Source organism: Deinococcus taeanensis, assembly GCF_020229735.1.
Lineage (GTDB): Bacteria > Deinococcota > Deinococci > Deinococcales > Deinococcaceae > Deinococcus > Deinococcus taeanensis.
In genome coordinates this window covers 228,492-270,000 of the sequence record NZ_CP083455.1, presented here as the reverse complement: position 1 = coordinate 270,000, position 41,509 = coordinate 228,492, and the positions used below count along the sequence as shown (strand labels likewise).

36 protein-coding genes (2 of these 36 only partly in view) are annotated in these 41,509 nt (G+C 69.9%); 24 read left to right on the top strand and 12 right to left on the bottom strand.

The features are described from left to right. A protein-coding gene (locus LAJ19_RS01260; protein WP_225476531.1) for a GNAT family N-acetyltransferase crosses the window boundary here: on the top strand, positions 1-584 show its 3' portion. Its footprint begins 160 nt before the window's first position; 584 of the gene's 744 nt are visible here — the last part of the coding sequence; the start codon falls outside the window, past its left edge; its stop codon occupies positions 582-584. A gap of 65 nt (positions 585-649) precedes the next feature. Beyond that, positions 650-1,192: a single-stranded DNA-binding protein gene (locus LAJ19_RS01255; protein ID WP_225476530.1), complete on the top strand. Its 543-nt coding sequence runs from the start codon at positions 650-652 to the stop codon at positions 1,190-1,192. A gap of 57 nt (positions 1,193-1,249) precedes the next feature. On the opposite strand, the gene LAJ19_RS01250 is transcribed toward LAJ19_RS01255, so the two are convergent. Next, positions 1,250-1,687: a pyrophosphohydrolase domain-containing protein gene (locus LAJ19_RS01250; RefSeq protein WP_225476529.1), complete on the bottom strand. Its 438-nt coding sequence runs from the start codon at positions 1,685-1,687 to the stop codon at positions 1,250-1,252. Between the two features lie 363 nt (positions 1,688-2,050). Beyond that, complete coding sequence (locus tag LAJ19_RS01245) at positions 2,051-2,701, bottom strand: metallophosphoesterase family protein (RefSeq protein ID WP_225476528.1); 651 nt, start codon at positions 2,699-2,701, stop codon at positions 2,051-2,053. Positions 2,702-2,823: 122 nt separating this feature from the next. Here LAJ19_RS01245 and LAJ19_RS01240 point away from each other — a divergent pair, with 122 nt between their 5' ends. From LAJ19_RS01240 to LAJ19_RS01225, 4 genes are all read left to right on the top strand, one after another. Beyond that, positions 2,824-3,357 (top strand): GNAT family N-acetyltransferase, encoded by a 534-nt coding sequence (locus LAJ19_RS01240; protein ID WP_225476527.1) that lies wholly within the window; start codon positions 2,824-2,826, stop codon positions 3,355-3,357. Between the two features lie 101 nt (positions 3,358-3,458). After that, a complete protein-coding gene (rocF, locus tag LAJ19_RS01235; protein WP_225476526.1) occupies positions 3,459-4,358 on the top strand; it encodes an arginase in 900 nt (299 codons plus the stop codon). Between the two features lie 100 nt (positions 4,359-4,458). Further along, entirely contained in the window at positions 4,459-5,334 is an 876-nt protein-coding gene (locus LAJ19_RS01230; RefSeq protein WP_225476525.1) for a PSP1 domain-containing protein, read from the top strand. Between the two features lie 30 nt (positions 5,335-5,364). Then, complete coding sequence (locus tag LAJ19_RS01225; protein WP_225476524.1) at positions 5,365-7,080, top strand: M3 family oligoendopeptidase; 1,716 nt, start codon at positions 5,365-5,367, stop codon at positions 7,078-7,080. A 57-nt stretch (positions 7,081-7,137) separates the two neighbouring features. Here the strand turns inward: LAJ19_RS01225 and LAJ19_RS01220 are convergent, their stop codons facing one another. After that, on the bottom strand, positions 7,138-8,223 hold the full coding sequence (locus tag LAJ19_RS01220; protein WP_225476523.1) for a DUF4384 domain-containing protein: 1,086 nt from the start codon (positions 8,221-8,223) through the stop codon (positions 7,138-7,140). 138 nt (positions 8,224-8,361) lie between these two features. After that, positions 8,362-8,916: an endonuclease dU gene (locus LAJ19_RS01215; RefSeq protein ID WP_225476522.1), complete on the bottom strand. Its 555-nt coding sequence runs from the start codon at positions 8,914-8,916 to the stop codon at positions 8,362-8,364. Positions 8,917-9,012: 96 nt separating this feature from the next. On the opposite strand from LAJ19_RS01215, the gene LAJ19_RS01210 reads away from it, so the two are divergent. The 4 genes from LAJ19_RS01210 (at position 9,013) to LAJ19_RS01195 (ending at position 13,335) form a co-directional block, all read left to right on the top strand. Continuing rightward, entirely contained in the window at positions 9,013-10,071 is a 1,059-nt protein-coding gene (locus LAJ19_RS01210) for a GNAT family N-acetyltransferase (RefSeq protein WP_225476521.1), read from the top strand. Positions 10,072-10,161: 90 nt separating this feature from the next. Further along, positions 10,162-11,679, top strand: a complete 1,518-nt coding sequence (locus LAJ19_RS01205; protein WP_225476520.1) for a Ppx/GppA phosphatase family protein — start codon at positions 10,162-10,164, stop codon at positions 11,677-11,679. Between the two features lie 38 nt (positions 11,680-11,717). After that, entirely contained in the window at positions 11,718-12,629 is a 912-nt protein-coding gene (pdxY, locus tag LAJ19_RS01200) for a pyridoxal kinase PdxY (protein ID WP_225476519.1), read from the top strand. Between the two features lie 103 nt (positions 12,630-12,732). Next, positions 12,733-13,335 (top strand): hypothetical protein, encoded by a 603-nt coding sequence (locus LAJ19_RS01195; protein ID WP_225476518.1) that lies wholly within the window; start codon positions 12,733-12,735, stop codon positions 13,333-13,335. 64 nt (positions 13,336-13,399) lie between these two features. Here LAJ19_RS01195 and LAJ19_RS01190 read toward each other — a convergent pair whose 3' ends face one another. Continuing rightward, positions 13,400-13,855, bottom strand: coding sequence for a response regulator (locus tag LAJ19_RS01190; protein ID WP_225476517.1), 456 nt, complete (start codon positions 13,853-13,855; stop codon positions 13,400-13,402). Continuing rightward, positions 13,852-15,435 carry a sensor histidine kinase gene (locus tag LAJ19_RS01185; RefSeq protein ID WP_225476516.1) on the bottom strand — a complete coding sequence of 528 codons (1,584 nt, stop codon included), beginning with the start codon at positions 15,433-15,435 and terminating at the stop codon, positions 13,852-13,854. Before LAJ19_RS01185 ends, LAJ19_RS01190 begins: the two co-directional genes overlap by 4 nt. A gap of 120 nt (positions 15,436-15,555) precedes the next feature. Between LAJ19_RS01185 and LAJ19_RS01180 the strand changes: the two genes are divergently transcribed. Both LAJ19_RS01180 and LAJ19_RS01175 read left to right on the top strand, forming a co-directional pair. Then, positions 15,556-16,293 carry an enoyl-CoA hydratase-related protein gene (locus LAJ19_RS01180; RefSeq protein ID WP_225476515.1) on the top strand — a complete coding sequence of 246 codons (738 nt, stop codon included), beginning with the start codon at positions 15,556-15,558 and terminating at the stop codon, positions 16,291-16,293. Between the two features lie 71 nt (positions 16,294-16,364). Then, positions 16,365-17,231: an SDR family oxidoreductase gene (locus LAJ19_RS01175; RefSeq protein WP_225476514.1), complete on the top strand. Its 867-nt coding sequence runs from the start codon at positions 16,365-16,367 to the stop codon at positions 17,229-17,231. 676 nt (positions 17,232-17,907) lie between these two features. Here LAJ19_RS01175 and LAJ19_RS01170 read toward each other — a convergent pair. After that, positions 17,908-20,406 carry a G8 domain-containing protein gene (locus tag LAJ19_RS01170; RefSeq protein ID WP_225476513.1) on the bottom strand — a complete coding sequence of 833 codons (2,499 nt, stop codon included), beginning with the start codon at positions 20,404-20,406 and terminating at the stop codon, positions 17,908-17,910. 176 nt (positions 20,407-20,582) lie between these two features. Here LAJ19_RS01170 and LAJ19_RS01165 point away from each other — a divergent pair, with 176 nt between their 5' ends. From LAJ19_RS01165 to LAJ19_RS01145, 5 genes are all read left to right on the top strand, one after another. After that, entirely contained in the window at positions 20,583-21,971 is a 1,389-nt protein-coding gene (locus tag LAJ19_RS01165; RefSeq protein ID WP_225476512.1) for a nicotinate phosphoribosyltransferase, read from the top strand. Then, positions 21,968-22,627 carry a hypothetical protein gene (locus LAJ19_RS01160; RefSeq protein WP_225476511.1) on the top strand — a complete coding sequence of 220 codons (660 nt, stop codon included), beginning with the start codon at positions 21,968-21,970 and terminating at the stop codon, positions 22,625-22,627. The genes LAJ19_RS01165 and LAJ19_RS01160 overlap by 4 nt, the downstream gene beginning before the upstream one ends. Before the next feature lie 256 nt (positions 22,628-22,883). After that, positions 22,884-23,552: an AAA family ATPase gene (locus LAJ19_RS01155; RefSeq protein WP_225476510.1), complete on the top strand. Its 669-nt coding sequence runs from the start codon at positions 22,884-22,886 to the stop codon at positions 23,550-23,552. Beyond that, entirely contained in the window at positions 23,549-24,346 is a 798-nt protein-coding gene (locus LAJ19_RS01150; protein WP_225476509.1) for a methyltransferase domain-containing protein, read from the top strand. The genes LAJ19_RS01155 and LAJ19_RS01150 overlap by 4 nt, the downstream gene beginning before the upstream one ends. 33 nt (positions 24,347-24,379) lie before the next feature. Then, positions 24,380-25,177: a TM2 domain-containing protein gene (locus LAJ19_RS01145; protein ID WP_225476508.1), complete on the top strand. Its 798-nt coding sequence runs from the start codon at positions 24,380-24,382 to the stop codon at positions 25,175-25,177. Positions 25,178-25,193: 16 nt separating this feature from the next. Here the strand turns inward: LAJ19_RS01145 and LAJ19_RS01140 are convergent, their stop codons facing one another. Continuing rightward, complete coding sequence (locus LAJ19_RS01140) at positions 25,194-26,453, bottom strand: aminotransferase class I/II-fold pyridoxal phosphate-dependent enzyme (protein WP_225476507.1); 1,260 nt, start codon at positions 26,451-26,453, stop codon at positions 25,194-25,196. A 265-nt stretch (positions 26,454-26,718) separates the two neighbouring features. On the opposite strand from LAJ19_RS01140, the gene LAJ19_RS01135 reads away from it, so the two are divergent. Then, on the top strand, positions 26,719-27,933 hold the full coding sequence (locus tag LAJ19_RS01135) for a hypothetical protein (RefSeq protein WP_225476506.1): 1,215 nt from the start codon (positions 26,719-26,721) through the stop codon (positions 27,931-27,933). A gap of 65 nt (positions 27,934-27,998) precedes the next feature. Then, complete coding sequence (locus LAJ19_RS01130; protein ID WP_225476505.1) at positions 27,999-28,700, top strand: creatininase family protein; 702 nt, start codon at positions 27,999-28,001, stop codon at positions 28,698-28,700. 4 nt (positions 28,701-28,704) lie between these two features. On the opposite strand, the gene LAJ19_RS01125 is transcribed toward LAJ19_RS01130, so the two are convergent. Then, complete coding sequence (locus tag LAJ19_RS01125) at positions 28,705-29,913, bottom strand: lipid-A-disaccharide synthase-related protein (protein ID WP_225476504.1); 1,209 nt, start codon at positions 29,911-29,913, stop codon at positions 28,705-28,707. 29 nt (positions 29,914-29,942) lie between these two features. Between LAJ19_RS01125 and LAJ19_RS01120 the strand changes: the two genes are divergently transcribed. Next, positions 29,943-30,923 carry an NUDIX domain-containing protein gene (locus LAJ19_RS01120; protein WP_225476503.1) on the top strand — a complete coding sequence of 327 codons (981 nt, stop codon included), beginning with the start codon at positions 29,943-29,945 and terminating at the stop codon, positions 30,921-30,923. A 270-nt stretch (positions 30,924-31,193) separates the two neighbouring features. Here the strand turns inward: LAJ19_RS01120 and LAJ19_RS01115 are convergent, their stop codons facing one another. From LAJ19_RS01115 to pheS, 3 genes are all read right to left on the bottom strand, one after another. Continuing rightward, a complete protein-coding gene (locus LAJ19_RS01115; protein ID WP_225476502.1) occupies positions 31,194-33,650 on the bottom strand; it encodes a phenylalanine--tRNA ligase subunit beta in 2,457 nt (818 codons plus the stop codon). Between the two features lie 76 nt (positions 33,651-33,726). Then, a complete protein-coding gene (locus LAJ19_RS01110; protein WP_225476501.1) occupies positions 33,727-34,134 on the bottom strand; it encodes an NUDIX hydrolase in 408 nt (135 codons plus the stop codon). A 127-nt stretch (positions 34,135-34,261) separates the two neighbouring features. Then, positions 34,262-35,281 carry a phenylalanine--tRNA ligase subunit alpha gene (pheS, locus tag LAJ19_RS01105; protein WP_225476500.1) on the bottom strand — a complete coding sequence of 340 codons (1,020 nt, stop codon included), beginning with the start codon at positions 35,279-35,281 and terminating at the stop codon, positions 34,262-34,264. A 218-nt stretch (positions 35,282-35,499) separates the two neighbouring features. On the opposite strand from pheS, the gene LAJ19_RS01100 reads away from it, so the two are divergent. From LAJ19_RS01100 to glyA, 4 genes are all read left to right on the top strand, one after another. Then, positions 35,500-36,834: a DUF4350 domain-containing protein gene (locus LAJ19_RS01100; RefSeq protein WP_225476499.1), complete on the top strand. Its 1,335-nt coding sequence runs from the start codon at positions 35,500-35,502 to the stop codon at positions 36,832-36,834. Positions 36,835-36,913: 79 nt separating this feature from the next. Further along, positions 36,914-38,371 carry a potassium/proton antiporter gene (locus LAJ19_RS01095; protein ID WP_225476498.1) on the top strand — a complete coding sequence of 486 codons (1,458 nt, stop codon included), beginning with the start codon at positions 36,914-36,916 and terminating at the stop codon, positions 38,369-38,371. Between the two features lie 70 nt (positions 38,372-38,441). Further along, complete coding sequence (locus LAJ19_RS01090) at positions 38,442-40,700, top strand: putative bifunctional diguanylate cyclase/phosphodiesterase (protein ID WP_225476497.1); 2,259 nt, start codon at positions 38,442-38,444, stop codon at positions 40,698-40,700. Between the two features lie 53 nt (positions 40,701-40,753). Then, positions 40,754-41,509: the 5' portion of a serine hydroxymethyltransferase gene (gene glyA, locus LAJ19_RS01085; RefSeq protein WP_225476496.1), read on the top strand. 471 nt of this gene lie beyond the right edge of the window; only the first 756 of its 1,227 coding nucleotides appear in the window; its start codon is at positions 40,754-40,756; the stop codon falls past the right edge of the window.

The window sequence follows — 41,509 nt, the reverse complement described above, 5'->3', positions numbered from 1 at the left end:
TGGGGCTGGCGTTCGGGTTCCCGGCCCTGCAGGACGGGGAATGGTGGCATCATTCGCACCTGCTGGCCGTGGACCCGGCGTGCCGTGGCAGCGGCCTGGCGGTGGCGCTGAAGCACGCCCAGCGGGAACGGGCGCTGGCGCAGGGGCTGACGCGCATGACGTGGACCTTCGATCCTCTGGTGGCGCGCAACGCACGGCTGAATCTTGGGAAGCTGGGGGCGGTGACGCGGACGTACCTGCCGGACTGGTACGCGCTGGAGGAGGACCGCGTTTCGGCGTTTCCGGCGGACCGGCTGATGGTGGAGTGGGACCTGAGGGCGCCGCGGGCGGAGCGGCCGGCGCCGGCGCCGCGAGGCGTGCGGGTGCTGGAGGCGCTGGGTGACGGACCAGGCGCGGTGCTTCTGTCGGACGCGCCAGAACTGCTCATTGAAGTGCCGGTCCGGGCGGAGACATTGCCCGGACCGGTGCGGCGTGCGTGGCGGCTGGCGTTGCGGGAAGCCCTCAGTGGAGCGCTGGCGCTGGGGTACACCGTTGTGGATCTGGCGCGGGAGGGGGAAAGGGCCTTCTATGTGCTGGTCCGTTGACAGGGTGCGCTTCCCACTGGTCAGAAGCCTCAATTCATGTTATGTTATTTACGTAAGGAGGCTGCATGCTGCACATTGAATTCACCACCGACCTAGGCGCCAGAGTCACCGTGGACGTCGACAGCGCCGACAAACTTCTCGACATTCAACGCCAGTACGGCCGACTCGGCTGGACCAGCGGCGAAATCCCCACCGGCGGCTACCAATTCCCGCTCGACAACGAACTGGACTTCGACTGGCACCTCATCGGCGCCCGCAAATGGACCAGTCCCGACGGCGAGGAACTCGTGATCCACAAAGGCTACGCGTACCGCCGCCGCGAACTGGAAGCCGTGGACAGCCGCAAAATGAAACTCCCCGCCGCCGTCAAGTACTCGCGCGGGGCAAAAAGCACCGACCCCGACCACATCCGCGAGAAATCAGACGGGGAATTCGAGTACGTGACCCTCGCCATCTTCCGGGGCGGCAAACGTCAGGAACGCTACGCCACCCCGGGCGGCCGCACCCAGCCCAGCGCCCCAGCCGCTGCCCGGCCCGCCGCACCCCGGCCCGCCCCGGCCGCCCGGCCCGCTCCGGCCCGCCCTGCTGAAGACGAAACGCCCTTCTGAACCCAGTCAGGACCCCCTGACAGGCGCGGCCTCACAGGAGATGTGAGGCCGCGCCTGTTACTGGTCTGCCTTCAGCTGCGCCTCCAGCACGGCGCGCACGTTCGCCGGCTGCCATCCCACGGGCTTCAGGATCTTCCCGTCAGCGCGGCGCGGCCCGGACGCCTTACTGAGGTTCGCGCGGTGCACCTCCGCGAACACGGCGTCCGCATCGATACCCAGGCGGTCCAGTGCGCCGTACGTCACGTACAGCAGGTCCGCGAGTTCATGCGCCAGCGGGGCCAGTTCCGTTGCCTGGAGCGTTTCCCCTGCCGCCAGACGCGCAGCGAGAGATTGGAACTCGGCCTCCACCTCAGCGGCTTCCTCCTGAATCAGCGTGCGGCGCAGTGCCAGCAGCGCTTCGTCCGGCACCGTGGGCCGCCGCCGGGGGCTCTCGCCGATGGCGTCATGAAATTCTCGCAGGCGGTCAGCATTGCAGTGGGGCGCGGTCGTGAACATGCCTGATGCTACCTGCCCGCCGCTCGCAGCGCCGCGCCCGCAGGGTGGACCACACGAACGGGCCGGTCCAGGGGTGGGACCCGGACCGGTTTCGGCAGTTGATGGTGGTGGCGGACTGAAGGACCTGCACCTTCACGGAGCCTGTGGCCCGCTCGCGCGCCCGTTGGTGAAGAGGTGGGCGTCTCCCTCTTGGCCTCTGCCCCGTGGGGCAGCCTCACCAGGCCGAGAGAGAGTATCCACGGCTGCACGGTGTGGCGCATGTGCCAGTCCTACAGGTCGCCTTAAGCGAAATAGCGCAGCAGCCTTTATGGAAGGAAAGCGGCCTCTCCGCCTGACTGTGAGGGTGACCAGCGCAGAGCCCGCCTACAAATCCAGCAGATGGTAGCCGTACGCGTTCACGACGCGCGCGCCGCTGGCCGGGTCGGTGTATTCCAGTTTCCGGCCCTCGTACTCGTGAATGTGACCGTGCACCGCCAGCCGGGGACGACAGCGGGTGATGAAAGCCGTGAGTTCCGGACAGCCCCGGTGCGCGTAGTCACTGCCGCTGTGCGGTCCGGCGGGCGGCGCGTGCGTGAGCAGCACGTCTATGCCCGCGCGCCCCTGCCAGCCGATGCGGCGCAGGCCCCAGCGGGCCTGAGAGGTGCTGTACTGGCCGTGCCCGCCCTGCCGGTAGCGGGGCACGCCGCCCCAGCCGGCAATGCGCAGCCCGGCTTCCTCGACCAAGCGGCCGTGCGCGGGAATCACGCCGCGCGGCGCGACGCGGCCTTCTCCCTCGTTCACGAACTCGTTCTCGTGGTTGCCATGCACGTAGATGACCGGCACAGTGAGTTTGGTGGCCAGGAACTCCAGGTAATACCCGGGGAGATCCCCGGCGGCCAGGACGGCGTCCACGGCAGGAACGCCCTGGGGAAACTGCGCGCGGTACACGAAGGGATGCACGTAGTCTGCCAGCACCATGAGCCGCTTCCCCAGCGGGGCGGGGCGGTTGAGATGGGAGGTGGCAGGATCAGTCATGAGGCAGGCAGCAGTGTCCCCGCGTAGGGGAACAGCAGAACAACGGCAGTGATGGCCGAGTCTACCGTCCGGCTCCACGCAGCGGGAGCGGCGTGTCTAACGGCGTAGCGTAGCCTGTGCGGGTGCCTGCGCTCTTCACGTCCCGTTTACTGCTGCTGCCGCTGACCCGCGCCGTTATGACACGCCGCCTGCAGGGCGACGCGTTCACCCTGACCCTGAACAGCCCACATGGCCCCCTGGAGGTCCGGTTCGGACCGGAGTGGCCCGGGGACCCGCTGCCCATGTTCCCCGGCCTGCTGGCGCAACTGACGCCGGGTCAGGAGGAAGTGCCGGGGGCATTTATTGCCGTTACGCGTGACACGGGCGAAGCCGTGGGACAGCTGGGAGTCAAGGGCCCGCCGGACGCGGCTGGAGAGCAGGAGATCGGGTACGGATTCAACCCGGCCGTGTGGGGCCACGGGTACGCGACCGAAGCCGTACAGGCTTTCACAGCGCATGTGCAGACCCAGAGTGCGGTCAGGGTCGTCACCGCTGGGACGGCGGTGACCAACCCGGCCAGTGCGCGCGTCCTGGAGAAAGCAGGATTTCAGGAGATCGGCCGGACCTTCACTGAGGAGGACGGCGAGCTGCGCCTGTGGGCTCACCGCCCAGAATGAATATGCAGATGAATACTCACTTTGCCGCCGCTGATCGCACGAACCAGAAATAATGTTGCAGCCGTAAGGCATAGCGCGGCGCAGCCTTTAGGCTGTCGTGCATGAACATCTCCATCCTCGGGATTCCTATGGACCTTGGCGCCGGCCGGCGCGGCGTGGACATGGGCCCGTCCGCACTCCGTAACGCTCACCTGACCCGCGCGCTGCGTGAACTGGGGCACACCGTGACCGATCTGGGGGACGTGCGCGTGGCCCTGCCGGAAAGTATCGACAAGCTCACCGAGAACGGCCTGGTGTTCCTGGACCCCATCCTGGACGCCTGCCGCTCGGCCGCCAGCCGCCTCGCAGACCTGCCCGACGGCGCTTTTCCCCTCACCATTGGCGGGGATCACAGCGTGAGCATGGGTACCGTCACCGGCAACGCCCTGCGCGGCCGCGAGGGCGGCGCACGCATGGGCCTGATCTGGGTGGACGCCCACACCGATTACAACACCCCTCACAGCAGCCCCAGCGGCAACATTCACGGCATGCCCGTGGCACACCTGACCGGCCAGGGCGATCCGCAGCTGACCGGTCTGGGCGGCGGGTGGCACATGCGCCCCGAGGACATCGTGATGATCGGCATTCGCAGTGTGGATCCGCACGAACGCGAACTGCTGCGCGAGGCCGGCATCAAGGCGTACACCATGAAGGACGTGGACCAGCTGGGCATCACCCGCATTCACGAGGAGACCCTGGAGCGCCTGAGCGGCACCGAACGCCTGCATGTGTCCTTCGACGCCGACGCCCTGGACCCCAGCGTGTGCCCCGGCGTGGGCACCCCCGTTCCCGGCGGCCTGACCTACCGGGAAGGCCACCTGCTGATGGAACTGCTGAGCGAGTCAGGCCGCGTGACGAGCATGGACATCGTGGAGGTCAACCCGATCCTCGATACGTTCAACCAGACGGCCGAGGTCATGGTGGGCATGGCCGCCAGCCTGCTCGGGCAGCGCATCCTGTAATCCGCTCCTCCCCTGCCCCGCCGCACACCGGTCTGTGGCGGGGACTGCTTTGTGCACCGGCTCTCGACGGGCCGGGCTCAGGCGTGACATTCTGCTCGGCATGGTCGTCCTTCCCGTCCGGTTCGAGCGCAGTCCCCGCCTGCATCCTATGCTGAGCGAAGACGCGCATGCTGTCGGCGCGAAGGTGGTTGTGCAGGGCAAACGCGGCCCGGAGGTCGCCACGGTGCGCGGCGAGGCCACCGCACCCAAGCCGCAGGAACGCTACGGCGCCGTGCTGCGCGCCGCCACGCCTGACGACGTGGCCCGCTGGGAAGAGCTGCACCGCACCGGCGAGGACCTGAAGTGGCTGCTGCGCGCCCGCGCCCGGCAGCGCAACCTGCCCGTGAAGGTCGTGGCCGTCGAGTTCACCCTTGACGAGAGCCTCGTGACCGTGAGTTACAGCGCCGAGGAACGCATCGAACTGACCGGCCTGATCAGCGAACTGCGCGGCCACACCCGGGCCCGCGTGAACTTCGCCGCGGTCGGCCCGCGCGAGCAGGCCCAGATGATCGGCACGCTCGGCGCGTGCGGCCGCGAGAACTGCTCGTCCACGCACCTGCAGGACTTTGCGCCCGTCAGCATCCGTATGGCCCGCGACCAGCAGCTGCCCCTGAACCCCGAGAAACTCTCCGGGCCGTGCGGGCGGCTGCTGTGCTGCCTTCAGTTCGAGCACACGCAGTACCTCGATCTGCTCAAGGATCTGCCGCGCAAGAACGCCCGCGTGTGCCACGAGAGCAGCGGCGCGTGCGGCAAGGTCACGAAACTGCATCCCCTGGCCGGCACGGTGGACGTCACCACCGACCAGGGGCTCCTGACGGACGTCCCTGCCGCCGAGCTGCGCCGCCTGACCGAAGCGGAGATCAAGGCCCTGCCCGACATGACGCGGGGTGGAGGCCGTCCCGGCAAGCCGGATCGGCCGCCCCAGGCGCGGGATTGAACGCTGCGCCCCGGCAGTACACTCGCCGGGATGACCGTGCACAATCTGAGGGCTGTAGAAGCCAAACTGGCCGTCCCGGCCCCTGCCACCCGCTGGGAGACCTACGCGCCCCGCTACCAGGTTCTGCTGGACGCCCCGCTGAACGCCGGAACCGTCCCGGCGTGGCTGGGCGAGTGGAACACCCTGAGCAGCGAACTGGCCGCCGCGGCGGCCCGGCTGTCCACGCACGCTGACCTGCACACGGACCGTCCCGAGGTGCAGGAGAGGTTTCAGGCGTTCGTGGCGCAGGTGATGCCTGAAGCGAAGCGCGCCGAGCAGGCCCTGAAGGAGAAGCTGCTGGCGGTGCCGGACTACGTGCCCGCAGCGGATTTCGCGCTGGCCTTCCGGCGCATGCGGGACGCCGCGGCCCTGTTCCGCGAGGCGAACGTCACGCTGGGCGTCACGCACGAACAGCAGAAGAACCGGCACTCCGTGATCAGCGGGAACCAGAGCGTCTCCCTGAATGGCGAGACACTCACCATCCCGCAGGCCCGGCAGCGCCTGGACAGTCCGGACCGCGCTGCGCGTGAGGCCGCCTGGCACGCCCTGACACGCAGCGCCCTGAACGTGGCCGGCGACCTGGATGAAGTGATGCTGGACCTGATCGCCACGCGCTGGCAGCTGGCCCGCAACGCCGATCAGCCCACCTTCCGTGACTACCAGTGGCGGGTGCTGGACCGCGTGGACTACACCCCTGAAGACTGCGTGGCGTTCCACGAGGCCGTGCGGGATGAGGTGGTGCCGCTGACGGCCGCGCTGGTGCAGGGCGTCGCCCGTGAACTGGGGCTGGACCACGTGCGCCCCTGGGATTACAACCGCAGCAACCTCCTTGACCCGCAGGGCCGCGCGCCGCTGGTCCCCTTCCAGACCGGCGCGGAACTGGAGGCGCTGGCGCAGCAGGCCTTCGACCGCCTGGATTCCGGGCTGGGCGCACGCTTCCGGCAGATGCGTGACGGGAGCCTGCTTGACCTCGAGTCCCGCCCAGGCAAGATGACGCACGCGTACTGCCAGTACTTTCCCACCACAAACGAACCGTTCGTACTGATGAACGTGGTCGGCACAGCTGAGGACCTCCGCGTGCTGTTTCACGAAGTCGGCCACGCCTTCCACGGGTTCTACAGCGGCGACGCGCAGGCCCTGGTCTGGAACCGCTGGAGTCCCATCGAGTTCGTGGAGATTCCCAGCATGGCCATGGAGTTCCTGACGCTTGACCACCTGGGGCATGTGTTCACCCCGGACGAACTCGCGCGCTACCGGCAGAAGCAGCTGGAGGGTGTCATTGCGTTCCTGCCGTGGGCAGCGCAGATGGACGCCTTCCAGCACTGGCTGTACGCCGAGGCGCCCGAGACCGTCACCGTTGATCAGCTCGACGCCAAGTGGCTGGAGCTGGACCGGACCTTCCACCCGTTCGTGAACTGGGACGGCCTGGACGAGCGGGCGCGCGCCAAGGGCTGGCAGTACTACCACGTCTTTCAGGTGCCCTTCTATTACATCGAGTACGCCATGTGCTACCTCGCGGCCGTGGGGGTGTGGCGCGGCGCGCAGACCGACCCGCAGGGCGCACTCGACCGCTACACGACCAGCCTGCGCCTGGGCAGCACCGTGAGCGTACCGGACCTCTACCGCGCAGCGGGCGTGGAGTTCCGCTTTGACCGCGCGCACATCCGCGGGCTGATGGCCTTCCTGCAGACCCAGCTTCATAGCTGAACCAGACCATAAAAAGGAGGGCCGCGCTTGCAGGCGCGGCCCTCCTGTGTTCTCGGCTCAGTACTGGTAGGTGGTGCTTTCGCTGACGTTCACGCGCACTGTGCGGTTCGCTCCGCGGTCCACGGTCAGCGTGGCGGTCGTGGCGCCCTTCACGAGCGTGCCGCTGTAGCCGGTGCTGGTCGGGCGGGTCTGCTGCAGCACGTACCCCTGGGCCTGCAGGTCGCGGACCTTCTGGTCGAAGGCGCTGCGCGCGGGGTCCTGAATGGTGGTCCCGGCAATAGCGCCGAGCAGGTTCCCGATCAGGTCCAGCACCGGGTTGCCACTGCTGACGGGTGCCGCGAGCGCCTGAGCGAACTCGACGTTCAGGTTGGTGGTGCCGCCGCTGCGCACGGTCACGGTGGTGCTGTAGTCACTGTATCCGGGGGCCTGGACACGCACGGGGTACGTGCCGGCGCGCAGGTTGCTGTAGGTGACGTTCGCGCCGCCGAGCCGCTGACCGTTAAGGATCACGGTGGCGTTGGCAACGTTCGTACCCACGAACAGGCTGCCCGTGGTTACCGGTGTCTGCGCGGCCACGGTGTAGAAGGCCGTGTCGGTGACCCAGCTGTTCTGAGGCAGAGGGTTCACGACGATGCTCAGCGCCTGGGCAAGGCCGGCCTGACCGCCCTGGGTGCTGACAGTGGCGAACTGGTCCTGAGCGGTCTTGAACTGGCTGATCTGGTCAAGGTTCAGCGGGGTGAGGCTCGCCAGGGCCAGCACCTTGTTCTGCCCGATGGGGCCGTCCACGGTGTAGGTGAAGTTCGCGTCTGCGGCGGGGAAGGTGGTCGTGGTGTTCGCCTTCACGAAGTTGGCGCCGCTGAGGCGGTTGGGGAGAACCTGGTCGACGCTGCCGTCGGGGTTCACGTTGAACAGGTACACGTAGGCGTCACGGTTGACGGTGGCGCTCACGCTGATGGCTTCCCCGATGCGGTAGGCGGGGTTCTGGTTGCCGCTCGTGTCCTTGCTCACGCGGACGCTGACGCTCAGGTCAGGCTGCGTGGGGTTCACGATGATGCTCTGGGCGCTGATCTTCGCCTGAGCGCCGGCAGTGCTGAGGGTCGCGGCGGCCCCGAGGGCCAGCAGGGTGGTCAGGTTGCTTTTCATGGCGTTCAGTGTGCCCAGTGCGCGTGACGGCAGGCTGACGTGACCTGATGGAAGCCTTGAGAGTTCAGGGAAGCGTAAAGGCTCGGCTGGGCCCGGGGTGCCGGGCGCCTGGCTTCGCGCCCTGAGGTCACCCGGGTTTCACACGCGGCCACCGGCACTGTGCCCCCGCGTGACGCCACGGGCGATCAGGTGCGCGGCCCGCAGTGGCTCCGGAACACGGCCCGTCACGGTCAGCGCCTCCAGAGCCTCCTGCGCCTGGGTGAGCGTCAGGCCTGCCCGCTGCACGAACACGCCCCCGCACGCCTCCATCGGCCCGGCGGCCTGCACCAGCCGCCACTTGCGGGCGCCGCCCGGGACGCGGGCAAGGAGGGCCGCCCGGATCCGGTCCAGGTTGGGCGCACGGCGCGCCACGATCAGCACCGGACGACCCGTGGCTCCGTGCAGCGCGTGCAGGTCGACCACATTGAAGCCCGCCAGGGCGATGCCCTGCAGGAGGATCAGCTGCAGGTGCGCCGGGGAGAGGTTCACGAGTCGCGCGAGTTCCGCGGTGCTGTTGCGGCCGTCGCGGCGCACGCGGCCACTGACGACGCCGTGCAGCGTGGTCCGCGCGTACGTCGTGCCGATCACCGGCACATCTCCCCGCCATTCGCGGTGAAAGGGCGCGTCGTCAAAACCGATGGCGTGCACGAACACCGGCCCAGCCTACCGGAATGCATGCGGGCAGCGGCCTAGGCGGCCCTCCGCCATCCGGCGCATGTCGCCCTGACCGGCGGGGCGCACACTGCTCGCATGACCTCCACTGCCTCTGTGTCCGGCCCGGCCGCCGCGCCTCAGCCCCCTTCCGTTCCGCCCGTCTCCCCTGTGCCGGTCAGCCCGTTTGCGCCTCTCGACGCCCCTTCCGAGCAGCGCCTGGCGGTGGGTCAGCTGCTCGCCGACTGTTTCGCCTTCGCCTTCCCGGACGACCCCGCCGTGCTGCCTGAACGCGAAGCGCTGGGCCTCACGCACGCGCTGCCGACCGAACGCCGGGAGCACGCCGTGGTGTGGGACGGCGAACGGGCGCTGGCGTGGGGCTGCCTGGCGTACGACGTGGAGCAGAACACGCACATGGCGCACCTGCGCGTCAACGTGCACCCCGCTGCGCGCCGCCACGGCCTGGGCCGCGCCCTTGCCGCGTTCCTGATGGCGCGCGCCAGCGAGGCCGGCCGCCACACGCTGACCGCCGGCACGACCAGCCGCGTGCCGGCCGGGGAGATGTTCGCGCAGCACCTGGGCGCGCAGCCGGCGCTGCCGATGCGCCAGAGCCGCCTGGACCTCGCGGCGCTCGATCACGACCTGCTGACCCGCTGGCAGGCCCGCCCGGAGGGGGACCCTTACCGCCTGCACCTGTGGACCCGCGTGCCCGACGGGCACCTGGAGCGGGTGGCGGACATGATGATGGTCATGAACACCGCGCCCCGGGGTGAACTGGAGCAGCAGGACTGGACGATCACGCCTGAGATGATCCGCGCGTGGGAGGCCATGATTGAGGAGGAGGGCGAGACGCGCTTCATGATGGCCGTGGAGGACACCCGCAGCGGCCGCCTGGACTCGTACACCGAGGTGTTCTGGCAGATCGAGCGGGCCGCGCTGGTGTATCAGGGGGCCACCGCCGTGCGGCCTGAGGCGCGCGGCCAGGGCCTGGGCAAGTGGGTCAAGGCCGCCATGCTGCAGCACGTGCTGGACAGCTGCCCTGGCGCGCGCTGGGTGCAGACGAGCAACGCCAACGAGAACGCTGCGATGCTGGGCATCAACGTGGCGCTGGGCTTCGCGCCGTGGAGCACCTTCACGGAGTGGCAGCTGAAACGCTGAACCGGCCGGGCGGCGCGCCTGTCGCATGAAGGCCTTCGTCTGACCGCCGGCGGCGAGGCTCCCGAGCCTCGCCGCGCTAGGCTGCCGGGCATGAGGGTCGCGGTTGCGGATGTCGGCACGAACTCCAGTCACCTGCTGATTGCCGAGGCGGCGCGCGGCAACGCGGGCGGGTACCGGGTGCTGGACGCCCTGAAGGACCGCACGCGTCTGGGCGAATGCCTGGACGACGCGGGCAACCTGACCCCGGAGGGCGAGGACCGGCTGGCATCGGCACTGACGCGCTTCCGGGCCCTGGCGTCCGGCGCCGGTGTGGCCGAGGTTCACGTGTACGCCACGAGCGCCCTGCGGGAAGCGCCGAACGGCGAGGCCGTCGCCGCACGGATGCTTTCGCGCACCGGGGTGTACCCGGCGATCATCAGCGGGGAGCGTGAGGGCACACTGACGTACCTGGGCGCGGCGCACTCGGTGGAGCTCGGCGAGGACAACGTGCTGCTGGACCTGGGGGGCGGCAGCCTGGAGTTCGTGCGGGGGGACGCCGAGCGGCCGCAGGACGTGCTGAGCCTGCCGCTGGGCGGCATCCGGATGACGCGGGCGTTCATCCGTTCAGACACGCCGGGCCGGCGTGAACTGGCCGCGCTGGACCAGGCGGTTCAGGCGGCCCTGGCGCCGCACGCCGCCCGGTTCCGCGTGCGGGCCGGGACGCGCGTCATTCTGTCCAGCGGCACGGCGGAAGCGGCGGCCGAGGCGATCCTCGCCCGGCGGGGCGAAGGACCGCGCGGCGTGAATGGGGTGCGCTGCACCCGAGCGGAACTGCACGACCTGCTGGAGCACGTGCGGGCGCTGAAAGGTCCGGCGCGGGCGCGGGTACCGGGGCTGGAGCGGCGGGCCGGGACGGTCGTGGCGGCCCTGGCGACGCTGCTCGCGGCGCTGGACGTTCTGAACGCCCCGGCCTTCACGGTGAGTGAGGGAGCGCTGCGCGAAGGCATGCTCATCGAGGAACTCACGCGCCTTGAGGCGTACAGTTCCTCGATCAGTGCGCGGCAGCGCAGCGTGCTGGGCACCGCGGAGCGGTTCGGGGCGAACCTGTCGCACTCCCGGCAGGTGGCGGCCCTGGCGCGCGAACTGCTGTCGCGCCTGGAGGCGGCGGGTGTGCCGCTGGGCGCGGACGGCGAGGCGAAAAGTCTGCTGACCGCGGCGGGCGCGCTGCACGAGGTGGGGCAGATCGTGGCGCAGAGCGCGCACCACAAGCACAGCGCGTACCTGATCCGCCACGCGGAACTGCGGGGGTTCACCCCGCGTGAGATTGAACTGATCGCGCTGCTTGCCCGGTATCACCGCAAGAGTCCGCCGAAGGCGTCGCATCCGGAGTTCATGGCCCTCAGCGGCGCGGATCAGGCGCTCGTCACGCGCCTGACGGGAATCCTGCGGGTCGCCGACGGCCTGGACCGCTCTCATGCGGGGAGCACGCGCGTGACGGGCCTGGACCGGCGCGGGGAAGGCTGGCGTCTGAGCGTGCGGGGCGCCACGCCACTGGACCTGGAGGGCGCGCGCGACAAGGCGGACGTGTGGGCCAGGGCGTTCGGGCCGCTGACACTGCGCAGCGAGTAGGGCGCCGGGGGCCAGAAAACGCGGGTATGCTGCGCAGCATGAAGGAAACCGCGCCGAGTGCCCCAATCACCACTGTGCCGCAGAACATCCTGAGCATCCAGTCGTGGGTGAGTTACGGGCACGTCGGGAACGCTGCGGCAGTGTTTCCCCTGCAGCGCCTGGGGTTTGAGGTCTGGGCCATCCAGACCGTGCAGTTCAGCAATCACACCGGGTACGGCGCCTGGACGGGCGCGGTGTTTCCGCCGGAGCTCGTGGCAGAACTCATTGACGGCATTGAGGCCCGCGGGGTCCTGCCGGACTGTGACGCCGTGCTCAGCGGGTACATGGGCAGCGAGGGCACAGTGGGCGCGGTGGTGGGGGCGGTGCGGCGCGTACGGGCGGCGAACCCGGCGGCGCTGTACTGCTGCGACCCGGTGATGGGGGACGTGGGCCGCGGGGTGTTCGTCCGGCCGGAACTGCCGGAGCTGATCGGGGCGCAGGCCATCCCAGAGGCGGATATCGTCACGCCGAACCAGTTCGAACTGGAACTGCTGACCGGTCAGACGGTAGATACCCTGGAGCACGCGCTGGACGCCGCACGCGCGCTGCGTGAGCGCCTGCGTCCGGGTGGTCCGCGCATCGTGCTGGTCACGAGCCTGGTGCGCAGCGGCGCGCCGGAGCAGAGCATCGAGACCCTGGTCGTCACGGATGACGGCGCGTGGCAGTGCCGCACGCCGCTGCTGCCGCTGGACCCGCCGCGCAACGGAACTGGGGACGCCATTGCGGCGCTGTTCTTCGGGCACTACCTGAAGGCCGGTCAGGCGGCGCAGGCGCTGAGCTTGGCCATGAGCGCCCTGTACGCCCTGCTGCAACGCACGCACCTGACAGGCACGCGGGAGATTCAGCTGGTCGCCGCGCAGGATGAGCTTGTGAAGCCCGCGCGGCTGTTCGAGGCGCAGCAGGTCGGCTGACGCGGCTTTGTGAGGAGCGTCTCTGTGGGTGCTCAGGGACAGCGCAATGCCCGTTGCGCTCGCTCTCATGGTCGTCGCCGGTTGGCGGCGAACACTGGAAGCCATGAAACACATCCTCTTCCCGACCACCACCGCCGCTGACGCCTTCATCGCCGATCTGCAGGCCCAGGGGGTCGTTCAGCCCACGGTAGGCAGCAGCACCTTCAGGCGCCGCACGGAGTCGGCCAGCACCACGACCACTGCGGCCACCACAGATGCCGGCGGCCCCGGGCACCTGACCATGGACGCAGACGGTGTGGGCGGCACGCCTGAAGACGCCGGTGCGGGCGCCGTGAAGGGCACGGGTGTGGGCGCGGCAGTGGGCGCGGCAGCGGGCATCCTGGCCGCCGGCGCGACGATCGCCACGGGCGGCCTGGCGCTTCCTGTGATTCTTGGAATGACTGCGCTGGGTTCCGGCGTGGGCGCTGCAGTGGGCGCCACCGGCGGCGCAATGGGTGTGGATGAGACCGGCAAAACCTACGGTGATCACTACGATGTGGATGACGAGTACTACAACCGCATGGACAGCACGGTGAGCAGCGGCGGCCGGGTGGTGGCCGTGGATGAAAGTGTGCCGCAGGACGTGCTGATGGACGCGGTGAGCCGTCACGGCGGCGAGATCGTGGACAGCGGCGCGAGCCGTTCGGACTACGTCGCCTCGATGTAACCCCTGATGGGGAACGGGGACCCGCCTGCAGGCGGGTCCCCGTTCTGATGCCGGAACAGTGGCTTCAGCGGGGGTCGTGAGGTGGCGACGGCAGCGCCACCTTGTGGAACCAGAAGTTCCCCAGCGTCTGAATGACCTCCACGAATTCCGAGATGGACACCGGCTTGGGGATGTAGGCGTTGGCATGCAGGTTGTAGCTGCGCCAGATGTCACTTTCAGCGCGGCTGGTGGTCAGGACGATCACCGGAATGCTGCGCAGTTCCGGGTCCTCCTTGAGCAGGTCGAGGAGTTCGAGGCCACTCATGCGCGGCATGTTCAGGTCCATCAGGATCACGTCGGGGCGGGGGGCCGCGGCGTGTTCGCCTTCGCGGCGCAGGAAACGCAGCGCGTCGAGGCCGTCACGCGCGTGGTTCAGGCGGTGCGGGAAGTGCGCCTCCTCGAAGGCTTCCTGGGTGAGCATCACGTCCGCGGGGTTGTCCTCGACGAGCAGAATCTCGACGTGTTTATCAGTGGGTGTCATGTGGGGCCTCCCAGGGCTGGCGCCGGCGTGATGGGCAGGGCCAGGTGAAATGTACTGCCCAGCCCGGGGGTGCTGTCCACCCACAGGGTGCCGCCCATCTGCTCGGCGGCGCTGCGGGTCACGGCCAGCCCGATGCCGCTGCCAGTGTATTCGTCTATGCCGTGCAGGCGCTGGAACACGCCGAAAATCCGCTCGTGGTACTCCGGAGCGATCCCGATACCGTGGTCCTGCACGTGAAGCACCCAGCGGTGCCCGTCCTGCGTGGCGCTCACCTGAACGTGCGCGGGTTCGCCGGGCCGGGTGAACTTCAGGGCGTTGCCGATCAGGTTCTGCAGCGCGTGGCGGAGCAGTTCGGGGTTCGAGTTCACGGTGGGGAGCGGCCCGACCTGCACCTGCGCGCCGGTCACCTGGATCTGCGTGTGCAGGTCGTCCAGGAGTTGTTCCACGAGCCCCGTCAGGTTGACCGGCACCGTCACGCGGGCCGCCTGCCGCACGCGGGAGTACGCCAGGAGGTCCTGAATGAGGGACTTCATGCGGTGCGTAGCGGACGTGGTAAAGGCAATGTACTGGTCGGCGCGTTCATCGAGCTGGCCGCGGTAGCGCCGGGCGAGCAGTTCGGTGTAGCTGCCGATGGTGCGCAGCGGCTCCTGAAGGTCATGACTGGCGACGTACGCGAACTGTTCGAGTTCGCGGTTGCTGCGTTCCAGGTGCGCGTTGCTGGTCTGCAGGGCCTGGGCGGCGCGCGTGAGGTCCGATTCGCGGTCCTGCACGGCCTGCGCCATGCGGTCAAAGGTGGCGCCCAGACGCGTGAGTTCCTGCACCGGGGTGCGCGGCATGCGCCGCTCGTACTGGCCGGCGGCGATGTCCTGCGCCCCGGCATTCAGGGCGCCCAGGGTGCGTGAAACGGTACGGGTGACGCGGTACCCCGTGAGAATCAGCAGGGTGATGCTGAGGATCAGGCCCAGCACGGTTACCCAGCGCACGGATTCCAGCATGGAATGGCTGGCGCGCGTGGCGTCATTCAGGCGGATGGTCTCGTTGCGGGTCATGACCCGGAGCCCCTCACGGGCCTCGTCGAGGATGGCGCGGCCCTGGCCGGTGCCGACAAGCTGCGCGGCGCGGGTGGCGGAAACCCGGCGCGCCTGGATTTCCGGCTGGGCGGCCTGTTCCATCCAGCGTTTCACGGCCGCCTCCACGCGGCCGAGGTTCTCGCGCTGCAGCCCGGTCACGGTGAGGTCCTGCAGCGCGAACACGGTGGCCTGGAAGGTGGCCTGGGCGTCCAGGAAGGGCTCGAGGAACGCGTCCTGTCCGGTGATCACGAAGCCGCGCTCGGCGTTCTCCATGGCAGATACCTGCTGCGTGAGCATGTCGATCAGCTGCGCGCGTTCCTGGGACGCCAGCACGCGCTGCAGCGCCGCGTCGTTCTGGGTCACGCCGTACAGCACGGCGACGCCCACCCCGAGCAGCAGCGTGAACGGCAGCACGAACGGGCGCAGCAGAAACTGCCGCAGCGGTACGCCCCCCGGGTCCGGCCCGGGTGCGGACTCCGGATCGGCTGTGGGACGAACGGCACCCGGCATGGAGCCGCATTCTAGTGCAGGCGGGCGAGGCGCGCCGGGGCAGGCACTGCCGCCGACCCCCACGGGAGCTGGCCCCCAGGGAATTGAACTGAGTCCAGCGTTCCGGGGTACAGTAAACACATGACCTTTCAGAGCGTGAACCTCACCCACGCCGGTGAGATCGCCACCCTGACCCTGACTGGCAGGAAGAGCAGCATGGGCCCCACCTTCTGGCCGGAAGTTCCCCGGGCGCTGAGGGACCTGCGCGGCGCGCGCGTGCTGATCCTGCGCGGCGAGGAACTGTTCAGCGCCGGTCTGGACGTCCGCGCCAGCGCGCCCATCATCGCACCCACCCTCGGCGATCCCGAAGCGTTCAGCGCCGTGGTGCGTGAAATGCACGCCGCCATCGACGCGTTCGCGGCGCTTCCCATTCCCGTGATTGCCGCCGTGCACGGCTGGTGTATCGGCGCAGGCCTGGAACTGATCGCCGCCTGCGACCTGCGGCTGTGCAGCGCCGACGCACGGTTCAGCCTGCCGGAAGTGAAACTCGGCATCACCGCCGACCTGGGCGGCCTGCAGCGTCTCCCCCCCCTGATCGGCCTGGGCCGCGCCGCTCACCTCGCCCTGACCGCCCTGCCCATCGACGCACCCACCGCAGAACGCTGGGGTCTGGTCACCGAGGTGCTCCTCACCCCGGACGCCCTGTTCGAGCGTGCGCACGCCCTCGCCACTCACCTCGCCGCTCTACCGGCCCGCGCCCTCGAAGGCACGAAACGCACCCTGCACGACCGGCTGCCCCACGACCAGAGCCTGGCGAACGCCGTGACCTGGAACGCCCGGCACATGACGGCCGCAGGACTCGCCCAGGCCCTGAAGTAACTCCCGCCTCCACCACGTGCTCCAGCGCGCCCGCCACCCCTGACCCTCACGTCCCCTGTAAAGGAGTTCCCATGACCCAGTCCCGCACCTCCGGTTCCCTCCAGCCCGGCACGGCCGAGAGCACCTTCCGCCCCGACCTGCTGGCCGGCAGGCACGCGCTGATCACCGGCGGCGGCAGCGGCATCAACCTGGGCATCGCGCAGAGTTTCGCCGCGCACGGCTGCAAGGTCACTCTGCTGGGCCGCAACCTGGACAAGGCCCAGACCGCCGCGCAGGGCATCCGGGACGCCGGCGGGCAGGCACTTGGCGTGAGCGCCGACGTCCGTGACTTTGCGGCCCTGCAGGCGGCCGCCGCGCAGGCCGTCGAGACCTTCGGACCGTTTGACATCGTCCTGGCCGGCGCCGCCGGGAACTTCCCCGCCCCGGTGGACGGCATCAGCCCCAACGGCTTCAAGACGGTCGTGGACATCGACCTGCTCGGCACGTACAACACCATCAAGGCCGCCGCACCGCACCTGCGCACGCCAGGTGGGAACGTGCTGTCCATCAGCGCGTACGGCGTGCCGGTCCCCATGCAGGCGCACGTGGTGGCCGCCAAGGCCGGCGTGGACGCCCTGACCCGCACGCTTGCCGTCGAGTGGGGCCTGCGCGGCATCCGCGTGAACGCCATCATTCCCGGCCCGATCGACGGCACCGAGGGCATGGCCCGCCTCGCGCCGGATGAGCGGACGCGCGCGCAGTTCGTGAGTACCGTGCCCCTGGGCCGCTTCGGCCTGCCGCAGGACATCGCCAACGCCGCTCTGTTCCTCGTGAGTGACGCGGCAAGCTATGTCACGGGCGTGATCCTGCCTGTAGACGGCGGGCAGAACATGCTCGGCGGCGCGCCGCAGTACCAGATGTATCAGCACATGGGCCTCGCCCTGCCCAAGCAGGAGTAGGAAGCGGCGCCCGGCACCCGGGCAGAACGGAGCGTACCGGCAGGATGGCCCGCCGGTACGCTGCCGGTCTGACAGTGCCCGCCTGGACTGATCGGACGTGCGGTGCGTCAACTGGACTGCCTGAGACGTTCAGTTCCCCCGGGCAGCTGCCCGTCTCAGGCAGAGGCACACCCTGGCGCGGTACCCGGATCCGGATGGTTGGAGCCCCTCCGTGACCTGCAGACCCTGAACCTGCTCGCTGACCGTCTGATGGCCCTGAACTTTCAGGTCTCTGTCCCACCTTGCGTGCCTGCCCCTGAGTCACCACCGCCTCGCGGGACTTCCGGAGTCCCCGGGGCGCCTCTCGGCCCCGCGTGAAGCGCTGGGTCTTCAGGGCAACGCTCTGGCCTGCCGGGCGACGCTCGCTGAGTCTGCGGTTTAACGTCCAGCCGGCCCTGCCCGGTTCCGCCTGCACAGTGCGGACGCTGGATATTCTGGATCTGCAGGCCACCCCGTTCACGACGCTGCCTGAAAGGCTGGCGCACCTGCCCCGGCTGCGCAGACCAGCACCGGCTCGGGCGGCGGCTGGGTGCGTTCGGGGTGATGGTGGGCCGCGGGGCTCAGGGGCACCTGTCAAGCGTCAGGCCGGGCGCGGCGGGGAGGGCGTCCCCAGGTGCCCGGCCTGGTGGTCATGATCCTATTTGCAGAGGTCGGTGGTGCAGATGTCCAGCACGGCGGAGTCGCGGCCGGTCTGCACGACGAGTTTCAGGGTGAGCTGTCCGTCCGCGTAGGCGTAGCTGTCGCCGGTGGTGGCGGTCAGGTCGGCCGGCGCGACTTTCTTCAGGCGGTTGCGGTTGTCGATCCACCAGTCGCGGTACACGCTGGGTTCGGTGCTGACGGGCACGGTGAGGGTCAGGGTGTCGCCGGGCTGGCGGTTGCTGATGCCCAGGCGCAGGTGGCTGCTGGTGCCGGTTGGGGTGAGCGTGTACGGCGCGCCGAGGCGGGCGGTGGTGCTGAAGTTCGTGAAGCTGCTGGGCGTGCCGGTGAGGCTGACGCGGCCGTGCGGGCCAGTGACGCTGACTGGGGCGAGGGCGCCGCCGGTCGTGTCCTGCAGCCACAGGCGGGCGTACTGACCGGCGCAGACGCTGGCGTTCCAGTCGGCGCGGGCGGTGCAGTCGGGCGCGCCGCGCAGCAGGGGGCTGCCGGTGACGGTCAGGCCAGCGGTGCCGGTGACGCTGCCGTCCGTGTCGAGGAAGGTGGCGGCCTTGTCGCCGTCCTTGTCGGCGAGCGGGTCGGGCAGGTACACGTGGGTGCTGTTATCGGCCCAGTGGAGGTTCACGGCGTTGTTGGTGGGGGTCAGGGTGAAGGCGTTCTTCGTGAGGTACCCGAGGCCGCTGGCGGGTCGGCTGGCAGTGGGCGTGAACCCGGCGAGGGTGGCGCCGTCGATGGTGACGTGGCCGTCGTAGAACTGGAAGCCCCGGATGGGGAAGCTGGGGTCCCAGGGGCGCGGCAGGCTGCGGCCGCTGGTGCCGGTGGGTTCCCAGCTGTCCGGTTGTCCGGCGTTCGGGGTTTCGCCGATCAGCAGGCCGCCTTTGAGGGTGGTTCGGTCGTTGGCGAAGGTGGCGCCCACGCCGTTGTCCGCGAGGGTGGCGCCAAGCATGACGTGGTTGCGGCCGCGCAGCCACGCGCCGTGGTCACGCTGCTTGAAGGCGGTGAAGGTCTGGAAGGTGGCGGGGACCGGCGCGCTTTTCGGGTCGCTGGGGGTGGTGACCGGCGCGTAGGAGGTGACTTCGGTGGTGCCGTCGGCCTTGGGGCCCTGATCGACGTTCAGGCCGCGGTCGCCGCTGTGGGCGGTGTTGCCGCTGAATTCACCCAGGGGAACGCGGCGGTTCCAGATGTCGGTTTTGCCTGCGGCGAGGCCGGTGGGGTGTTCGGGCAGGGCGTACCAGAATCCGGTGCCGTCCACGCCGGCAGCCACGTTGCCGGTGACGGTGTTGTTGGGGTGGGTGAGCCAGTACGCGGCGGGGCGTTTGTCGCTGTCCAGCAGGGGCGTCTGGCCTTTCTTGCTGTCAGGGGCCCTGACGCGGGTGAGGAGGTTGCCGGTGAGGGTGTTGCCGGTCTCGTCGCCGTCTTCCAGGAAGAGGCAGTGGCCGAGGGTGTCGAAGGTGACGTTGTCCTGCACGCGGAGGTTGCTGGTGCCGTGCACGACGACGCAGCGGTTGTAGGAGGCGTGGACGCTGCTGCCGCGGAGGTACGAGGTGGTGGCGCTGCCCAGCTGATGAAAATGCACGGGGTAGCGGCGCAGGGTGTTCAGCTGTCCGACACGGGTGAATTCTGTGCCTTCGATTCGTGCGGCGCCTGTACCCATGATCATCACGTGAGCGCCGACGCTGGTCTGCGCGGCGTCGCTGGTGGCTGCGATGACGATGTTGCGGGTCAGGAGGCCCACTTCGGCGCGTTCGTTGACGTTCTGCCCGGCCACGGTGATGGGGTCGCCCCAGTGGGTGTACTTCAGGGGGGCGCTGAGGGTGACGGTGGTACCGGTAACGCGCTGCACGGTGACCTGTTCGGTCTGGCCGGGGTTGAAGTCGGTGCTGGTCAGGGTGAGGCGGTCTCCGGCCTGCCAGTTGGGGGCGCGGTCCAGGGTGAGGGTGCTGCTGCCGGCGCGGGCCGTGGTGTTCAGGCGGGTCCAGGGGAGCCGGGGCTGCCCGTGGAGTTCCAGGGTGCCGTCCATGACGCCCAGGACGCGGTCACCCATGCCCATGATGTTCTCGGCGGGGGTGGTGTTGGTCAGGAGGATCTCGGCGTGGTGCGTGAAGGGCTGGTGTTCACTGCCGATGCGCAGTTCGCCGTGCACCATGAGCCACTCGGTGCGCAGGGTGAGGTCCTGCTCGGCGAATTCCAGGGCGCTGCCGGCTGGAATGGTGAGCCCTGCGAGATCGGGCGGTGTGACGTCCAGGATCACGCGTTTGCCGCTGGGCAGGGTGACCGTCTGGCCGGCGGTGGGGACCGCCCCTCCCCAGGTGGCCGGGTCGCTCCAGCGCGTACCGGGCTGGGCGGCGGCCGTGCTGGTGGTGGGCGCTGGGGTGGCGGTGGCGACCGGTTGGGGGGTGCCAGAAGTGGGGGTGCCGGTACCGCAGCTGATGAGGAGGGTGACGAGCAGCAGGGCGGCGTGAAGAGGACGGGCTGCAGGCATGAAGAAAGCATAAATGCACGGCCGGTCAGAGCGTGTGACGAACTTCGCACCGGGGGTGCGCCGGTCACGGTTCGCAGGTCCGCCCTCTTCAGTCGCAGCACTTTCCCACTGTCTCATACTCTTCATAATCTTATTTTCAATTATGAGTCAAGGCAACCTGCCGCAGGAGGCACCCCATGAGCACCCCCCTGAGCGACCACAACCTCATCCTCGACACCGACTCCTACAAGGCCAGCCACTACCTGCAGTACCCCCCCGGCACCACGCGCCTGTTCTCCTACCTTGAAAGCCGCGGCGGCCGTTACCCCCAGACCCGCTTTTTCGGACTGCAGTACCTCCTCGACCGGTACCTCACACGGCGCGTCACGGCCGAGATGGTGGATGAAGCCCGCGCCCTGATTGAAGCCCACGGCGAGCCCTTTCCCTACGACGGCTGGATGCGCGTGGTCAACGTTCACGGCGGGCGCCTGCCGCTGGAAATCCGCGCCGTGCCCGAAGGCACCCTGGTGCCCATCCACAACGTCCTGATGAGCGTCACCAACACCGACCCGGAACTGCCGTGGCTGGTCGGCTGGTTCGAAACCATGCTCATGCGCGTCTGGTACCCCATCACGGTCGCCACGCAGAGCTACTTCATCCGCGAGATCATCCGCGCCGCACTGGAGAAAACCAGCGACCGCGCCGCCGAGGAACTGCCGTTCAAACTGCACGACTTCGGCTCCCGCGGCGTGAGCAGCCGCGAAAGTGCCGGGATTGGCGCTCTGGCGCACCTCGTGAACTTCCTGGGCAGCGACACCCTCGAAGCGCTGCGCGTGGCCCGCAACCACTACGACGCCGACATCGCCGCGTTCAGCATTCCCGCCGCCGAGCACAGCACCATCACCAGCTGGGGCAAGGAACACGAGGTGGACGCCTACCGCAACATGATCACGCACTTCGGCCGGCCCGGCAGCGTGTACGCGGTCGTGAGCGACTCCTACGACCTGAAAAATGCCATCAACACCCTCTGGGGCGAGACGCTCAAGGCGCAGGTCATCGCGTCGGGCGGCACGCTCGTGGTGCGCCCCGACAGTGGGGACCCCCCCGCCATGGTGCGCCTTGCCGTCAACGCCCTGGCCGCCAAGTACGGCACCACCACCAACAGCCGGGGCTACAAGGTGCTCAACCACGTCCGGGTCATCCAGGGCGACGGCATCAACGAGCAGACCATCCGCCAGATTCTCGACAACCTTGACGTGGACGGCTACAGCGCCGAGAACGTCTCATTCGGTATGGGCGGCGCCCTGCTGCAGCAGGTGGACCGCGACACGCAGCGCTTCGCCTACAAGGCCAGCGCCGGCGTGGTCAACGGCGAGTACCGCGGCATCTACAAAGACCCCGTCACCGATCCCGGCAAGCGCAGCAAGGACGGCGTGCTGGACCTCACCCTCGACGGCGACCGCATGGTGACCCGCGCCTACCGGACCTTCGACACGGACTTCCCCGGCAGCCTGATGCGCGCCGTGTACCGCAACGGCGAACTGCTCATGCGCGACAGCCTGGACGTCATCCGGACCCGCGGGTGACCCAGCCGCTCGAACGGCTGCGGCCCATCCTGACCCGGATTCCCGGGGCGGACCTCCCGGCGGGCGCGCTGCAGAGCGTGTTTATCGCGGCCAGTCAGCGCACCCTGATGCACCTGGAACGCGCCCTGAGCGACGAGATCCGCCTCCTGAACGACCGGGTCGCCGGGGGCACGGTGACGCTGGACCGCGAGTACCTTCAGTCCCAGGCGTTCACGGCGAACGTCATGCAGGCCCTGCGCGCCGCAGAAACCGCAGAATCCGAACGGAAGCTCCGCTTCATAGCGCGCGCCCTGGCTGGCTGCACGGTCCTCTTCCCCGCCCCACAGGTCGACCGGTTCCAGACCCTGCGCGTCATCGAGGGCCTGTCCGAACGGGAACTGCAGGCGTTCGCGGACCTCTACCAGCGGCTCGACCCCATCGACCCGTACGCGGACGCACTGCCCGCACACCGGACCGGCAGCGCGCCCGGCTTCTCGCACGCCGAGTTTGGAGCGGCGCTGCACGGCCTGCAGCAACTGGGCCTCCTGATCCGCGAGCACCGCACGCCGCAGGACCCCTGGAGCGGCCAGCCGGGCGAACCGGAATGGGCGTGGACCCTCACCCCCCTGGCGCGGAGCGTGGCCCGCCTGTGCCGCCTGGAAGGCGAGCCCGACTGAGCCTCCAGCGGAAAGAAGCCGGGCCGTTGACAGGACTGGTGCCCTTCCCGGCAGACGGAACCATGTCAGCAGGGGTGGTGAGGAAGCAGCCGTTCCCCCAGGGCCCATGCGCATACCAGGTGGCCTGGAGGTCCGGTGAGCGAACCGGTCCTGCAGAAGGCGGCCCTGCTGTGGGAGCCGGCGCCGCCCCCGCCCGGGCCATGGACGGGCGCGGCCCCCTTGCAGCTCGACACCACGGCCGCACACCAGGAGCGTGATGACCACGTTCGGGCTGAATCTTCTGCCGCTGCTGGATCTGCCCCGCGGCGCGGGCGTGCTCGAGGGCCTCTATGTCCTGGCGTTCCCGCACCCGCTGGTGTACACGCACCTTGTGAAACGCATGGTGCTCCTGGGCGCCGAAAGCACCGGTAGGGGTACCCTGCCGCGCGCGCCGGGTGAGGCGTCCCGCACGGCGCGGGTGAGGAAATACGGCCGGAACGTGAACAAGCGGGAGAAGGGCCAGCTCACACCGGAGCCCCCCATGGAGATCGCGCGGGGGCACCGGGCGCTGGAGGACAAGGCGGTGACCTCCCCCACCGGGCGGGAATGGGGGCTCAGCGACATTGACGCCGCTACCACCCTGATGTGGTCGTACCTTCTGACCGGCCCGGCCCAGCCGGAACGGCACGCTCCGGTCGCCGAGTGCCGCCTGCACCACGCCCACGTGTTCCCGTGCGGCACCGGCCTCCCGCACGAACAGGACGCATGGCGAACGAACACGGAGGTGCGGTCCGTGCAGCAGGCGTTCATCCAGCAGGACCTGGGTACGCGGGGCGTGCCGTTCACCCTGCTGCGCGGCCCGGTGGCGCAGCGGGTGGCGCAGGTTCACCCGGCCCTGAGCGCCGGGCTGGAGCGGTCCTCTCATCCCGACGGGCCCCGCGGATGACCGACGACCGGGGACGGATGAACGAACGCCTGTTCGACGCGGTCGCCGGCTCCTACGACCGGGTGGGGTTCCTGGCGCAGGCGGCGCGGTTCGTGGCGCGCGCCGCGGCCGTGCGGCCCGGTGAGCGGGTGCTGGACGTGATGACCGGCACGGGCGCGGTGGCGGCTGAGGTGGCGGGCGTGGCGGGGGGCGTGGTGGGCACGGACCGTTCGGCAGGCATGCTGGCCCGGGCGCGCGAGCGGCTGCCTGGCGTGACGTTCGTGCAGGCAGACGCGGCCACCCTGCCCTTCCCGGCCTGCTCCTTTGACGTGGCGGTGTGCGCCGCAGGCGTGTTTTTCATGCCGGACATGCCGGGCGCCGCGCGGGAGTGGGCGCGGGTGGTGCGTCCCGGCGGGCGGGTGGTCGTGTCGTCGTTCGGACCGGGACTGCTGGGCCCCCTGCCGGGGTTGTGGCGCGCGCAGCTGGCCCGGGTGGGCCTGAAGCCGGGGGCTCCCCCCCTGGGGCGCCTGCCCACGCCGGACGCCGTCGCGGAGGTCCTGCGCGCCGCCGGTCTGACGGACGTGCAGGCTCATCTGACCCCCCTGACGTACACCGTCGCGGACGTGCAGGCCCGCTGGGCGGACATCCGCGCCGGGCTGGAAGGCGAGGTGCTGCGCCAGCTGCCGCCTCCGGAGGCCGCCGCCCTGAGCGCAGCGCACCGGGCGGAGCTGGCGCCCCTGTTCCTGGCCGGCGCTCTGGGGGTACCGCTGCCGGTGATCGTGGCTGCCGGCCGCGTTCCGCCTTCTGGGGGATGAAACGAACGCCGTCACAATCGCGTAGTGTGAAGCATGACAAACCCCGACGAGAAAACGCCTCAGGACCCCGCCCCCAACGCGCCCTCCTGGGTGGATGAGGTGTTGGGCGGCCACTCCGCCACGCCGGCCGCGCCGGCGGACCTGCGCATCCCGGAGTCCACGCCGCGCGCCGCGGCGCCCTCCTGGGTGGATGAGGTGGCCGGCAGCGCCGCTCCTGTCACGTCGCCCACCGCGCCTGCCGGGCCAGCCGCGCCGTCCTGGGTGGACGATGTGACCTCACCGGTGGCCGCCGCGCCCCACGGACCGCAGCCGCAGCCTGTGCACCACGTGCCGCCCGCACCGGTGGCCGCGACCGTCGTGACGCCCCCCGCGCCGCCCCGCGATGACGACTGGGTGACCCGCGCCACAGGTGGCGCCCGTAACCCCACCGTGCCGCAGGGTCCGGCGACCACGCCTCAGACCAGCAGCACCGGCCTGGATGACATGGAGCGGCAGGCGCGTCAGGCCATCAGCCAGTTCAGCCAGGGTGTGCAGAACGGGGACGTGGCGCAGAAGAAACTTATTGCAGGGCTGCTGGCGATCTTCCTGGGCAGCCTGGGCGTGCACAAGTTCTACCTGGGCAACACCACGCCCGGCCTGATCATGCTGGGCGCCACCATCGGCGGGTGGATCCTGGGCGTTATCGGGTCATTCATCATTGTGGGCGCCGTGTTCTTCCTCGTGCCGATGCTCGTGAGCCTGCTGGGGCTCGTCGAGGGCATCATCTACCTCACCAAGAGCGACGCGGACTTCCAGCGGGAGTACGTCACCGGCAAGAAAGCCTGGCTGTAACAGCGCGCCCCGGACCCTACAGCGCCTGCTCGATATCGGCTTTCAGGTCCTCCAGCGCCTCGACGCCCACACTCATGCGGATGGTCGTGGGCGTCACGCCCGCCGCGTACCGCGCCGTTTCCGGCACGCGGCCGTGCGTGGTGGTCCACGGATGCACAACCAGCGTGCGCACGTCGCCCAGGTTCGGGGCGATGCGCAGCACCCGCACGCGCGCCAGGAAGGCCGACGGGTCAGGCACCTCGAAGGTCATGACGGCGCCCGCCCCGCGGCGCAGGTACCGCTGCGCGAGGTGATGGTGCGGGTGCCCCGCCAGCCCCGGGTAGCTGACCTTGCCCACCTTCGGGTGGCTGTCGAGCCAGCGCGCCAGCCCCAGCGCCGTCTCACTCTCGCGTGACAGGCGCAGCGCGAGCGTCTCAAGGCCCTGGGCAATCAGGAACGCGCTGTGCGGCGCGAGTGTCATGCCCAGCTGGTGCGCCCCGAACCACCGCTGCCGCCACGCCAGGGCCGCGTCGCCCCGCACGTTCAGGATGCTGCTGTCCCCCCCATCGGTGTACACGGGATTGCGGGTCAGGTTATGCCCGGCCCCGACGGTAACGGCGCCGCCCAGAACGCTGCCGTGCCCGCCGGCCCATTTCGTGAGGGACTGCGTGACGATGTCCGCGCCGTGCTCCAGCGGGCGGCACAGGAACCCCACGCCGCCACACGTGTTGTCAATGGCGAGCAGCGCGCCCCACTCATGGGCGATGTCCGCGAACACCCGGATGTCCGCAACGTCTCCCGCCGGGTTGCTGATCATTTCTGCCCACACCAGCCGCGTGTTCTCCTGCATGGCGGCCTGCACGGCGTCCGCGGTGTTCTCCACGAGGGTCGCCGTGATACCCATCAGCGGCAGGATGTTGTTCAGCATGCCGGTCGTGCCGCCGAACAGGCTCGACGCGGAGACCACGTGATCCCCCGCGCGGCACACGCTGAGAATGGTGGTGAGGGTCGCCGCCTGCCCACTGGCGACCGCGACGGTAGCGGACCCGCCCTCCAGCGCCGTAATGCGGTCTTCCAGCGCCCGCACCGTGGGGTTCTGCAGCCGGGCGTAACTCAGGCCCGAGTTCAGCTGAAATTCACTCTGCGCTTCTTCCAGTGTGTCGAACTGAAACGCGGCCGCCGCGTGAATGGGAAACCCGATGGTCTGCCCCAGGCCGCGCGGAATGCTGCTCTGCACAGCAGTCGTGTCGTAACTCCACCCCTCGGGGTGCGTGGTTTCAGGGTGGGCGTCGCTCATGCCTTCACGCTACGCCGCGCCGCCCGCGGGTGTGCCGTCCATGTCCGACCCGGCCGGTCCTTCCGGTCGACTTTGCGGGACACGGCGCGTCCACGTCCACAGCCTCACCGGCGGGAGCAACCCTGAAGCCTGGCGGGCTGTCCTCTGTCCTGTACGTTCGGAGCGGCCGACGGATGCCCTCCAGGCAACCCGCGGCCCTCGCCGGGGGTATCTCCCTGCGTCACATGCGCAAGACAGAAAGATGAGGGCGTTCTAGGGTGGAGATGTGAAACGCACTGTTGCCCTGCTTGTCCTCAGCTCCCTCATTCTTGCTTCCTGCCGTCCGACCCCCACCCCGAAGCCCTCTGATCCGGGCGGCGTCGCCCCCGCAGCCCCGGTGGTCGGGCAGAGCGTGGAACTGCAGGCCATTCCGGGTACTGCTGAAAGTGCCGCGAAGCAGCTGATTGCCCTGACGGACCCGAACAACCCCGACATGGACCCTGACCTGAAGGCGCTCCTGGGTGTGTTCAGCGGCACCTCTCCCACGGCCCTGAACCTGCGGTCCCTGGGGTCCTTCGGGCAGGGACTCGCGCAGGGCTTCGGCGGGAAAGGCAAAATGACCGTGCAGGCACTGACCACCATCCAGTACGCCCTGCCCACCGGAACGTTCACGTACCCCCGCACCGGCGGGCGCACGTATTCCGCTCAGCCCGCGGACGGGTACGTGATCATCAGCGAGGCCGACAATGCCCGCGTGGAGTTCAACTGGAAGGTTGGCGGCGCGGCAACCGTCTGGGTGAACAACGGCTACCAGTACAACTACGCCACCAACCAGTATCAGCAGGTGCAGCGCGAGGTCCCGACGAACGCCCGGGGCAGCCTGACCGCCGCCGGGAAGACGGTCGCGGGCCTGACCTTCACCATGACGCCCGGCGACTGCCTGAACAGCGCCGGCCCCACCGCCCTGGCCCTGAGCGCCTGGGCTGGCCGCGCGAACAACGCCCCCGCCAAAGTGGACCTGAACTACGCCTGGACGGAGCGGGACATCAGCCTCAGCGGCTCGGCGCTCTACAGCACCAAGAGTCAGAAGGCCAGCGCCGACCTGAAACTGAACGTGACGGGCACCACCAGCGACCGCTGCGGCACAGCCTTGTCCTTTACGCCCACCCGCGCCGACCTGACCGGCACGCTGGACGTCCCCAGCCACAGGACCGAACTGGCCGTGTACCTGCGTGATCTCGGCAACCTGGAGTTCAGCGAGAAGGCCATGACCGTGGCCGACCCCTTTGCGAAGGTCTCCGGCACCGTGAACGGCAGCCTGAAATTCAACGGGGCGTCCGTCATCACCGCGTCCGGCCCGCTTGCAGACGGCACCGACATGGACCTGATCCCTGGCGACCAGGTGAAGGTGCAGTACGTGAAGAGCGGCGCCCTCATCAAGACGGACGTCGCAGGCGCCATGCATGATCTGGGCATCCTGTTTGGTGCTGGCGTGAACTGATTCAGCGCCGTCGAGAAGGCCGGGTGCATGCACCCGGCCTTCGTCGCTTTGCGCTAGCGTGGTTCATGCGGATTCAGGACATGAACTGGGGCATGGTCGAGGAGCTGCTGCGCGGTGAGGACCGCTGCATGCTGCCGCTGGGCTGCACCGAACAGCACGCGACCCTGAGTCTGGCGACCGATACGCTGCTGGCCGAGCGGGTGGCGCGCGAAGCGGCGCAGGACCTGGGCGTGCCGGTGTTCCCGGCGTTGCCGTACGGAATCACGCCGCAGTTCACGGCGTACCCGGGCACCGTGAGCGTGCGCCTGAGCACCTACCTGTCCCTGCTGGACGATCTCCTGTCGGGCCTGCATGCGCAGGGGTTCCGGCGCATTCTGATCGTGAACGGGCACGGCGGGAACGCGCCGGGCCAGGCGTGGCTGGGCGAGTGGCTCGCGCGGCACCCGGACGCGCGGGTGCAGTGGCACAACTGGTGGAATGCGCCGCGCACCTGGGCAGCTGTGCAGGCCGTGGATGATCTCGCCAGTCATGCCAGCTGGATGGAAAACTTTCCGTGGACGCGCCTTGAGGGCGTTTCGGCGCCCGAGGAGCGCAAGCCGATGGTGGACGTCGCTGCGCTGCGGCAGCTTCCGCCCGCGCAGGTGCGCGAGCGCCTGGGAGACGGAAATTACGGGGGGCTGCACCGCCGCCCGGACCGGGAGATGCAGCGGATCTGGCAGGAGGCGGTCAAGGAGACGCGCGCGCTGCTGCAGAGCGGCTGGGCGTAACCCGTCAGGGCTGGCCGAGTTCTTCCGCGATGGCCTGGAGGGCGCCAGGGGACCCGATGCGGCGCCGGCCGTCCTGCTGGGCCTGGGCCAACCGGCCGGGGTCGGTCAGCAGGGCGCGCGCGGCGGCAGCGGTGGCAGCCGGGTCGGCGGGCGTGAGGGTCAGTGCGCGGCCCAGCAGCCGCGCCTGGCGCCGCGCGAAGCCCGCCACGTACTGCGGACCGGGCGTGGGAAACCCGATGACCGGGACGCCCAGGCCAGCGGCCTGTTCGGAGGCGGTGCCGGCGGTGCCGAGCGCCAGGACCGCCCGGTGCAGCACGGCGGAGAATGCGCCGCGCAGCACCAGCACCCGCGCCGCGCCCCGCCGCAGCCACAGGGTGTGCTCGTCGGCGGGCGTGGCCTGCCAGCCGGGCAGGGGCGGCAGGGTGGTCCAGGCGTTCGGGTACGCGGCAACGGCCTGCATCTCGTCAAGGTCAGCGGCGGCACTCAGCATGAGCGGCAGGGAGAACGCCGCGTCGCCCCGCTGGCCCGGCAGGAGGGCCAGGACCGGGCGGCCGTCAAGCAGGGGGGTCAGGTCGCGTTCCGGGGCGGGCAGGACGTCCATGGCGAAACTGCCCCGGTACGCTGCATTCACGCCGCGCCGCGCGAGATGCGTGGCGGACGCGGCGTCCCGGGTGTAGACGCGCCGGGCCCGGCGGGCCAGCGCGACCTCCCACGGCATGAACAGGTTCGCGCCCAGGGCGTTCAGTTCCTGAAGGTGGGCCAGCGGGGTCATGCCCTGCGCGTAGTGGGTGGACACAAGCGGCTGCAGGTGCGTGAGGGGCAGCCGCGGCCCGGGCGCACCGGGCACCCGGCGGGCGGCGAGCGTACCCACGAACAGGGCGTAGGTGTCGCCCACCACCACCACGCGCGTCACGTGTGCACCCAGGCGCCGGGCCGCCCGCCACTGCCGCAGGGAGGTCGTGAGCAGGCCGGCGCGGAGGTCCGCGCGGAGGTTCCCGGCGCTGCCGAACGGAAACCCGCCGGAGGGCAGTTCCAGCAGCGGTCCCTGAACGGCAGCCACGCCCTCGTACGCACGGCCGCGCGCCACCAGCGGCAACGCCAGGGCGGGGCCGTGCCCGGCCCGCTGGAGTTCGCGGGCCAGGGCCGCGCCGATCAGATCCTCGGCGTGGCCGTTGGACACGATCAGGGTCGCTGGCGGGAAGGGAGGCGTCACGCCCCGCAGGGTAGCGTAGGGTGAACCGCATGGACCTGATGGCCGTACGGGCGGTGTGGGGCAGCGGCCCCCTGATGGGCGCGGCGGTGGGCGTCCTGCTGCAGGATGAGCAGGAGCGCGTGCTGCTGCAGCGGCGCGGCGATGACGGACTGTGGAGTGAACCGGGCGGCGCCCTGAACCCCGGGGAGGACTTCCTGACCGGCGCGCGGCGTGAACTGATGGAGGAAACCGGCCTGGGCTGCCCGGACCTGCGTCTGCTGCCCGTCACGGAGGGCCTGCAGGACGGCCCGGCCCTGTTTCACCGCTACCCGAATGGGCATGAGATCTACATCGTGGGCATGCGGGCGTACGGCACCCTGCCGGCCTCGGCGCTGGAGTACGCACAGCCGGACGACAGCGGGGAAACGCTGGACCTGCGGTGGTTCGCCCTGGATGACCTGCCCCGCCTGAGCAACAACGCCAACCGCGCCAGCATGAACGTCCTGCGGGCCCGCGCGGGGCTGCCCCCCCTGCCGCTGGCCCCCACCCCGCCCCCACCGCCCGCCGGGAATTACCTGCGGGAGTTGCGGCGGTTCATCGGTCATCATCCCTGGTTCGCGCCGGGCGCGAACGTTCTCGTGACGGATGATCGCGGGCACCTGCTGCTGCTGCGGGACGCGCACACGCGCCTGTGGACGCTGCCCGGCGGGAGCCTGGAGCCCGGCGAGACGTTCGCGCAGACGGCCGCGCGGGAACTGTTCGAGGAGACGGCGCTGAGCGCCGCGCACCTGGACCCGCTGGAAGTGTTTGACGGACCCGCGTACCGCTTCACGTACCCGAATGGTGACGTGGTGGATTTCATCAGCGTGCTGTACCGGGCCCGCGGCGTGACGGGAATCCTCAGGCCGCAGCAGACCGAGGTGCTGGAAGCCCGGTGGTTCGCCCCGGACGACCTGCCGGCCGACCCGGACCTCAGCGGCCCGCTGATCCGCGCCAACCTGAGATGGTGGCGCGGCCGGGGCTCCCCCTGAGGCCGCCCTGTCCCGCTGACGCTGGAGTCAGGCGGTCGGCAGGTCGCGGGACGGGCAACGCTCGGATGACGCGTGACGCGCGGCGCGTGAGGTGAGCACCACGCTGGCGCCCCACAGGGTCACCCGGCGGCCCGGCCAGAAATCGCGCTGACCGTTCGCCACAGGCCGCCCGCAAGGAGTGGGCGGAAGCAACGGAGCGTCCTTTGCCCCAACAGGCGGGAGGGACGGGCGCACGTGGCCTCGTCCCTCCTCATGTGGCGTGCAGGCGCCCTACTTCTCGCGGATGTTCCAGCCGCGGCCGCGTACAGCGCCCATCAGGCGGTCCATCACGGGGTCCACCTCGGCGTCCGTCAGGGTCCGCTCTCCGCGGAACACCAGGCGGACCGCCACGGAGCGGTTCCCCGCGCCGATCTGCTCGCCGGTGAACACGTCGAAGGGCTCCACGCTTTCCAGCATCGCGCCGCCCTCAGCGCGCAGCAGACCGGCAATCTCCCCGTACGTGACGCCCTGGGGCGCGATCACCGCGAGGTCCCGCCACGCGGCGGGCGCGCGGCTAGGGTCACGGAAGGTCCATTCGCGGCCCGGAAGGGGCAGCGCCACTTCCATCAGGAACGTGTCGCCTTTCAGGTCAAAGGCCTGCGCGATCTCCGGGTGCAGGGCGCCCAGCCACCCGGCGCTCTGCCCGTTCCACAGGACTTCACCGGCAATGCCGGGGTGCAGGGCGGCGGGCACCGCTTCGCCGCGCTGCTGGCGCAGCTCGAAGCTGGCGCCAAGGGTCCTGGCGAGACTCTCAACGAGGCCCCGGAACGCGCGGAAATCCCCGGCGACGCCCGCCTGGTCGGTGCGGGGGGCGAGCGGCCCGCGCATCAGCAGCCCCAGGCGTTCGGTTTCACCCGCGGCCGGGAAGACGCGGCCCATCTCGAAGATGAGCACCCGGTCGCCTTTGGCGTGGGCCTGCGCGGCCTTCACGAGGCTGGGGTACAGCGCGGTGCGCATGCCGGTCCGGTCGGCGCTCAGCGGGTTGCGCAGCCGCACGCCGGGCTGCTCGGCACGGGCCCGGTGGGCTTCCTCGTCGCTGGTGAAGGTGTAGGTCACGACCTCCTGGAAGCCCAGGCCCGCGAGGGTGCGGCGCAGCGTGGCGCGCGCGACACCTTCTTTCTCTGCGCCGATGTTGCTCTCGTGCACGCGCAGGGTCGGCAGCCGCTCGGGCAGGTGTTCGTACCCGTGCAGGCGCGCCACCTCCTCGGCGAGGTCCTGCCAGATGGCCATGTCGACCCTCCAGGAGGGCGGCGTGACGCTGAGGGTGTCCGCCTCGCCCTGCACGGCGCAGCCCAGGCGCGTGAGGATCTCCCGCATTTCGGCGGTCTCGACGTGCATGCCGAGCAGCGCGCGGATCTGCTCGCCGGTCGCCTCGATCCGGCCCGGCACGTCCGGCGTGCCCACCACGGTCGCGCCGGGATGCACCTGCCCGCCCGCGTCGCCGAGCAGGCCCACCAGCCGGGCCGCGGCCCGTTCGGGCAGCAGGGGGTCCACACCGCGCTCGTAGCGGTACGCGGCGTCGGTCTTCAGGCCCAGCCGGGTGCTGGTGCGGCGCAGCAGCACGGGGTCGAAATGCGCGACCTCAACCACGACGTCTGTCGTGTCGGCCCGCACGTGCCCGTGGTCGCCGCCCATAATCCCCGCGATGCCCAGCACGCTGTCGCCCGCTTTGGTCTGCCCGGCGGTTTCGAAGGCGGCCTGCACGCTGGACACCTCCGGCTGCGCGCCGTCGAGGATCAGCAGGTCCTCGGGTCCCACCTGATGCTCAGCGCCCATCAGGTCCCGCACGGTCTCGCCGTGGCGCAGTCCGAACGCCACGATGATCTGGTCGCCGCGCACGTCCCGCCGGTCGTACAGCGCGGTCGGCTGGCCGAGTTCCAGCATCACGTAGTTGCTGGTGTCCACGATCAGGTCAATGGCGCGCATGCCGGCCAGGGTCACGCGGCGCTGCATCCACAGGGGCGCCGGACCGTTCCGCAGGCCCGCCACGGTGCGCGCCACGAACCGGTCGCAGCCGAAACGCAGTTTCTGGGCCGGGTCCCGCTCGATCCGGATGCCTCTGTCCGGCAGGGAGACGCGGATCTCCCCTTCCCCTGTCGCCGGCGGCCCGGCGGGCGGCTCGTTCAGGTCGAGTTTCAGGAACGCGGCGAGGTCCCGCGCGAGGCCCAGGGCGCTCAGCACGTCCGCACGGTTGGGGGTGACCTCCACGTCCAGCACCTGATCCGCCGCCCACAGGTCCCGCATGGGCGTGCCGGGGGCCGCCGTGCCAGCGGGGAACAGCATGAGCCCGGCGCTGCTTTCACCCACGCCCAGCTCCTTGGCGCTGGCCGCCATGCCCCAGGATTCCACGCCCTGCAGGGCCCGCACGCCGTACGTCAGGTCGCCCAGCGTCGTGCCGGGCGTCACGAGGGCCAGCATCGTGCCGGCCGGCAGGCCCACGGCGTTCGGCGCGCCGCTGGCGATGACCCGTTCGCCGTGCCCGCCGGCGTCCAGGGTGAGTTTCGTCAGCAGCGTGCCGGGCATCGCCTCGGCGGCCTTCACGGCGACCAGCAGCACGCCTGCGGGGGGTGCAGGCACGTCCTCCACGCCCTCGAGCGGCAGGCCCAGCTGCGCGAGCACCGGTTCCAGCGCCGGGGCGTCCGGCAGGGCCGGTACCAGTTCCTTCAACCACGAATACGGAATTTTCATTGTCAGTACCTCTTGTTGGTGGGGTGGGGGCAGGATTCACCTGTGGGTCCGTCTGCCTGGGCGGCGCGGCGGGCGCCTACCCTGCGCGGGACCGGACCAGGGTCCGCGCCTGCTCGGGCATCAGGTTCACAGCGTCCAGTTCGGCGACCGGCACCCAGCGCGGCTCGTAGTAGTTCTCCGCGCTCTGGCGGATGGTGCCTTCCGGGCCGTCGCCCAGGCGCATCTCGCCGGACACGAGCGTCACGTGAAAGTAATGCTCCAGGTTGCCCAGGTTGTCCAGGACCAGCAGTTCCTCACCGACGTTCACGACGAGGTTCACTTCCTCGAGCAGTTCGCGGGCGCAGGCCTCGGCGGGCGTCTCGCCGGCCTCGATGCCGCCGCCCGGCAGCGTGGCGTACGCGCGGCCCTGCTTGCGGCGCAGCATGAGCAGCACCTCCAGGCGGTCGTTCAGGAGCAGACCCACGGCGCGGGCACGCGGGCTCATGCCTGGCCTCCGGTCAGCCCGTTCGCGGCGGCTCCGGCGCGCCGCCGGGTGGGGTTCAGCAGCCGGTGGTCCCCGGGAGTGCGGGTCCAGCTCATGCCGCCCGGCGCCCCTGGCAGGGCCGGGCCGTTCACTCCAGTTCCCCCCGGAACTGCCCGATGATGCGCGGGTCGTTCGCGTAGAAGTACCGGATGTCGGGAATGCCGTACTTCAGCATGGCGATGCGCTCCGGGCCGAGGCCGAAGGCGAAGCCGGTTTTGCCTTCGTACACGCGCGCCTTGCCCTGCGCCTCGCGCAGATCATCCACGGCCCGGAACACGTTGGGGTGCACCATGCCGCACCCGCCGAGTTCCAGCCATTTGCTTTCCCCGCGGGGGTTGTCCCACCACACGGCGAAGTCCGCGCCGGGTTCCACGAACGGGTAGTAGCTGGGCTGGAAGCGGACCCGGGCGCCCTTGCCGTACAGGCCGCGGGCCATTTCGGCAATGGTGCCTTTCAGGTCGGCCATGCTGATGCCGTCGCCCACCACGAGCCCCTCGAGCTGGTGGAACATGCTTTCGTGGGTGGCGTCGGTCGCTTCGTAGCGGTAGACCTTGCCGCGCACGACGATTTTCAGGTCCGGCTCGTGGTCGACCATGTAGCGGATCTGCATGGGGCTGGTGTGGGTGCGCAGCAGGCGCCCGTCCTCCAGCCAGAAGGTGTCCTGCAGGTCCCGGGCGGGGTGATACCACGGCACGTTCAGCGCCTCGAAGTTGTGGTGTTCGTCCTCGACCTCAGGCCCCTCCACGACGGTGTACCCGAGGCGTTCATAGATGCCGGTCAGGTCGTCGTACACGCGGTTGATGGGGTGCAGGCCACCGGCCGGAAGCGGCAGGCCAGGCAGGGTCACGTCGATCGCCTCGCTCTGCAGGCGGGCGTCGAGCGCCTGACGTTTCAGGGCCGCCTCGCGTTCGTCGAGAGCGGCCTGAATGGCCTGGCGCACAGCGTTGATTTCCGCGCCGCGCGCCTTGCGTTCCTCGGGCGGCAGTTTGCCCAGCGCGCCGAGTTCGCGCGTGACGAGGCCGCTCTTGCCGACGTACTTGGTTTTTACGGCCTGAAGGGCGTCGAGGGTGGGGGCCGCCTGGATTTCCGGGATGGCTTCGTGGTGCATGGGTGCTCCTGTGACATGAGAAAACCCCGCCGCGCGTGGTGCGGGCGGGGTGACGCGCGTCGCCTGAAGGTCAGGCGGGCGTGACCCCGGACCGGGTAAACGGCGAAGGTGTACCGGTCCGGGGCGTCATGCGGCCAGGGTAGCAGGTTTGTGAGCGGACCGTGGAGTCCCGCTCCGGTTGACGCGCCCCTGACACGGGCCGGCAGAATAGAGGTCCGATGTGCAATTCAACCTTCCGGCGCGGCTCCGTGCTGCTGGCCTCCGTTTTCCTTACGCTGTCCTCCTGTGGTCGCACGCCCGCCTCGGCGGACCCGCACCTGTCGCCGCTGGCCGCAGCCGGTGAGCCGGTCATCAATGAGCTGTACTACGACAGTCCCAGCACCGACGCCGGGACGTTCATTGAACTGCGCGGTCCGGCGGGCCTGAACCTGAGCGGGTACACTCTGGCGGCCTTCGATACGGCCGGCACGCAGTACCGCACGGTCACGCTGTCCGGCACCGTTCCGGCCGGCGGGTACTTCGTGGTGGCGCAGGATTCCACCGTGCCGAACCGCTCACTGGTGAACAGCGGCGCGGACCTGAACAACGGCTCGGGCAGCGTGCGCCTGCTGAAGTCCGGCACAGTCATTGACGCCGTGGCGTACGGCACGCCCAGCAGCAGCAAGGGCGAAGGCACGCCGGCGGCCACAACCGGCGCCGGAAGTGCGCTGGCCCGCGTGCCGGACGGCTCGGACACGAACGCGAACAGCGTGGATTTCCGGGTGCAGGGCGGCACGCCCGGCGCGGGCAATGGCGGCGCCACGGGTGGCGGCACGACTGGCAAGAAGGTCCTGTTCGACCTGACCAAAGCCGAGGACGCCGGGAACGCCGACTGGCGCATCGACGGGGCGTACAGCGATTACGCCTCAGCGCTGCGCGGCCTGGGGTACACGGTCAGCAGTGTGACCGGCACGAGCGTCACGTCCACAGCGCTGGCCGGGGCGTCGGTGCTCGTGATTCCCGAGCCGCAGAATCCGTTCAGTGACGCGGAACGCGCCGCCATTCAGTCGTTCGTTCAGAACGGCGGGGGGCTGTTCATGATTGCGGATCACCGCGTGAGCGACCGGAACAACAGCGGCTGGGACAGCCCCGAAGTTTTCGACGGTTGGGACGGCAGTACGCCCGGCAGCGTGAGCAGCGCCTATCAGGCGAGCCTGAACAGCGACGTGCTGTTCGGCCTGGGCGCGTCGTTCAACTCCAGTTTCAGTGACCCGGTGTACACCGCCACGCCGCTCACCACGCACCCGGTCCTGAACGGCGTGAGCAGCGCGGGCGTGTACGTGGGCACCAGCGTGGACGTGCTGGCCGGCACGGCCCTGATGGGCACGGGCGGGAAGACGTACCTCGCGGTGAACAGCGTCGGGTCAGGCCGGGTGGTCATGTGGGGCGACAGCAGCACCTTCGAGGACAACACCCTGTCCGACGGCAGCACGGGCGCCTACAACAACTGGCCGAACCTCAGCAACGCCACGCTGGGCAAGAACGTGGTGCGCTGGCTGGCCAAGGACCTGTAAACCTCCGCCGGCAGCCGCGCCCGCACGGCCGGAACGGCCGACGCGTGCGACGATAGCGGCATGAGGTTCAGGGGTCAGGATGGGTGAGGCACACACCGAGCTGGTTCTGCTGGCGGCCGGGGTGCTGCTGCTGGTGAGTCTGGTCATGAGCCGCCTGGGCGGCCGGCTGGGCATTCCGGGCCTGCTGCTGTTCCTGGGGGTGGGCATGCTGGCCGGCAGTGACGGACTGGGCATCCAGTTCAGTGACTACCGGCTGGCGCAGGCGATCGGAACGGTGGCGCTGTGCTTCATCCTGTTTCAGGGCGGTCTGGACACGAACTGGGCGCTCACGCGCCCGGTGGTGCGCCGCGGGCTGAGTCTCGCAACGCTGGGGGTGCTCGGCACGGCGGGGGTGATGGCGGCCTTCACGCACTACGCGTTCGGGTTCCCGTGGCTGACAGCGTGGCTGCTGGGCGCCATCGTGAGCAGCACCGACGCGAGCGCGGTGTTCAGCGTGCTGCGTGAACGGCAACTGGGCCTGAAAGGGGACGTGGCGCCGCTGCTGGAGTTCGAGTCCGGCGGAAACGACCCGATGGCGGTCTTCCTGACCGTGGGACTGCTGGACCTGATGGCGCACCCGGACCTGGGCGTGCTGGGAATCGTTCCACTGTTCTTGAAGCAGATGCTGATCGGCGGCCTGCTGGGCGTGCTGCTGGGCCGCGCGGCGCTGTGGATCCTGAACCGCCTGCAGCTGCAGTTCGAGGGGCTGTACTCGGTGCTGTCCCTGGCGCTGGCGCTCACGATCTTCGCGGGCACGGCCGTCGCGGGCGGCAGCGGGTTCCTGGCGATCTACATTGCCGGCGTGATTCTGGGCAACGCGGAGTTCATCCACAAGCGGTCCCTGATCGGGTTTCATGACGGGCTGTCGTGGTTGATGCAGGTGGCGATGTTCCTGACGCTGGGGCTGGTCGTGAACCCGCACGACCTGCTGCCCACGGCGGGCCTGGCCCTGGCGTGCGCGCTGGTGCTGGTGTTCCTGGCGCGGCCGCTGAGTGTGTACCTGGCGCTGGCCCGCGCCCGCATGCCGCTGAACGAGAAGAGCATGGTGGCGTGGGTGGGCCTGCGGGGCGCGGTGCCGATCGTGCTGGCCACCTTTCCGCTGCTGGCGAACGTGCCGCAGGCGCAGACGCTGTTCAACATCGTGTTCTTTATCGTGCTGACCAGCGTGCTGCTGCAGGGCACCACCCTGACGCTGGTGGCGCGCTTCCTGCACGTGCGCGAGGCGCTGCCGACCGTCACGGTCTCGCCGCTCACGTACACGCCCACCGGGCACGACCGCAACGCGATGGTGGAGGTGGAGGTGGGGGCAGGCAGCGCCGCAGACGGCCGGCGCATCGTGGATCTGCGGCTGCCGCCCGAGGCGCTGGTACTGCTGGTGAACCGCGCAGGAAAACTGCTGATCCCCAAGGGCGCCACGCAGTTGCAGGCGGGCGACAGCGTGATGGTTCTGGCCGGCGATGAGGAACTGCGGGAGGTCCGGCGGTGCCTTGGAGGCTGACCCACCCCCCCGAACGGGCGGCGCTTCACAGCCGGGCAGGTAAGAGTTCCGGCAGGAAGGTGCATCCATCATGAGATTCATGGTGTTCACTGCCGCGCCTCTGTCTCACCGGTGGGCCAGCGGACTCTACCTGGGGCTGGTGGCGCTGTACGGGCTTCATCTGCTGAACCTGCTCCACCTGATCACGCCGAGCGCGCTGGTGACGCTGGCGCAGCACGCGTACGTCCTGGTGTTCGTGGGGAGCGGCGCGCTCACCTGGGCCCTCTCGGGGCGGGCGCCGCTGCCGGGCGCGTGGCGGCTGATGGCGGCCGGCACGGCCCTGTGGGGCGTGGGGCAGCTGGTGTACGCGGCGCTGAACATGACCGACGTGCAGCTCACGCTGGCCGACCCGTTCTTCCTGGCGTACCCGGTGTGTTTCCTGTGGGCGTTCCGGCTGTTTGAGCGGCGCTGGCCGGCGCTGCCCGACGCCGCGTCGCGCCTGGACGTGGCCGCGGTGGTGGCGGCACTGGGCGCGTACATGTGGTTCTACGTGCTGTTCGAGCAGGCCACGCGCGCAGACACGGGCCTGCTGGACAACGTGATGACCATGCTTTATCCCCTGTCGGACCTGCTGCTGCTGGCGCTGCTGGTCGCGCAGGCGTGGCGGGGCCTGTCCGGAGCGCTGGGCGGCTGGTGGCTGCTGACCGGCGGCATGCTGGGCTTCGTGGTGGCGGACGTGGGCTTCACTGTGCTGACCCTGAAAGGCACGTACACCGGGGCCGACTGGCCGGACGCCCTGTGGCCCGTGGCGGCGCTGCTGCTGCCCCTGGCAGCGCAGAGGGCGCAGGAACCCCGGCGCGTTCGAGCCACCACAGGCGAGCTCCGGGGCGCGCGTCATCTCACGCCGTACGTGGCGCTGGCCGCAGTGTTCCTGCTGCTGGCGGCGCTGCCTCAGTCGGTGCAGGGCCGCGGGGTGCTGAGTGTGACGTTCCTGGTGGCGCTGCTGGTCGCGGCGCGCCAGACGCTGGCCCTGCGGGCCCTGCAGGGCAGCCAGGACCAGCTGCAGCATCAGGCGGCGCACGACCCCCTGACAGGGCTGGGCAACCGCGTGCAGCTGGACTGCGCGCTGACGAGCGCGCTGGCGGCCGGGGGCCAGGTGGGGCTGGTGGTGCTGGATGTCGATTACTTCCGGCGGGTGAACGACGCGTTGGGCCACCGCGCCGGAGATGACTTCCTGCGCGAGATGGCGCGGCGCGTGCAGGTGGTGACGCGCTCCCTGCCGGGCGGCGCAAGCTGCAGCCGCCTGGGTGCCGACGAGTTCGTGGTGCTGCTGCCCGACACGACCGGGTCGGCGCTGCAGCGCCTGGGGGAGACGCTGCGCTCGTACCTGCACGAGCCGGTGGCGCTGGACGCCCAGCCGCTGCGGCTCACGGTGTCGCTCGGCCTGGCCCTCGGGTCGCCCGGCATGACCTCGGCACAGGTGCTGCGCCACGCAGACCTGGCGCTGGCCGAGGTGAAACGCGCCGGGCGCAACGCCGCGCAGCTGTTTGACCCGGCGCGGGATACAGCATGCGCCGCGCGGCGCATGCTGGTCGAGACGCGCCTGCGCCGCGCGCTGGAGTGCGGCGCGCTCACCCTGCATTACCAGCCGCAGCAGGAACGTGACGGACGGGTGCGGCACTTCGAAGCGCTGCTGCGCTGGACGGACGATGAACTGGGTGTGGTCTCCCCGGCGGAGTTCGTGCCGGTGGCCGAGAGCGCCGGACTGATGCCGGAACTGGACCTGTGGGTGATCGGTCAGGCGTGCGAGCAGCTGGCCCGCTGGGCGCGCCCCTACCCGGAACGGCAGGTGGCGGTGAACATCACGCCGCCGCTGCTGTTGCGCCCGGATTTCCTGCCGCGCCTGCGGACCCTGACCGGGCGGTGCGCGCTGCGGCCGGGCGCGCTGGAGCTGGAAATCACCGAGCGGGTCCTGATCGAGTACGGGGACCGGGTCCGGGGCACGCTGCGTGCGCTGCTGAACCTGGGCGTGGGTGTGGCCCTGGATGACTTCGGGGTGGGGCAGTCGTCGCTGTCGTCGCTGCTGCACCTGCCCATCACGACCCTGAAGATCGACCAGGCGTTCGTGCGGCCCCTGGACGCGCCCCAGGCGCAGGAAGCGCAGGCGGCGTTCAAGATCGTGCAGGCGATCGTGGCGCTGGGTCAGGCGCTGCAGCTGCGGGTGGTGGCTGAGGGCGTGGAGACGCCCTCGCAGGCCGCCGGGGCGTGGCAGGCCGGCGTGAACGCCCTGCAGGGCTACTGGACCGGACCGCCGGTGCCGCCGGACGCCCTGGAGACTACGCACGTCTGACCTGCAAAGACACGGGGGGCCGGGGGCAGGTGGGGGGGTGTTACCGTGGGAGCATGACGACCACCGCCGAGACCTCAGTGGCCCGTGACACGGCCCTCTTCGACCTGATCACCCAGGAGGCTGAACGTCAGCGGCTGGGGCTGGAACTGATCGCTTCCGAGAACTTCACCTCGGCGGCGGTCCGCGAGGCTCAGGGCAGCATCGTGACGAACAAGTACGCCGAGGGGTACCCCGGCAAGCGCTGGTACGGCGGCTGTGAGGTCGTCGACCGCATCGAGCAGCTTGCCATCGACCGGCTGAAAGAACTGTTCGGTGCGGCGTGGGCGAACGTGCAGCCCCACAGCGGCAGCAGCGCGAACCTCGCGGTGTACAACGCCCTGATCGAACCCGGCGACACGGTGCTGGGCATGGACCTGTCGCACGGCGGCCACCTGACGCACGGGAACCCCGTGAACTTCTCCGGGCTGCGCTACAAGATCGTGGGGTACCAGGTGAACCCCGAGACCGAACTGATCGACATGGCCGAAGTGCGCCGTCTGGCGCATGAGCACCAGCCGAAGATGATCATTGCGGGGGCCAGCGCGTACTCGCGCACCATTGATTTCGCGGCGTTCCGCGAGATTGCCGATGAGGTCGGCGCGATCCTGTTTGCGGACATCGCCCACATCGCGGGCCTGATCGCGGCGGGCGTGCACCCGAACGCACTGCCACACGCGCACGTGGTGGCCAGCACCACCCACAAGACCCTGCGCGGGCCGCGCGGCGGGATCATCCTGAGCAATGACCCTGAACTCGGCGCGAAGATTGAC

Coding starts and splice junctions, on each gene's coding strand:
- LAJ19_RS01155 (WP_225476510.1), top strand. CDS start 22,884: ATGACCACGTTCGGGCTGAATCTTCTGCCGCTGCTGGATCTGCCCCGC.
- LAJ19_RS01145 (WP_225476508.1), top strand. CDS start 24,380: ATGACAAACCCCGACGAGAAAACGCCTCAGGACCCCGCCCCCAACGCG.
- LAJ19_RS01140 (WP_225476507.1), bottom strand. CDS start 26,453: ATGAGCGACGCCCACCCTGAAACCACGCACCCCGAGGGGTGGAGTTAC.
- LAJ19_RS01245 (WP_225476528.1), bottom strand. CDS start 2,701: ATGACTGATCCTGCCACCTCCCATCTCAACCGCCCCGCCCCGCTGGGG.
- LAJ19_RS01190 (WP_225476517.1), bottom strand. CDS start 13,855: ATGACACCCACTGATAAACACGTCGAGATTCTGCTCGTCGAGGACAAC.
- pdxY (WP_225476519.1), top strand. CDS start 11,718: ATGAAGGAAACCGCGCCGAGTGCCCCAATCACCACTGTGCCGCAGAAC.
- LAJ19_RS01255 (WP_225476530.1), top strand. CDS start 650: ATGCTGCACATTGAATTCACCACCGACCTAGGCGCCAGAGTCACCGTG.
- LAJ19_RS01180 (WP_225476515.1), top strand. CDS start 15,556: ATGACCTTTCAGAGCGTGAACCTCACCCACGCCGGTGAGATCGCCACC.
- LAJ19_RS01175 (WP_225476514.1), top strand. CDS start 16,365: ATGACCCAGTCCCGCACCTCCGGTTCCCTCCAGCCCGGCACGGCCGAG.
- LAJ19_RS01225 (WP_225476524.1), top strand. CDS start 5,365: ATGACCGTGCACAATCTGAGGGCTGTAGAAGCCAAACTGGCCGTCCCG.
- LAJ19_RS01220 (WP_225476523.1), bottom strand. CDS start 8,223: ATGAAAAGCAACCTGACCACCCTGCTGGCCCTCGGGGCCGCCGCGACC.
- LAJ19_RS01170 (WP_225476513.1), bottom strand. CDS start 20,406: ATGCCTGCAGCCCGTCCTCTTCACGCCGCCCTGCTGCTCGTCACCCTC.
- LAJ19_RS01115 (WP_225476502.1), bottom strand. CDS start 33,650: ATGAAAATTCCGTATTCGTGGTTGAAGGAACTGGTACCGGCCCTGCCG.
- LAJ19_RS01090 (WP_225476497.1), top strand. CDS start 38,442: ATGAGATTCATGGTGTTCACTGCCGCGCCTCTGTCTCACCGGTGGGCC.
- LAJ19_RS01150 (WP_225476509.1), top strand. CDS start 23,549: ATGACCGACGACCGGGGACGGATGAACGAACGCCTGTTCGACGCGGTC.
- LAJ19_RS01165 (WP_225476512.1), top strand. CDS start 20,583: ATGAGCACCCCCCTGAGCGACCACAACCTCATCCTCGACACCGACTCC.
- LAJ19_RS01185 (WP_225476516.1), bottom strand. CDS start 15,435: ATGCCGGGTGCCGTTCGTCCCACAGCCGATCCGGAGTCCGCACCCGGG.
- LAJ19_RS01130 (WP_225476505.1), top strand. CDS start 27,999: ATGCGGATTCAGGACATGAACTGGGGCATGGTCGAGGAGCTGCTGCGC.
- LAJ19_RS01100 (WP_225476499.1), top strand. CDS start 35,500: ATGTGCAATTCAACCTTCCGGCGCGGCTCCGTGCTGCTGGCCTCCGTT.
- pheS (WP_225476500.1), bottom strand. CDS start 35,281: ATGCACCACGAAGCCATCCCGGAAATCCAGGCGGCCCCCACCCTCGAC.
- LAJ19_RS01230 (WP_225476525.1), top strand. CDS start 4,459: ATGGTCGTCCTTCCCGTCCGGTTCGAGCGCAGTCCCCGCCTGCATCCT.
- LAJ19_RS01205 (WP_225476520.1), top strand. CDS start 10,162: ATGAGGGTCGCGGTTGCGGATGTCGGCACGAACTCCAGTCACCTGCTG.
- rocF (WP_225476526.1), top strand. CDS start 3,459: ATGAACATCTCCATCCTCGGGATTCCTATGGACCTTGGCGCCGGCCGG.
- LAJ19_RS01195 (WP_225476518.1), top strand. CDS start 12,733: ATGAAACACATCCTCTTCCCGACCACCACCGCCGCTGACGCCTTCATC.
- LAJ19_RS01110 (WP_225476501.1), bottom strand. CDS start 34,134: ATGAGCCCGCGTGCCCGCGCCGTGGGTCTGCTCCTGAACGACCGCCTG.
- LAJ19_RS01250 (WP_225476529.1), bottom strand. CDS start 1,687: ATGTTCACGACCGCGCCCCACTGCAATGCTGACCGCCTGCGAGAATTT.
- LAJ19_RS01120 (WP_225476503.1), top strand. CDS start 29,943: ATGGACCTGATGGCCGTACGGGCGGTGTGGGGCAGCGGCCCCCTGATG.
- LAJ19_RS01210 (WP_225476521.1), top strand. CDS start 9,013: ATGACCTCCACTGCCTCTGTGTCCGGCCCGGCCGCCGCGCCTCAGCCC.
- LAJ19_RS01095 (WP_225476498.1), top strand. CDS start 36,914: ATGGGTGAGGCACACACCGAGCTGGTTCTGCTGGCGGCCGGGGTGCTG.